Origin of the sequence: Halomonas sp. ISL-56, from assembly GCF_018612805.1 — a bacterium.
In the GTDB taxonomy this organism is placed as follows: Bacteria; Pseudomonadota; Gammaproteobacteria; order Pseudomonadales; family Halomonadaceae; genus Vreelandella.
This window is the reverse complement of sequence record NZ_JAGGRO010000012.1, coordinates 1-56,028: the sequence shown is the minus strand read 5'-3', so window position 1 is coordinate 56,028 and position 56,028 is coordinate 1. Positions and strand designations below refer to the sequence as shown.

The 56,028-nt window shown below is 56.2% G+C and carries 54 protein-coding genes (1 of these 54 only partly in view); 15 read left to right on the top strand and 39 right to left on the bottom strand.

What is annotated here, in order from left to right:
* A protein-coding gene (locus J7J49_RS11010; protein ID WP_215092523.1) for a molybdopterin molybdotransferase MoeA crosses the window boundary here: on the top strand, positions 1-510 show its 3' end. The gene continues 696 nt to the left of window position 1, outside the view; 510 of the gene's 1,206 nt are visible here — the last part of the coding sequence; the start codon falls outside the window, past its left edge; it ends in the stop codon at positions 508-510.
* 19 nt (positions 511-529) lie between these two features.
* Here the strand turns inward: J7J49_RS11010 and J7J49_RS11005 are convergent, their stop codons facing one another.
* The 19 genes from J7J49_RS11005 to dctP form a co-directional block, all read right to left on the bottom strand.
* Complete coding sequence (locus J7J49_RS11005; RefSeq protein WP_064235285.1) at positions 530-937, bottom strand: hypothetical protein; 408 nt, start codon at positions 935-937, stop codon at positions 530-532.
* A 1-nt stretch (position 938) separates the two neighbouring features.
* Entirely contained in the window at positions 939-1,499 is a 561-nt protein-coding gene (locus tag J7J49_RS11000) for a chemotaxis protein CheW (RefSeq protein ID WP_064235284.1), read from the bottom strand.
* Positions 1,489-3,168, bottom strand: coding sequence for a diguanylate cyclase (locus J7J49_RS10995; protein WP_064235283.1), 1,680 nt, complete (start codon positions 3,166-3,168; stop codon positions 1,489-1,491). Before J7J49_RS10995 ends, J7J49_RS11000 begins: the two co-directional genes overlap by 11 nt.
* Positions 3,169-3,242: 74 nt before the next feature.
* The gene (locus tag J7J49_RS10990) at positions 3,243-3,605 is read right to left on the bottom strand and encodes a response regulator (protein ID WP_064235282.1); all 363 of its coding nucleotides are present in this window, start codon (positions 3,603-3,605) and stop codon (positions 3,243-3,245) included.
* Positions 3,606-3,672: 67 nt separating this feature from the next.
* The gene (locus J7J49_RS10985; protein WP_215092520.1) at positions 3,673-5,772 is read right to left on the bottom strand and encodes a hybrid sensor histidine kinase/response regulator; all 2,100 of its coding nucleotides are present in this window, start codon (positions 5,770-5,772) and stop codon (positions 3,673-3,675) included.
* 1 nt (position 5,773) lies between these two features.
* Entirely contained in the window at positions 5,774-7,183 is a 1,410-nt protein-coding gene (locus J7J49_RS10980; protein ID WP_215092518.1) for a CheR family methyltransferase, read from the bottom strand.
* Complete coding sequence (gene cheB, locus J7J49_RS10975; RefSeq protein ID WP_064235279.1) at positions 7,180-8,247, bottom strand: chemotaxis-specific protein-glutamate methyltransferase CheB; 1,068 nt, start codon at positions 8,245-8,247, stop codon at positions 7,180-7,182. Before cheB ends, J7J49_RS10980 begins: the two co-directional genes overlap by 4 nt.
* Before the next feature lie 12 nt (positions 8,248-8,259).
* Positions 8,260-10,266: a methyl-accepting chemotaxis protein gene (locus tag J7J49_RS10970; RefSeq protein WP_215092516.1), complete on the bottom strand. Its 2,007-nt coding sequence runs from the start codon at positions 10,264-10,266 to the stop codon at positions 8,260-8,262.
* A gap of 165 nt (positions 10,267-10,431) precedes the next feature.
* Positions 10,432-11,598: a glutathionylspermidine synthase family protein gene (locus J7J49_RS10965; protein WP_215092513.1), complete on the bottom strand. Its 1,167-nt coding sequence runs from the start codon at positions 11,596-11,598 to the stop codon at positions 10,432-10,434.
* Between the two features lie 19 nt (positions 11,599-11,617).
* On the bottom strand, positions 11,618-12,241 hold the full coding sequence (locus J7J49_RS10960) for a DUF1190 domain-containing protein (RefSeq protein ID WP_064235276.1): 624 nt from the start codon (positions 12,239-12,241) through the stop codon (positions 11,618-11,620).
* Positions 12,242-12,267: 26 nt separating this feature from the next.
* Positions 12,268-12,681: a DUF350 domain-containing protein gene (locus tag J7J49_RS10955; RefSeq protein WP_215092511.1), complete on the bottom strand. Its 414-nt coding sequence runs from the start codon at positions 12,679-12,681 to the stop codon at positions 12,268-12,270.
* 70 nt (positions 12,682-12,751) lie between these two features.
* Positions 12,752-13,474 carry a DUF2491 family protein gene (locus J7J49_RS10950; protein ID WP_215092509.1) on the bottom strand — a complete coding sequence of 241 codons (723 nt, stop codon included), beginning with the start codon at positions 13,472-13,474 and terminating at the stop codon, positions 12,752-12,754.
* A 46-nt stretch (positions 13,475-13,520) separates the two neighbouring features.
* Entirely contained in the window at positions 13,521-14,216 is a 696-nt protein-coding gene (locus tag J7J49_RS10945) for a PspA/IM30 family protein (protein WP_215092507.1), read from the bottom strand.
* 63 nt (positions 14,217-14,279) lie between these two features.
* Positions 14,280-14,738, bottom strand: coding sequence for a DUF2170 family protein (locus tag J7J49_RS10940; RefSeq protein WP_251048256.1), 459 nt, complete (start codon positions 14,736-14,738; stop codon positions 14,280-14,282).
* A 148-nt stretch (positions 14,739-14,886) separates the two neighbouring features.
* On the bottom strand, positions 14,887-16,425 hold the full coding sequence (locus tag J7J49_RS10935; protein WP_215092503.1) for a malonate--CoA ligase: 1,539 nt from the start codon (positions 16,423-16,425) through the stop codon (positions 14,887-14,889).
* Positions 16,422-17,822 carry a malonyl-CoA decarboxylase gene (locus J7J49_RS10930; RefSeq protein WP_215092501.1) on the bottom strand — a complete coding sequence of 467 codons (1,401 nt, stop codon included), beginning with the start codon at positions 17,820-17,822 and terminating at the stop codon, positions 16,422-16,424. The genes J7J49_RS10935 and J7J49_RS10930 overlap by 4 nt, the downstream gene beginning before the upstream one ends.
* A gap of 11 nt (positions 17,823-17,833) precedes the next feature.
* Positions 17,834-19,168: a TRAP transporter large permease gene (locus J7J49_RS10925; protein ID WP_064235269.1), complete on the bottom strand. Its 1,335-nt coding sequence runs from the start codon at positions 19,166-19,168 to the stop codon at positions 17,834-17,836.
* A 2-nt stretch (positions 19,169-19,170) separates the two neighbouring features.
* Positions 19,171-19,692, bottom strand: a complete 522-nt coding sequence (locus tag J7J49_RS10920) for a TRAP transporter small permease subunit (protein ID WP_064235268.1) — start codon at positions 19,690-19,692, stop codon at positions 19,171-19,173.
* Positions 19,693-19,777: 85 nt separating this feature from the next.
* Positions 19,778-20,773: a TRAP transporter substrate-binding protein DctP gene (gene dctP, locus J7J49_RS10915; protein ID WP_064235267.1), complete on the bottom strand. Its 996-nt coding sequence runs from the start codon at positions 20,771-20,773 to the stop codon at positions 19,778-19,780.
* 153 nt (positions 20,774-20,926) lie between these two features.
* On the opposite strand from dctP, the gene J7J49_RS10910 reads away from it, so the two are divergent.
* The 4 genes from J7J49_RS10910 (at position 20,927) to J7J49_RS10895 (ending at position 26,122) form a co-directional block, all read left to right on the top strand.
* A complete protein-coding gene (locus J7J49_RS10910) occupies positions 20,927-21,610 on the top strand; it encodes a GntR family transcriptional regulator (RefSeq protein WP_064235266.1) in 684 nt (227 codons plus the stop codon).
* Between the two features lie 151 nt (positions 21,611-21,761).
* The gene (locus J7J49_RS10905; RefSeq protein ID WP_215092499.1) at positions 21,762-22,766 is read left to right on the top strand and encodes a GlxA family transcriptional regulator; all 1,005 of its coding nucleotides are present in this window, start codon (positions 21,762-21,764) and stop codon (positions 22,764-22,766) included.
* The gene (locus J7J49_RS10900) at positions 22,757-23,920 is read left to right on the top strand and encodes an MFS transporter (protein WP_215092497.1); all 1,164 of its coding nucleotides are present in this window, start codon (positions 22,757-22,759) and stop codon (positions 23,918-23,920) included. The genes J7J49_RS10905 and J7J49_RS10900 overlap by 10 nt, the downstream gene beginning before the upstream one ends.
* 147 nt (positions 23,921-24,067) lie before the next feature.
* Positions 24,068-26,122: a cache domain-containing protein gene (locus J7J49_RS10895; RefSeq protein WP_215092495.1), complete on the top strand. Its 2,055-nt coding sequence runs from the start codon at positions 24,068-24,070 to the stop codon at positions 26,120-26,122.
* A gap of 11 nt (positions 26,123-26,133) precedes the next feature.
* On the opposite strand, the gene J7J49_RS10890 is transcribed toward J7J49_RS10895, so the two are convergent.
* From J7J49_RS10890 to J7J49_RS10870, 5 genes are read right to left on the bottom strand one after another with little or no spacing between them, the layout of a single operon-like run.
* Complete coding sequence (locus J7J49_RS10890; RefSeq protein ID WP_215092494.1) at positions 26,134-26,580, bottom strand: phosphatase domain-containing protein; 447 nt, start codon at positions 26,578-26,580, stop codon at positions 26,134-26,136.
* Positions 26,562-27,659 (bottom strand): MBL fold metallo-hydrolase, encoded by a 1,098-nt coding sequence (locus J7J49_RS10885; protein ID WP_215092492.1) that lies wholly within the window; start codon positions 27,657-27,659, stop codon positions 26,562-26,564. The genes J7J49_RS10890 and J7J49_RS10885 overlap by 19 nt, the downstream gene beginning before the upstream one ends.
* Positions 27,656-28,747: an ABC transporter ATP-binding protein gene (locus tag J7J49_RS10880; protein ID WP_251048255.1), complete on the bottom strand. Its 1,092-nt coding sequence runs from the start codon at positions 28,745-28,747 to the stop codon at positions 27,656-27,658. Before J7J49_RS10880 ends, J7J49_RS10885 begins: the two co-directional genes overlap by 4 nt.
* Positions 28,735-30,462 carry an ABC transporter permease gene (locus J7J49_RS10875; RefSeq protein ID WP_215092490.1) on the bottom strand — a complete coding sequence of 576 codons (1,728 nt, stop codon included), beginning with the start codon at positions 30,460-30,462 and terminating at the stop codon, positions 28,735-28,737. Before J7J49_RS10875 ends, J7J49_RS10880 begins: the two co-directional genes overlap by 13 nt.
* Positions 30,463-30,464: 2 nt before the next feature.
* Positions 30,465-31,469, bottom strand: coding sequence for an ABC transporter substrate-binding protein (locus tag J7J49_RS10870; protein WP_215092488.1), 1,005 nt, complete (start codon positions 31,467-31,469; stop codon positions 30,465-30,467).
* A 134-nt stretch (positions 31,470-31,603) separates the two neighbouring features.
* Here J7J49_RS10870 and J7J49_RS10865 point away from each other — a divergent pair, with 134 nt between their 5' ends.
* From J7J49_RS10865 to J7J49_RS10855, 3 genes are all read left to right on the top strand, one after another.
* The gene (locus J7J49_RS10865) at positions 31,604-32,356 is read left to right on the top strand and encodes a DeoR/GlpR family DNA-binding transcription regulator (RefSeq protein WP_215092486.1); all 753 of its coding nucleotides are present in this window, start codon (positions 31,604-31,606) and stop codon (positions 32,354-32,356) included.
* A 59-nt stretch (positions 32,357-32,415) separates the two neighbouring features.
* The gene (locus J7J49_RS10860; RefSeq protein WP_064235258.1) at positions 32,416-32,982 is read left to right on the top strand and encodes a YgjV family protein; all 567 of its coding nucleotides are present in this window, start codon (positions 32,416-32,418) and stop codon (positions 32,980-32,982) included.
* A 91-nt stretch (positions 32,983-33,073) separates the two neighbouring features.
* Positions 33,074-33,340 carry a DksA/TraR family C4-type zinc finger protein gene (locus tag J7J49_RS10855; protein WP_215092484.1) on the top strand — a complete coding sequence of 89 codons (267 nt, stop codon included), beginning with the start codon at positions 33,074-33,076 and terminating at the stop codon, positions 33,338-33,340.
* Positions 33,341-33,350: 10 nt separating this feature from the next.
* Here J7J49_RS10855 and J7J49_RS10850 read toward each other — a convergent pair whose 3' ends face one another.
* Positions 33,351-33,635, bottom strand: a complete 285-nt coding sequence (locus tag J7J49_RS10850) for a YrhK family protein (RefSeq protein ID WP_215092482.1) — start codon at positions 33,633-33,635, stop codon at positions 33,351-33,353.
* Between the two features lie 273 nt (positions 33,636-33,908).
* Between J7J49_RS10850 and J7J49_RS10845 the strand changes: the two genes are divergently transcribed.
* Positions 33,909-35,078, top strand: coding sequence for a GGDEF domain-containing protein (locus tag J7J49_RS10845; protein ID WP_240488239.1), 1,170 nt, complete (start codon positions 33,909-33,911; stop codon positions 35,076-35,078).
* A 40-nt stretch (positions 35,079-35,118) separates the two neighbouring features.
* The gene (mtnK, locus tag J7J49_RS10840) at positions 35,119-36,381 is read left to right on the top strand and encodes an S-methyl-5-thioribose kinase (RefSeq protein ID WP_215092478.1); all 1,263 of its coding nucleotides are present in this window, start codon (positions 35,119-35,121) and stop codon (positions 36,379-36,381) included.
* Between the two features lie 239 nt (positions 36,382-36,620).
* On the opposite strand, the gene J7J49_RS10835 is transcribed toward mtnK, so the two are convergent.
* Genes J7J49_RS10835 through mtnB form a run of 3 tightly spaced genes read right to left on the bottom strand, consistent with a single transcriptional unit; the run spans position 36,621 to position 38,483 of the window.
* Positions 36,621-37,169 (bottom strand): 1,2-dihydroxy-3-keto-5-methylthiopentene dioxygenase, encoded by a 549-nt coding sequence (locus J7J49_RS10835; RefSeq protein WP_215092476.1) that lies wholly within the window; start codon positions 37,167-37,169, stop codon positions 36,621-36,623.
* A gap of 11 nt (positions 37,170-37,180) precedes the next feature.
* A complete protein-coding gene (gene mtnC, locus J7J49_RS10830) occupies positions 37,181-37,867 on the bottom strand; it encodes an acireductone synthase (RefSeq protein ID WP_215092474.1) in 687 nt (228 codons plus the stop codon).
* Between the two features lie 28 nt (positions 37,868-37,895).
* Positions 37,896-38,483, bottom strand: coding sequence for a methylthioribulose 1-phosphate dehydratase (gene mtnB, locus J7J49_RS10825; protein WP_064235252.1), 588 nt, complete (start codon positions 38,481-38,483; stop codon positions 37,896-37,898).
* Between the two features lie 105 nt (positions 38,484-38,588).
* On the opposite strand from mtnB, the gene mtnA reads away from it, so the two are divergent.
* Positions 38,589-39,608: an S-methyl-5-thioribose-1-phosphate isomerase gene (mtnA, locus tag J7J49_RS10820; RefSeq protein ID WP_215092472.1), complete on the top strand. Its 1,020-nt coding sequence runs from the start codon at positions 38,589-38,591 to the stop codon at positions 39,606-39,608.
* Positions 39,609-39,616: 8 nt separating this feature from the next.
* On the opposite strand, the gene J7J49_RS10815 is transcribed toward mtnA, so the two are convergent.
* The 8 genes from J7J49_RS10815 to J7J49_RS10780 form a co-directional block, all read right to left on the bottom strand.
* Complete coding sequence (locus J7J49_RS10815) at positions 39,617-40,297, bottom strand: RES family NAD+ phosphorylase (protein ID WP_215092470.1); 681 nt, start codon at positions 40,295-40,297, stop codon at positions 39,617-39,619.
* Positions 40,294-40,695 (bottom strand): MbcA/ParS/Xre antitoxin family protein, encoded by a 402-nt coding sequence (locus tag J7J49_RS10810; protein WP_215092468.1) that lies wholly within the window; start codon positions 40,693-40,695, stop codon positions 40,294-40,296. The genes J7J49_RS10815 and J7J49_RS10810 overlap by 4 nt, the downstream gene beginning before the upstream one ends.
* 91 nt (positions 40,696-40,786) lie before the next feature.
* Positions 40,787-42,604 carry a DNA helicase RecQ gene (gene recQ, locus J7J49_RS10805; RefSeq protein WP_215092466.1) on the bottom strand — a complete coding sequence of 606 codons (1,818 nt, stop codon included), beginning with the start codon at positions 42,602-42,604 and terminating at the stop codon, positions 40,787-40,789.
* 65 nt (positions 42,605-42,669) lie between these two features.
* Positions 42,670-43,512, bottom strand: coding sequence for a carbohydrate ABC transporter permease (locus tag J7J49_RS10800; protein WP_215092463.1), 843 nt, complete (start codon positions 43,510-43,512; stop codon positions 42,670-42,672).
* Positions 43,509-44,393 (bottom strand): carbohydrate ABC transporter permease, encoded by an 885-nt coding sequence (locus J7J49_RS10795; RefSeq protein ID WP_215092462.1) that lies wholly within the window; start codon positions 44,391-44,393, stop codon positions 43,509-43,511. The genes J7J49_RS10800 and J7J49_RS10795 overlap by 4 nt, the downstream gene beginning before the upstream one ends.
* 62 nt (positions 44,394-44,455) lie before the next feature.
* Positions 44,456-45,739: an ABC transporter substrate-binding protein gene (locus tag J7J49_RS10790; protein ID WP_215092461.1), complete on the bottom strand. Its 1,284-nt coding sequence runs from the start codon at positions 45,737-45,739 to the stop codon at positions 44,456-44,458.
* Positions 45,740-45,749: 10 nt separating this feature from the next.
* The gene (locus J7J49_RS10785; protein WP_215092460.1) at positions 45,750-46,889 is read right to left on the bottom strand and encodes an ABC transporter ATP-binding protein; all 1,140 of its coding nucleotides are present in this window, start codon (positions 46,887-46,889) and stop codon (positions 45,750-45,752) included.
* 113 nt (positions 46,890-47,002) lie between these two features.
* Positions 47,003-48,424, bottom strand: coding sequence for a sigma-54 interaction domain-containing protein (locus J7J49_RS10780; RefSeq protein WP_215092459.1), 1,422 nt, complete (start codon positions 48,422-48,424; stop codon positions 47,003-47,005).
* Positions 48,425-48,681: 257 nt separating this feature from the next.
* Between J7J49_RS10780 and speB the strand changes: the two genes are divergently transcribed.
* The 4 genes from speB (at position 48,682) to J7J49_RS10760 (ending at position 54,211) form a co-directional block, all read left to right on the top strand.
* Complete coding sequence (gene speB, locus J7J49_RS10775; protein ID WP_215092458.1) at positions 48,682-49,632, top strand: agmatinase; 951 nt, start codon at positions 48,682-48,684, stop codon at positions 49,630-49,632.
* 102 nt (positions 49,633-49,734) lie between these two features.
* Positions 49,735-51,117 (top strand): YjiH family protein, encoded by a 1,383-nt coding sequence (locus J7J49_RS10770; RefSeq protein ID WP_215092457.1) that lies wholly within the window; start codon positions 49,735-49,737, stop codon positions 51,115-51,117.
* A gap of 10 nt (positions 51,118-51,127) precedes the next feature.
* Positions 51,128-52,738, top strand: a complete 1,611-nt coding sequence (locus tag J7J49_RS10765; protein WP_215092455.1) for a 5-guanidino-2-oxopentanoate decarboxylase — start codon at positions 51,128-51,130, stop codon at positions 52,736-52,738.
* Positions 52,739-52,747: 9 nt separating this feature from the next.
* Positions 52,748-54,211, top strand: a complete 1,464-nt coding sequence (locus J7J49_RS10760) for an aldehyde dehydrogenase family protein (RefSeq protein ID WP_215092453.1) — start codon at positions 52,748-52,750, stop codon at positions 54,209-54,211.
* A 115-nt stretch (positions 54,212-54,326) separates the two neighbouring features.
* Here J7J49_RS10760 and J7J49_RS22790 read toward each other — a convergent pair whose 3' ends face one another.
* The 3 genes from J7J49_RS22790 to J7J49_RS10750 all read right to left on the bottom strand — a co-directional run.
* Positions 54,327-54,431: a DUF6402 family protein gene (locus J7J49_RS22790; protein ID WP_353048367.1), complete on the bottom strand. Its 105-nt coding sequence runs from the start codon at positions 54,429-54,431 to the stop codon at positions 54,327-54,329.
* A gap of 390 nt (positions 54,432-54,821) precedes the next feature.
* Entirely contained in the window at positions 54,822-55,403 is a 582-nt protein-coding gene (locus J7J49_RS10755) for a hypothetical protein (protein WP_215092450.1), read from the bottom strand.
* Positions 55,404-55,421: 18 nt separating this feature from the next.
* Positions 55,422-56,028 (bottom strand): polymorphic toxin type 44 domain-containing protein (locus J7J49_RS10750; RefSeq protein ID WP_215092448.1); only part of this gene is annotated, 607 nt, incomplete at its 5' end.

Genomic DNA, 56,028 nt, shown 5'->3' with positions numbered 1-56,028 from the left:
GCTGCGGCAGAGTCGGATTTAGTGGTGACCACCGGCGGCGTGAGCGTCGGTGAAGAGGATCATGTTAAAGCCGCGTTGGAAGCGATTGGCCAGCTTGATATGTGGAAGCTGGCAATCCGTCCTGGTAAGCCGTTAGCGCTGGGTCGTCTGCCTCGCGATGACGGCAGCCAGACGCGATTTGTGGGTTTGCCGGGCAATCCTGTCTCGGGGTTTGTCGGTGCTTGGCTGTTTTTACGCCCTTTACTGGGCGCTATGCTTGGCTGTCCTGCGCTAAAAACATTGCCCACGCTAACCGCCCACGCTGGGTTTGCCACCTCCACCGGCCCTCGTGAACACTATATGCGTGTGACGCTAAATTTCACGCCCAACGGGGTGACGGCAACGGCTTTTGATGATCAGAACTCTGGCGTGCTCTCCTCCTGTATCAATGCCGACGCTTTTGCGGTGATTCCGGCCAATAGCGAAGTTGTCGAAGGCGATAAAATCAGTTGTTTATGGTTGGCTGGTTAAGCGCCGTGGCTTGAGAAAGCTAAGGGCTAAGCTTGCGCGCGTCGAGTAGCAGCACTAGCTGTTGTTGATCGAGGGTGACGCCGCAGAGTGCGGTTGAAAAACGGCGGGAAAGCAGCAGCTTAGGCAGTGGGTAAAGCGTGTTAGCTGGCAGTTGCTGGAGGGTAATGTCACCGCTTACGCCCAACTGCCAAGTGCTGTTGTTGTCACTGGCTGTTTGGGGATCGCGCAGAGTGAGCCAGCGGCTAGGCAGGGCGTCATGATCGCCGCCGACGTAGAGCAGCGAGTGAGCATTGGCGGTGCGCAATGTCGTAGGCCGGTCGGTCATGGCGAGTACATAGTGCGCTTCCAGGGCAGCGCGGTAAGGCCCGACGTGAAACAGTACCAGCGCAACCTGGGCTTGTTCATGCGGGTCGCGATATTGTGGCACTTTACCCGAGCCCCTGCTGGTAGGCGTCGAACAACGCCTCAGGGTCAAGCAGGGCAAGCGCTTCTCGCTCATTGAGCTGCCATAGTGCACTGACATAAGGCTGCAACGTAGCGGTGAGCGTTTCTGGGGGCGGTTGCAGCATGCTCTGGGCGACCTCGCAGACATCGTCAAGCTGCTCGATACGCACGCCGCTGCTGATACCGGCTGCACGGACTAGCAATAGCATCCCGTTAGGGGCGCCTTCAGGCGCGGCTAGACCAAGTAGCTGATGCAGGCTAATCAGCGACTCAATTTGGCCACGCAGGTGCAGCACGCCCTCGGTAGAGGTGGGTAGCCCTGGTAGGTAATAGACGGGCTGGTCGCTGGGTAGAATCTCTCTCACCGCGCTGCCGGGTAGCGCAAAACGTTGACCATTGAGTCGGAAGAGCACTAGTTGCTGGGTGGGCTCATCGACATCGACGACTGTCTCCGTATCGCCGTGGGTTGCTAATGCCTCTTCCAAGGTCTGAGTGGCGAACGGCAGGTCATTCGCTTGATTGCCTCGGGGGTATTCAGCGCTCATCGGCTAGCTCCGTCGATATCACTACTTGATTGCGCCCTTGGTTTTTGGCTCGGTAGAGCGCTTGGTCGGCGCTTAAACGCAGCGACTCTGTGGAGGGCTGGGCGGGGAAGTTGCTGATACCCACGCTGAAGGTGCAGCGAAAGCGGACTTCACCGGCGTGAAAGTCAACCAGCGCAAAATCCTCGCGGAGGCTGTTGATTAACGTGGCCGCTTTCTCGGCATTAATGCCTTTCAACAGCACGACAAACTCTTCACCGCCATAGCGGCCAATAATGTCGGAAAGCCGCAGGCGGCTTTTGAGCAACCGTGCCAAGGTAACGATCACTTGATCGCCCGCCAAGTGGCCGTGGGTGTCGTTAACTTCTTTAAAGTGATCGATGTCGATCATCGCCATGGCGTGCTGGCTATTATCACGATGGGCCTGAGCGAGGGTTTTATTGATCAGCTCGGTGGTGGTGCTGTGGTTATACAGCCCGGTCATGCTGTCCCGGGTCATTAATGAGCGCAGCAAGCGTAGGCGTTCGGCGCGCAGACGCACGGCAGAAACCAGTTCTTCGGGCTGCACGGGTTTGGTAAGAAAGGCTTCAACCCCCGCGGACATGGCGGAAATCTGTTTCTGGCTGTCGGTTTCACTGGAAAGATAGATAATCGGTAGTCCCAGGTATTCCGGCTGCTGACGAATAATCGTCGCCAGCTCTTCCCCCGAACACACCGGCATATATACATCGACCAGCACTAAGTCGGGGCTAAAACGCTCCATAGCATTAAGTGCATCGGCTGGGTGGTGCACTTGGTGAACGATCATTCCGGCCTCTTCAAGTAGCAAGGCGTGGTAGGCAGCCACCTCGGGCTCATCATCCACCACGAGCACTTTCAACGGCTCTTCCGCCGCCGGAGCGGTGAGTTCATCCACAGCCAACATAAGATCCAGCGGTTTTACCGGCTTGGTGAAGTAACCACCGCAGCCTGCACGAACGGCGCTTAGACGCGAGTGGAAGTCGCTGTGGGCCGATAAGACGATGGCGGGTAGCGGTTGGCCGGTCAGTTTATTCAAGCTGGTCAGGGTTTCAGTCCCTGCGGTTTGGCCCTGGGGGAACTGCACATCCATGATCACCGCGTCAGGGCGGCGAGTGAGCACGGCGTTAAAGAATGTTTCAGTATCGATAAACTGAACGACTTCATGACCGAAGCAGCGCAAGTGATGGATCAACTGATCGACCTGCTCGGGCTCATCGTCACACAGGTAAATTAACCGCTGGCGCTTATTGCGCAGCGGCTCCACTTGGCTGGTAAGCTCGAAGCTGTTGACGGCCGCCAGCGCTTGCTGTTGGCCGTGATGGGAGCGTAGGTGCTGTTGTTCGCGACCCAGCTTGAGCAGCAGTTGGCTGATAAACGTATCAATATCGTCGCGGGTGGGGGAGGTAGTGAGCGCCTCCTCCGCCTGATCCGCCAGCAGGGCAAGCCGCTCAAAGCCCAGCGATCTCCCTGTGCCTTTCAAACTATGAAAAAAGCGGTGCAGCTCTGGCGCCAGCCGCGTCCGTTCTTCACTCGACATGCAGCTCTGCTGCCACAGCTCGGCGGTTTGCGCTAAGCGGGCTGGCAATTGCTCAATAAAACGCTCACGCAGCTGATTTAGCTTATCGTGCAGCGAAGGGGCGGGCTTAGACATCAAACTACCTACGTAAGTGATCGAAAGCGGCGATTCATTCCATCATTAATCTATTCCATCGCATCGAGCATTGCTTAGCCGCTGAGGGCCAGCGCCTTTTTCACGGCGGTTTCCAGGTTGTCCGCCAGTTCGGCGTCTTTACGCAAACAGGCATCCAGGCCCGGTGTCTGCCGTAGCGTTGCATCCGGGGTGTCGCCGGTGAGAAGAATAAACGGCAGTTGACTGTCTTGCTCGCGCAGCATTGCCAATAACGCTAGCCCGCTGACCAAGGGCATGTGCATATCGCTGACAATCAACTTGATATTGCTATGGGTGTCTAGCTGTTCGACGGCTTCCATGGCATCAAAAGCCAGCAAGGTGGTGTGACCTTGAGACTCTAGCAGTGCCGCCGTCATTTCCCCGGCAAGCGGATCGTCGTCTACGACCAGGATAGGCATTCTATAACCTCTTGGTGTTTGTCATTAACGGCTGTGTCACTAACGACTATGTCAGTATCCTCCACGGCTAACCCAGCAGGGCCTGGAGCGTCTCTACTAAATTGTTCTGATCAAAACTGCCTTTGACGATATAGGCGTCGGCGCCGACTTCAATGCCGCGTCGTCGATCAGTCTCTTTTTCCCGCGAGGTGATAATAATGATCGGCCGGTAACGATAGGCCTCATTTTCGCGCAGTCGGGCAGTCAGCGCAAAGCCATCCATCACCGGCATTTCAACGTCGGTTAGTACCGCATCAAACGGCTCTGCCAGTGCCTTGGCTAATCCGTCGCGACCATTTTCGGCCAAGGTGACGTGATAGCCCCATGCTTCGAGCACGTCTTTTTCTATTTCACGGGTATTCAGTGAGTCGTCGACCACCAAAATGCGCTTCGCGAGCGTGGAAGAAGTGCGCTCATGGTTAGGACGCTGGGCAGTGTGCCGGGTGGCTTCCAGTAAAGCGGGCACATGCAGCAGGCTAACCAGCGCATTGCGGCCCATGGAAACCATACCCGAGACCAAGGGTAGGTAACGTAGGTGTACGGGTAGCGGCTTGATGACCCTGTCGCGTTCATCAATCAGTGAATCAATAATTAAAGCCAGCTTTTGGTGCCGCTGGTGGACGACCAGCAGTAGGGTGTTATCAGTGGCGGACGTCGTGGCGGGTAGCCCGAGCAATTCGGCGAGCGATACCACCGGCACAAATTCGTTGCGTAAAATCAGCGTGCGCTGTCCGGCGGCATCAATGAAGGAGTGTGATGAGCACTCTACAAGTTCTGAAACATAAGGCGCGGTTACGCCTAAATTGACGCCGCCGACGCTAACCAGCAGTACCCGCATTATCGCCAGCGAAAGCGGCAGGCGCAGGGTAAAATGCGTGCCACTGCCGCGTTCGCTGGCTAGCTGCAGGTCACCGTTCAACTCATCTACCACGGTGCGCTTAACCACATCCATGCCCACACCGCGGCCAGAAAAGTCGGTAATCATGCTTTTGGTAGAGAAGCCGGGCAAGAAAATAAGCTCCAGGGTCTCTTGTTCGCTCAAGGCGTTGAGCTGCTCTTCGTTTATCAATTGCTTGGCGAGCGCTTTCTGACGCACTACATCAAGGTCTATGCCTGCGCCGTCATCATGCATCTCAACCACCACCCAGTCAGCATCCTGCCAGGCTTCAATAACCAGCTGTCCACGGGGAGATTTACCCGCTGCCTGACGCTCGGCAGGTGGCTCTAAGCCGTGATCCAGAGCGTTACGCAGCAGGTGAATCAGCGGATCAGAAAGGCGATCAATCATCTGGCGGTCAAGTTCGATTTCACTGCCACGTACACGGCAATCGACCTGCTTGCCAAGTGACTGGGCCAGTTCCCGGGACATATGCGCAAGCGGGTCAAACACCACGCTTAGCGGCAGCATGCGCATTTGCAGTGCCCGGTCATGTAGGTCGCTCATCAGCGAGTTGTGGCTTAAAACGCTATCTTTCAGCTCACGGTGAAAGGCGTGAAAAGGCGCCTGCTGCTCGGCAGGCAGCGAGATGCTTAGCGCTCGGGCTTGATCAACCAGGGAGTGTAAGTGGTGGTGGCCGGACAGCACTTCACCCATCAAACGGATAACATCGTCCAGCCGATCCAGGCGAACTCGCACGGTATCGCTGAGACGTAACTCGCTGTCGGCCGCCTGCGCCGCTGAGAGCGCGGGTGCCGAGGATGCCGGAGTAGAAATGTTGGGCTGGGGTGAGGGCTGACCATGGGCAGCATTTTCAAGGGCGTTACATAGGGCCTTATCCGCCGCGGGTAAGTCGTCACCCGTCGCCCCTTCGGCGAGTCGGCTGACCAAGTCCGCCAGCCCGTCAACTGCCTGGCTGAGCAGGCTGGTAACCGCTGGCGTTGCACTTAGAGTGCCATCGCGCAGGGCGCTGAGCAGTTCTTCAGTGCTATGTGCCAGCGTGGTAATTGGCACCAGCTTGAGCATCCGCGACGAGCCTTTCAGCGTATGTGCTGCGCGGAACAGCTCGTTGATCTGTTCGCGATCAGCGTGGCCCTGCTCCAGTGCACAGATGCCTTCGCGCAGGCGGGGCAGGTGGTCGGCGGCTTCTTCCACGAAGCGCTGTATAAAGCGGCGAATATCCAGCGCCATATTAACCCGCTCCTTGGGTGGTACTGGTTGATGCCAGTGTGATGTCGACCGCTGCTAGATAACGTTCGGCGAGAAAGCGTGCATCGCCTGGCGGTAGCGGTGGTGCAATGGTGTCTAGCCCGCCATTAGAGGTGGGGGTGTTGGTCAGCAAACGCACCACCGCGGCATAGCGTTGCTTGCGCTGTAATGGCTCGTCGGGCAGCTCACCCTGACGATAAAGCTCCGCTAAATAGAAGTGTGCCGGCCAACACTCCGGCGCCACGTAAATGGCCCGTTTGAAATAGTCGTAGGCCTGATGGGGCTGCTGCTGCCAACGGGCGACTAACCCAGCCAGCACCAGCGCATCGATCGACCACGGCTGTTGCTTAAGCAACGCCTCCAGTAGCGTAGCGGCGTCGTCAAAGGCATTTTGATTCAGCAACTGATGGGCGGTTTGCAGCGGGTGGCTAATGGCGTCCGTTTGTGCCTTTTCCGTTGTTTGCTCACTTGGCGCTGCGGGGGCTAAAGCGTCGCTATTGGCTGGCTCTAACTCTTTGCTCGCGTTATCGCCGCTTCCGTCAGCTGACTCGTCGCCCATGAGCAAGGGGGGAGAATGGGGAACTGCCGTGGGCGGCTCTGCACGGCGAAAGTAAAAGACGCCTTGGGCTTCGACCAGTTCAAATACGCCCAGATCGTTACCCATAGTTTCGCTGACGCCGCAGAGTAAAATGCCATTCGGCGCCAGTAGCTGGCCAAGCTGTTGGTGAATACGGCGCCGCGTTTGCTGATCAAAGTAGATTGATACATTACGAAATAAAATCACATCAAAGGGGCCGCCAGGGCTGCTCTCTTCGGCGTTTAATAGGTTAAACGGGCAAAAAGTTACCCATTGGCGTAATGATTCGTGAAGCTTAAAGCGCCCCTTGTAGGGACTGAAGTAGCGCGCTTTGAAGTCAGCAGAGAGCGCGCGAAACGCCATGCCGCCATAAACCGCTTGGCGCGCCTTGGCGAGCACTTGATGATCCAGGTCGCCACCCGTGAGGTTAAATAGTGCTTTAGCCCGCTCGCCAAAGTGCTCAAATAGCATCATCGCTACGCTATAGGGCTCTTCGCCGGATGAGCAGCCCGCGCTGAAAATAGAAAGCGGCGGTTCCTCTGTTGCTAAACGCTCAGGCAAATAGCGGTTGACCAGCCAGCGCAAGGCATCCGGCTCGCGATAAAAATAGGTTTCGTTAACCGTTAATTGGCTGACAAACTGATCAAATAGCGCAGTGTCGCTGGTTAACCGTGTGAGGAGTTGAGTGGTATCGGTGAGCCCCGTTGACGCTTGTAAGCTGGCCACCGCCCGAAATAGCCGGGCTTCGGCCAAGCCTTCCAGGTGTAAGCCGCAGCGCTGATGAACCAGCGCTTTAAAAGGGGCAAAGGTGCTCATGCCAAGGGCTCCGGTCGGCTATCCAAGTAGCCGCGCACATCGCGCAGCAGCCGATCCGGAAGGCTATCCAGGGGTAATTCATACTGTATGACCCCGGCTTTAACGGCTTCCTGGTTCATGCCGTATATCACTGAACTAGCTTCGTCTTGCGCGAAAGTGGTACCGCCTGCCTGATAGATAGCCCGCATACCATTCACGCCATCGCGGCCCATGCCGGTCAAAATGATACCAACCGCATCACGGCCATAGACCTCCGCAACGCTCTGCAACAGTACATCGCAACTGGGATGGTATAGAAATGTCTCAGGGCTGGATTGAAGCTGAAAACGGTGGCGGGGGCTCACGCATAAATTACGCTCAGAAGGTGATAAATAGATATGTCCAGGGCGCAGCTGCTCACCCTCTTGGCCAACACTGACCGGCATGGCGCACAGCGATGCCAGCCATTGTGCCATGCCATCAATAAACCCATGGCTGATGTGCTGGGCGATGACGATGGGCGCTGGGAACCCGGCGGGTAACCTGCGTAGTACCCGCACGAGTGCTTGCGGGCCACCAGTTGAGCAGGCAATGGCGATCACGTGTTGAAAATCCCGCGGCACTCTTCGTGGGGTGGCGGGTAGGGAAGGCAGGGGGATGATCGACGCTGGCGTTTTGACGCGCCGCCGCAGGCGAGTGATCACCGCGACACCGGCTAGCAGGCGTACACGTTCCAAAAGGCGCTCGGCGTCAGCCCCTTCCAATGTGGGTTTAGGCATGACTTCCAGTGCGCCCACTTCAAGGGCTTGATAGGCCGTTTGCGCATCGGAGCGGTCGCTAACCACCAGGATGGGCACGCCTTTGTTATACATGATCTCTTCGATAGCGCTTAGGCCATCCATCACCGGCATGTTGAGATCCATAGTGATCAGTTGCGGCGTAAGGCGTTTGGCCAGCTCCACCGCTTCGCGGCCGTTAATGGCTTCACCCACGATCTCAATATCACCGTCTCGGCTGAGGATATCGCGTAGCACGTCGCGGGCTACTTGGCTGTCGTCGGCAATGACTACCCGAATTGCACTCATTCGGTATCCTTATCAGCGGTTTTTATTTGTTAGGGTGAACTCCTGCACCAGCGCGTTAAGCTCCGCCGACATATGCACCATGTCCTGGCTAATGTCGGTAATGCTGCGCACCGAATGTGCGTTGCGAGAACTGGCTGTATCAATATCGCGCAGCGCCATAACCACCTGGCTGCTGGCGGTTTTTTGCTGCTGTGTAGACAGCGATATCTGCTGGGCCGCGCTGCTGGTTTGGCTTGCCGCCTTGAGCAGTGCCTCGAGATCCTGGGCAGTGCTGATGCTTGCTTCAACGCCCTGCTCGATTGAGGAGGCGCCTTTTTCAGAAGCCACCACTAAGCGATTAATTGCCGTCTGAATATCATCGGTATGGGCTTCAATTTCTTGGGTAGAGTCGGTCACGCTGTCAGCCAAGCGGCGTATCTCGCTGGCGACGACTGAGAAACGTCGGCCCGACTCTCCCGCGCTTGAGGCTTCCAAAGCGGCATTAAAAGCGATCAATTTGGTCTGGGCAGCCAGGGTGTTGATCAGCTCCATCACCTTGTTAATCTGCTTGGATTTTGCCCCCAGCGTCATGATCTCGGTCAGACTCTGCTCGCTGTCGCTGCGGATATCCTGCATCTTTGACTGTAGCAGTTGCATGGCCGCACTGCCTTTACGGCTGCGTTCCAGGGTTTGGTTAGCCACGTCGACCACCGACTGGGAGTGGTCGGCGATTTGAGTCGATGACGTAGAGAGCTCTTCCATGGTGGAGGTGATTTCCGCCACTGAAGAAGCCATCTCTTCCACCGCTGCGGCCATGGTTTGGCTCGCTTCATGGTCAATATCGCTGCCGTGCACACCGGAAAGCCCGGCCGTTTGTGCCAGCCGGTCGGCGACTTGCGTTAGCGCTTGAGCATTCTTGGCCACTGCCGCAATGGCGCGGGAGAGGCGCTCAAGAAGCTCGTTGGTCTGATCGGCTAAATCGCCAAGCTCGGCTTTGTCGTCGGTGCTGACCCGCCGGGAAAGATCCAGGCTGAGGGTGATGTCTTTTAGCTGGCGCTGGAAATCAATCAGAGGGCGGATAAGAGTGCCGGTCAGCGGGTAGAGCACCAGTAAGCCGACGAGCAGAATGAGTAGGCCGATACCGCTGGACTCCAGGAAGCGCTCACGAGTAGACGCCAGGTAAGCCTCTTTATCGACCTCAACCATCAGATAACGCTGCAGTTCGGGTAGCCAGCGGGTGCTAATCAGCAGGGCGTGACCGTCAAGCTCAATCTCTTGTACCTGTAGCTGTTCATCACGCAACAGGCGCTGCGAGTCCTGCTCCGGTACAGGCTGCGCAGCAGTTTCGCCGCTGCGAACGAGCAGCTCGCCCTCGGCGCTAAGCAGCGAAGCATGGCCGATGCCACCTAAGCGAAAGTCATCAATCAAGCTGGCCATTTGGGAGAGATCAAGCCCCGCGCCAGCCACGACCAGCGGTCGACCGTTGGCGGCATTGACCGCGCTGCGGTAATTAACGTAAACAAAGGCATCATCGGGAGAAAAGGTGTCGCTATCTAGATTCAGCTCGTAAGCGTTGTCGCTATCAGTAAAATCGTAGTACCAGTCGTCTTCGCTGCCGGGCGGTTGGATTGTTCGCTGAAGAAATTCACCGTTGCGCAGTTGGAAATAGTAGCCTCGCCCCTGGTATTGGGCGGCAATAAACAGTAGCTCGGTGTCTAATTGCGCCATAAGGCGCGCTAAGTAGCTGGCGATAGCGTTTTGACGCTCTTCGGGCAAACCGTCGCGAACCCACTGCTCAATAAAGTAGCTATTGGCCAGACTTTCGGAAATGGCGAGATCCTGGCTGAGATTAAGGTTTATATGCGCGGCTAGCCCTTCGACCTGTGCCGGTAGCTCTTGATTAAGCAGGTTATCCAGCCGAGCCTGGCTGTGGGAGCGCGCTTGAAGATAGAGCGCCAGGAGCATTGCCAGTGCTAATACCGTTCCAAAGGAGAGAAATAGCCGAAGCCGTAGAGGTAGGGATTTCCAGCGCGCCATCATGTTCGCCGTTGCTCCAAAGTAAACGTGGCCCTAACGACGCTGCTCAATAGCGCTCAGGGTGAGTGGTAGAGTGATAATTACCACTCTACTTAGGGTGGTGGCAACGATTTCAGCTTTTTTTGTGAGGGCTGTCCAGCCTATATAGGCGTGTTTTGGTACTTGCGTTTACACGATCGCGTGGGGGACAAAGCAGGAGGAGTCTTTGGTAATGCGGCCGACGTCTTCGCGAATGCCCATGCCGCAGGCACGGTCACCGACTACCCAACTGCCGATTAGCGCATGGTTGTTACCAAAGCGCGGCATGGGGTGATACGCCTGGCGAATCCAGGGGCTGTCGGTGTAGGGGCCGTCCACGGACTCGCGCTGGCCAGATGGAGTGATCAGCTCCACGTTGCTGCCTTCCCGGGAGAAGAACGGCTTACGCACCCAGCCTGCTGGCAGTGGTGTGCTGTCGGCGGTCTCGAAAAACGCCGGTAGCAGATTGGGGTGGCCCTCAAAGTGCTCCCACAGCAGGGGCAAAATACCCTTGTTCGATAGAACTGCTTTCCAGGGCGGCTCGAACCAGTGGGTGTTTAACCGCGGGATATCTTCACCGAAGGCATCGTCGGCCATCTCTTCCCAGGGGTAGAGCTTGAACAGGGCATGGATAGGCTGGTTATCCAGGTCAACAAAGTGTTCCGCGCCGGGATTGATGCCAATATCTTCCATATAGATAAACGGCGCCTTGAGGCCCGCTTGCACCGCTACATCCTGCAAGTAGTGCACGGTGGCGCGTTCTTCAGCGTTATCTTTAATGCAGGAGAAATACAGCGTGCGGGCGTCAATGCGGTCGCCAAGGTGCGCCATGGCGTTGATCAGGCGCTCCTGAATCGAATTGTACTGATCCGCGTGGCGGGGCAGGATGCCCTGGGCGATGGCTTGTTCAAGCCACACCCACTGAAAAAAGCCCGCTTCGTAGAGCGAGGTGGGCGTGTCGTAGTTGAGTTCCAGCAGTTTCGCGGGGCCGTCACCGGAATAGGCAAAGTCCATTCGCCCGTAGAGGTGCGGTTGGCCTGACTTCCACGAGTTGTGGATGCTGTCCCACATATGCTCGGGCAGTGCCAAACGCTGCATAAGCGCATTGGAGTGGCAGACCTTATCCACCAGTTCCATGCACATCTCATGTACTTCCTCGGTAGGCGCTTCGATATCGCGCTCTACCTGTTCTAAGGTGAACTGGTAGTAGGCGTCCTCTTTCCAGTAGGGCTCCCCGTCGATGGTATGAAAATGAAAGCCCAGCTCGTGGGCCAGGGCTTTCCAGTTGCTTCGTTCAGGGATATCGATTCGCAGCATGGTGGGCTTTACTGGCGGCTTAGGAGCCCCAGCCACCTCGTGCCGAGGAGCGCGAGCCAAAGCCTCGGCGCTGTGAGGTAGCTTGGCGGTTCTGTGCCACCGAGCTGCGCATTGCATCGTTACGCTGGGTGACACGCTGGGAGGCCTGGTTCGAGGCGGTGTTCCAGTTGCCCTGATTCTGGCGGTTGCGGTATACCGGCTCCTGGTACACCCGTTCAAAGGAGCGCCCACGATTGGTATTGGACATCATACTGCCCACCATATAGCCCATCATGGCGGGCATAAACCAACTGCCGCCGGTGCTTCCGGTAGCTGCTTGGGACTGCTCTTCGGTTGGGGCAGTACAAGCGCCTTGACCATTTTCAGCTTCGCACTCTTCCAGGGTGCTATAACGCGGCACCGCTTCCAGCGAGGCTTTGTAGGCGTCTTCGCAAGCGCTGCGGGTGTAGACGTTTTCCGCCACGCAATCCTCTACGCTTTGAAAGCTGCGTGGCTGATCGAACTCTATATCGGTGATTTGCTCTTCCTGGGGCGGTTGGCCACAGGCGGTAAGACCAAAGGCGCTGGCGCCCATCATTGCCAATGACAAACGCCCGCTGCGCTTGCGGCGTGGCAAATGTGGGGTATGATCGTGTTTAGACATGCAGGCTCTCCTTTACCACGTCGTCGTTACCAAGTCATCGAAGCGGCGTTGAGTAAGCCGACTGCCACGGCCACACTGGCCATCAAAATGCCGTAGGCCTGATGGCCTTCGGTGATGTGCTGAGACAGGCTTTCGCCCTGTTTACGCAGAAACAGCTTAACCGCGAAGAAGGTAGCCAACTGAACGATAAAGGCGACAATGCCCCAGAGTACGAAATCGATAAAGTTGATGGAGTGTGCCATCGCGCTGTATAGCGGAATGGTAAAACCTAAAATAGAGCCGCCGTAGGCGGAGGCCGCCGCCGCGTTACCTTCTCTAATCAGCGTCCATTCGTGGTGCGGAGTAAGACGGCTGTAGCAGTACATAAAGGCGACAAGCAGCACAATCGCCGTCACTAGATAAGCAAGAAATGACGGCAGGCCGTAGAGGTAATTCACCATGGGGGCAGTTTCCTTTGATAGCTCTTAAATTTATAGCGCTTAAATTTTGTGTTTCGATACAGTAGCCCGATTACATTGCGTCGATATCAACGGAGGCCACATCCACGCCCACGTTGTGCACCACCATAAAGCTGCCTTCGCCATCGTTTTCAGCGCTCAACAGTAAGTACTCCATCCGCTCAGCGCCTTCGATGGTGCGCTCATAAAGCATCGTATGATGAGTCACTAGCCTTGCAGCCACGCTCTCGGTGGTCATTACCTGCTCTTCAAAAACCACCGGTGGCGACCACCGGCTGTCTCCATTACCCCATACCCGCTGGTAGGTACAGCTGCGTGCCTCGCCAGTGGTCGAGGAAAGCGCGACGGTTTGTGCGCCGATGCTATCGGGCAGTTTGTCGTCCCCGTTTATCAAATTATCAAATTCGGCATCCGAGAGATGGGCAACACGGTAAAAGTCGAACAGCTTATATTCAAGCACCTGGCCATGCTCGATATTGGCCTGCAGCCAGGTGTCATTATCCAAATAGAAACGTACCAACTGCGCCCCTTGACCTAGATCGACGTGGCCTACGGCGGCAATATGGTGGTAGGCGTCGTCGTCCCAGCGAAACAGCGCATCGGGGTGGGCGCGCAGGCCAATCAGCTTGATATTGACGCGCCCATCCAGGCGTAGGCCCTCAAGGTCTTCCTGGCTGATGCCCATGGGCAGGCCCGCGGCTATCGGTCGGCCTGCATCGGGCTCGGGCGGCTTCTCCGTGGTAGCGCGAAAAAGTGCCTTGAGGGTGTTAAACATGGCCTGGCTCCCCAGTAAATTTAAACGCTGACTTACGCTTGACTCTTTACCCTTGTGTGGCGTTTTTCTTCGCTTTCAGGCGCGCTAACACGTCGTCTGCTTTGCGGTTCTGACCACCCACCCCGGCTGCTTTCAAGCGGGCTTCCAGCGAGCTGCCGCTCTCTTCCGCGGCCATATCGTCAGCCGCCTGCATTTGCGCCGAGTTCAACTGCTGGCGCTCTTTAATGCGCTCCAGGGATTCCATGGCGCTGCTCATGGCGCTGTTCTGACCCGAGTGGCGAGCGGCCACGGCGGATTGGGCTTTCTGCGCCGATTCAGTGGCTTTGACCACGCTAACCTGCTGTTTGAGCTGGCGAAGTTGGTTGTCGGTGCCGCGAATTGCACCGCGCAGTTTCTCAATGCTGGCATCGTACTCACTAACAATGGCGCGTTCCGCTTCCAGGTCATCCTGTAGCGCCACCATGCGCTCGGCAACTTCCACCGCCAGCGCTTCTTCGCCTTTATCCAGCGCGGCCTCGGCGCTTTTTTCCAGCTCAGCGATTTTGCTTTCCAGCGTATCGGCCTTATTGCTGTTCAACTGACGCTGGCCCATTAGGCGGGTAAGCTCGGTTTTAGACTGGCTCAAGTGGGTCTCTGAATCGCGGATTTCCTGATCTAAAATGCGCAACGCCTGGGAATCCACCACCGCTTGGCCGGTTTCATTTGCTTTGCCGCGTAGGGCGGTCATAATTTTGCTTAACATAAATAATCTCACTGGTAAGTGACGACAATGGTGATACTGATGATAGGCGAACTGTTGCGAGTGTCATACGAAATGCGTCTGGATCAGTTCGGCGACTTCCATGGCTGCACTGGCCGTTGCGTGCAGCTCGGCGCAAATTGACTCAAGTTTGGAGTCGCCAAACAGCTGCCCATAAGCCACATAGAAGTCGTTGCCGTCGATCTCGACAATACCCACGGAGGCCAACGGTAGCGAAATACCTTGGCGCAGCAGCACTTCGTTGAGTTCAGCGCTGTTTTTGACACCGTCTACGGCAGCGATGGAGGCCATAGCGATCCACTCGTTTTCGCTGCGCGAGAGGGTAATCGGCAAGTTGCCGTAATCGCTAAGTTCCCAGATCAGCGTCTGATTCGCCTCATCCAGGCTAATAGTACCCTCAGGCCACTCAAGGGTCGTATCTCCCGCGCTATTGGGCGTGGGCTGGCTGACTAACTGATATAACTCGCTGGCGGTGATGCCGTTGGTAATAGTAGGTGTAGTCAAAGCGTTCTGCTCCATCGTTCGTTAAGTGATCTTAACTTAACATTTCGTAGAGCAAATGGTTCCTTTTTGCAAAAAAAATGCCCCGTCAGTTACGGGGCAAAAAGGACGGGTAAAAGGCTGATGAAGAGGCGGTGCTTGCAGGACGGGGCTAGGGGGTTCGGTAGGTGTCATTGAATTGTTGGCGCAACATGTTTTTCTGCACCTTGCCCATGGTGTTACGGGGCAGTTCATCGACAAAGAAGACCCGCTTGGGCTGCTTGTACTTGGCTAGGCGACCATCTAAGTGACTGATCACCTTATCTTCGTCAAGCTGGTTTTCTCCAAGATTGGCGCCTGGCTGGCGCACCACGACGGCGGTGACGCCCTCGCCAAAGTCAGGATGTGGCAGGCCGATGACTGCGGATTCGGCCACTTGATCAAGCTCGTCAATTACCTGCTCTACCTCTTTGGGGTAGACGTTGTAGCCGCCGGAAATCACCAGGTCTTTGTCGCGACCGACGATATGCACATAGTCTTGGTCGTCGACCATGGCGAGATCACCGGTAATAAAAAAGCCATCGTCTAACAGCTCCTCACGGGTTTTTTCCGGCATCCGCCAGTAACCGATAAACACATTGGGGCCACGAATCTGCAGCATACCAATCTCGCCAAAAGGTACCTCTTCGCCGGTCTCCCGGTTGGTAATACGCATCTCCACGCCAGGTAGTGGCATACCCACAGTGCCCGCGCGCCGTGCGCCTTCATAGGGGTTAGAGAGATTCATGTTGGTTTCGGTCATGCCGTAACGCTCAAGAATCGCATGGCCGGTTTTGGCTTCAAAGGCCTCGTGGGTCTCAGCGGTAAGCGGAGCAGAGCCGGAAACGAACAGCCGCATATGGGCGGTGGCTTCTGGAGTTAGGCGCTCATCCTGCACCAGCCGCGTATAAAAGGTGGGAACGCCCATCATCACGCTGCCGCGGGGCAGTTCTTCAAAGATTACGTCCGCATCAAATTTGGGCAGAAACAGCATGCTGGCGCCGGACATCAAGGTGACGTTACAGGCGACGAACAGGCCGTGGGTGTGGAAGATCGGCAGCGCGTGGATCAGCCGGTCTTCAGCGCTGAAGTGCCAGGCTTTGGCCAGGGTCTCGGCGTTAGAGGCAAGGTTTTTGTGCGTTAACATGGCGCCTTTGGAGCGCCCGGTGGTGCCAGAGGTATAAAGAATAGCCGCCAGGTCGCGCTCGCCAAGTGCCACCACATCCTCCCGTGGCGTTGCCGCTTGGGCGGTTTCCATCAGGCTGCCATCGGCGGCGCTGCCCAGGGTGGCCACCGCGGGGCAGCCTGTTTCCACAGCCAGCGCCCGTGCTTGCTCTTCTATTTTGGGGCGACAAACAAACAGTGCGGGCTCGGCATCATTTAGAAAGTAGCGAATCTCATCGCCGGTATAGCCCGTATTGAGGGGTAAATAGACACCGCCGATACGCAGGCAGGCCAGGTAGAGCAAAATGGCTTCCGGGCTTTTATCCACCTGTACGGCGATGCGGTCGCCTTGCTGAACGCCTAGCTCGGTTAGCGCGCCGGCAAGCTGCGCACTGATGCTTAGTGCATCGGCGTAGCTATAGCGGCGGCCATCGCGGGTGGTAATAAAATCGGCCTCTGCGCGTTCGCGCATTTTGGCGGCAAAGGTGTCAAATAGGTTGTGGCTCATTTGGTGGTTTCTCCCTTGGCCATTTTGCGCGCGCGTCGAGCAAGATCACGCACCTCATTGGAGCAGGCAACGGTGGCCTTGGCGGTATAGTTTTCGTGGTTGCGCTCGATATCGTCCAGCACATACAGGTAGTTGACCATCAGGCCTGCGGCTTGTTTAAAGCCCTTAGCGGAGATATCTCCCAGCCAGTTAATGCGGTGAAGTTCAGCGCCGTTGCCGAGGTGAAAGCGGGCCACTGGGTTGAGCGGCAGGCCGTGGCGGTTCTTCTCTTCGACCAGGTAGCGGGCGGCCAGCGGGCGAATAATCGCTTTGAGCTCCTCTTCGCGGGGTTTGTCCTGATGCCACCCCGGTGTTTCAAGCCCTTTGAGTGACTTACGCATCGAAGCGGGAAGCTGCTCGTCATCACGCTGCTCCTGCAACCACTGGGCGAAGCCCGGCACCGGCGAGAGGGTGACGAAGTATTTAAGCTGCGGCAGCTCCTGGGAGAGCTCTTGCACTACCTGCTTGATCAAAAAGTTACCGAAGGAGATGCCGCGCAGCCCGGTCTGACAGTTGCTAATGCCAAAGAACGCCGCGGTATCGGCATCTTCAGGGTCGTCGATTCCTTTTTCGGCGCTACTCTTTCCAGGGCTTTTTCCAGGTCTCTTAACAGAGCTCTCTCCTGACAAGATGGGCTGGATGCGGCTGGGCAGGCCCTTGTGCAGGGCGACTTCCACAAAGATCAGCGGCTCGTCGCCAATCGCCGGGTGGAAGAAGGCGAAACAGCGACGGTCGCGGGCGTCTAGCCGCCGACGCAGGTCGTCCCAGTCCTGGATTTCGTGCACCGCTTCGTAGCGGATGATCTTCTCTAGAATCGACGCCGGTGTGTTCCAATCAATACGCTTGAGCATCAAGAAACCGCGGTTAAACCAGGAGCCGAACAGGTGGGCGAAATCGTCATCAATGGCCGCCAGCTCGGGCTGTTCGCGCAGCAATGCCAGCAGGTCTTCGCGCATCTTAACCAGTTCATAGGTACCGTCGCTGGCCAGGTTTAAGCGCCGGAAAAGCTCCTGCCTGCGTGGTTCGCAGGCTTCAAACAGGCGCTGTAGCGATGGGTTGTCGCGAACTTCTTGATAGGCCAGATAGGCCGCATCAATGGGCCCGGGATCAGCCGCAAAGTCGGCCGTCAAGCGGGCAAAGAAGCGGCTCTTTTCAGCCGCCGAAAGGCGCTGGTAAATCGCCAGGGCGCGGCTTGCCAGCGCGATGCTGGAGGCTTCACCATCGCTCTCCAACAGCTTCTGGCAGGCGTTAACTAACTGCCCATGGTCGGGCGTTAGCGTCTCGGGATGGCGGCGCCGCAACAACGCATCACGCTGAGTGATGTTGTTGAACAGCTCCTGCAAAAACAGCATGTTCATGGTCGAACTCCTTAACCCATGATCAAGTTAGGTAGCCAAAGCGCGATGCCTGGGAAGAGACACAGCAGCAAGATACCCAGCACCATACACAGCGCGTAGGGCAAGCTTCCCATCAGAATGTCGCGCAGCGAAATATCCGGCGCGATGCCTTTAATAATGAACAGGTTAAGTCCCACAGGCGGTGTGATCAGACCGATTTCCAAGTTGATGGTCAAAATCACCGCAAACCAGTAGGGGTCGAAGTTAGCGGCCAGGATAATAGGTAACAGAATCGGCGCGGTCATCACGATCACCGCCACAGGCGGTAAGAAGAAACCGGCTACCAGCAGGAAGAGATTAATCACCCCCATCAGTGCCCAGCGGTTGATCTCCAGATCAGCAATCGCACCCGCCACGGTTTGGGTGATAAACATGGAGGAGAGCGCATAGGCGAACACTTCGGCGGTGGCGATCACTAGCATGATCATCACGCTTTCGCGTAGCGAGTCGCGCATGATTAGTTTGAGTGGGCCTAGCTGCCACATGCGGTAGATCAGAATAGCCAGCGCCAAACACAGAAAGGCACCTACGCCTGCGGCTTCTGAAGGGGTTGCTACCCCGCCATACAAGGCAAACAGAATACCCGCGACTACGCCCAGGAAAGGCAACACACGCACGAGTGCTTTAAGGTTGGTATCGACATTCTGCTTAACGTTCTGTTTTAGCCGTTCGACGGACTCCGCCATGGGGTTGTTATAACCACCGGCCATTTTGCAGGCGATCATCGTCCAGATCATAAATAGGCCTGCCAGCATAAAGCCTGGCACCACCCCGGCAATAAACAGCCGACCAATGGAGGTTTCGGTAGAGATACCGTAGATGATCATGGTGACCGACGGCGGAATCAGAATACCCAGGGTGCCGCCCGCGGCTATGCAGCCTGCCGCGACGCCATCGGGATAGCCACGCATGCGCATTTCGGGAATGCCCATCTTACCAATCGCCGCACAAGTGGCGGGGGACGAACCCGAGAGCGCAGCAAAGATAGAACAGGCGCCGATATTGGAAACTGCCAAGCCGCCGGGTAGTTTGCCCATCCATAGGTCCAGTGAACGATAAAGATCACGCCCGGTGGGGGAGGAGGCCACCGCGGCGCCCATCAAAATGAACATCGGGATGGCGACAAAACCAAACTCGGCAATGCGGTCAAAAAAGGTTTCCCCAAAATAGGTAAGCTCAGCAAGGCCACGGTCGTAGAGCAGCGCCAGCAGCGATACGCCGCCCAGAGCGAAAGCGATAGGGGTGCCAATGGCCATCAGCACAATCAGCGCGATGGCGACAATAATACCTAAGGTAATCGGATCCATACTCAGCTCTCCCCACGCAATATTTCAGCCACATACTGCAGCGATAGCAGGGTGGCACCGATAGCCATGGGCAGTAACGCGGGCCACAGTGGCGGGTTCCATACCGAGCCAGTCGTCCATGCACCGTGGAATGCCTCAGCCACATAAACCCAACTGGCATATGCCAGAGCGGCACAAAAACCTAACCCAAACAGCGAAGCGATCAGACGCATGATGGTGCGGGTAATACCGCCCAACGCATCGGGAACAATGGTGATAGCGACGTGGCCACCGGTCATCAGTACATAGGGGCTACCCATCAACATTGCCGCCGTTACTGAAAAGATGGTGAATTCGGTTTGCCAACTGGTGCTCATTCCGAGTAAGTAGCGAATAAAGACCATCTGGCAAATCACTAATACGCCAGCGATAAACATGGCGCAGGCCAGATAGGCGGAAAGCCGCGACAGCTTATCCATGACGCGGATATAGCCGCCGATGATGCCCCCTCGCACGGGGGGTTCGTGAGTGGTTGTGGTTGCCATAGTTCCCTCAATCAGCACAGTAAGCATCAGTGTTAAGAGACCACTCCGAGAGGAGTGGTCGCGCCGTTAGGCGTTCAGCGGGTGCTTACTCGACGGCTAGCGCTGCATCGATAATGGCTTGGCCATTGGGAACATTTTCAGCAAAGTTTTTGTAGGAGGTCTCACGAGCGATCTCCAGCCAGGCGTTGTAATCGTCTTCGCTCATGCTGACCACCTCAACGCCATTCTCTTCGTAAAGGTCGACCATCTCCTGATCAATCGCGGCGGCCTCTTCAGCAAAGAATGCTTCTGCTGCTTCACCGGCTTCCATCAGCGCCGCTTGCTGTTCTTCGTTAAGCCCCTGCCATACCTGCTCGGAGATCAGAATCGGCTCATACATAAACCACAGTGCGAAGTCGCCCGGTTCGGTCAAACACTCGACCTGCTCGTAGAGGCGGAAGGAGATAAACGACATCGACGAAGTGTTTGCGGCATCCAACACGCCGGTTTGCATGGCGGTGTAAACCTCAGAAGAGGGCATAGAGGCAATGGAAGCACCCGCAGCTTCCAGCATCTCTTCAAAGGCGGGCCCGGCGGCGCGCAGGTTTTGCCCTTCGACGGTATCGGGGGAGGTGATGCACCGCTCGCTAGAGGCAAAACCGCCCGACAGCCACGCATCTGAGAGCACCCGAGCGCCACCGTCCAGAATCACCGCTTTAATCATCTCCATGTATTCGGAGTCGTTCAGGCGCTGGGCATGCGCTTGATTGCGTACCAAGCCCGGCATCAGCGTGGCGGAGAACTCTGGATGCCGACCGCTGGCATAATCCAGCGGCAGCGAGGTGATATCCAGGCGGCCCCGGGCCAGGGCACCCCACTGTTCACGCGCTTTAAACAGTGATTGGCCTGGGTAGACTTCTATGGTCAGACCAACATCCGCGTCGGCTACGTGGCGGGCCATCATTTGCACCATTTCATCGCGGACATCCCCCTGGCCTCCGGGGAATTGGTGGGACGCGCGAAGCACGGTATCTGCAGAGGCGTGGGAAGCCGCAATGGCGAGACCTAGGGCGGCGGCAGTTGAGATCAAATAGCGTTGCATGTTGCGTCTCCAACAGTTGTTGTTGTGTGCTTGGATGAGCTTTATATGTTTATCAGCAAGGCTGATATATATATCAATAGGCGCTACGTATGCTAATGTCAAATATATGACACCCTAAATGGCTAAGATCAGTCTTGATCTAGGGAGGTAAAAATGACGGGCACTAAGCGCTCCAACGCTCAGCGATTAAGAGATTCACTCGAGAATGACATCATTAATGGCCGCCGTTTACCTGGAGAGCGTCTGGATCCAGAAGCCTTGGGACGTGAGTTTGAGGTCTCGCGTACCCCGGTGCGCGAAGCCTTTCAGCAGTTGGTCGCCAGCGGCTTGGTGACGGTCTCGCCCAAAAAAGGCACCTTTGTGGCGAAAGTGGGGATTGATCAACTAATTGAGATGTTTGAAGTAATGGCGGAACTTGAAGGCATGTGTGGCCGCCTGGCGGCACGGCGAATTACCGAGCCGGAGCTGGTCGCTTTAAAACAAGCGCATCAGCGCTGCGAAGCGGCGGCCCTGGCCGGTGACAGTGACGAATACTATTACGAAAACGAGGGTTTTCATGACTGTATCTACACCGCGAGCCACAATGCATTTTTGGCCAGCGAAGCGCGCCAATTGAAGCAGCGCTTAAAACCCTACCGGCGTTTACAGCTGCAGGTACGACAACGGGTGAACAGTTCACTGCGCGAGCATGAAACTATCGTGGAAGCCATTGAGCAAGGTGACTCGGTAGCGGCGCAGCAGGCACTGAGCGACCATGTATTGATTCAGGGCGAGCGCTTTAGTGACTTTGTTTCCAGCGTGCGCAGAATGGAGGCGCCGCTAGAAAAAACAGGCTAACTTCAGCCTTAATTTTAGCCCCTAGTTTGTTCCCTAGGTTTAGTGAATTTACCGCTATGTCCGTATCGGTGGGGTAATCGTCCTTGCCGACATGGGACGCAGCGCTGAAACTCTCTCTCATGCTTTAGTATCCCACTAGCGGAGAGAGATCGTGACCCGTCATGTCGCCCTACTTGCCTATCCCGACTGCCAACTGCTGGATATCAGCGGTCCCTGGCAGGTATTTGCCAGCGCCAATGCGTTAAGCCCCCAACCGCTCTATCAGTTGACCCTAGTCGCCGATGCCGTGGGCCCGGTTTCCACCAATGGCGGCCTAGCCGTGCACGCCACGCACACCTACCACCAACTTAAGCGTTTACTGCCCCTGGATACGTTGTTGGTGGCGGGTGGCAGTGGCGTAATGCAGCAGCGTGACATAGCCGCAGTGAAGCAGTTGCTTTGTGAAGTTGCCCCAATCGTGAGACGGCTTGGGTCGATCTGCTCTGGGGCATTTTTGTTAGCCGCCGCAGGGCTGTTGGATGGCTGCCGCGTCACCACTCATTGGCGCCATGCACCTCAACTGGCCGATGAGTACCCTGCGATAAGCGTCGAGCCTGACGCGCTGTATATCGAGAGCAACGGCCGTTACACCAGCGCAGGCATAACGGCGGGGATTGATTTGGCGCTTTCGCTGGTCGAGGCGGATCACGGTGCCGAACTTGCCGGGCGTGTGGCCCGTGAATTGGTGGTATTTCTGCACCGTCCGGGCGGGCAGTCGCAGTTCAGCGAAATACTGCGCAAACAGCAGGCCGCGGGGCCGCTGCGTCGCTTGCTGGATCAACTCCATGCCGACCCCAGCGTGGATCATGGGCTTGAGAGCATGGCCGACCTGATGGCGGTCTCCCCGCGCCATTTAACCCGGCTGTTTAGGCGTCATCTGGATACTACCCCAGGTACCTACCTGACCCAGCTACGCCTTGAGCAAGCGCGCTTGGCACTTCTCAGCGAGCGCGAAAATTTATCTCTTGAGCGCTTGGCACAACGCTGGCGGCTGGGCGGCGCGGAGCAGTTGCGACGCCAGTTTCAGCGCTACTACGGCGTATCACCCTCGGTCTATCGCCAACGCTTTGCGTCTTCCCAAACGGGTCTTATTCAGGAGAGTGCCCCATGCCTTTAACCGTCACTTTGTTATCACTCTGCCAAGCGTTACTTGTCACCGGCAATGTGTTGTTGATCGCCGTTTCGCCGCTGATTGGGGCCTCCTTGGCACCTAGCGCGTCTTGGTCCACCGCGCCGGTCGCCACTCAGTGGCTGGGGCTGATGTGCGCCACCATTCCCGCCTCGTTAATTATGGCCAAACTGGGCCGTAAGCGCGGCTTTATACTGGGTAATATGGTTGGGTTGGTGGGCGCGCTAGTTGCCGTGCAGGCGCTAATGGGCGAGCGCTTTGGGTTGTTCTTGTTGGCAACCTGGTTGATCGGTATCGGCATTGGCTTTGGACAGCTGTATCGCTTTGCCGCCGTGGAGGCCGCCCCCGCGCCGATGCGTGACCGGGCGATTGGTTTGGTGATGGGGGGCGGTGTGCTGGCTGCGTTTGCCGGGCCGTGGCTGGCCAGGGTGAGTCGTGAGTTGGGCGAGGTGCCGTTTTTGGGCAGTTTTGTTGGTCTAGCCGTGCTCTACGCTTTGGCATTGGTGGTGCTGATGTTGACGCAGCTGCCGCCGGCATCCCGCACCCACGGCGAAGGCGTTGCACTGCCGCTGGGTAAGATACTCCGCCAACCCGGATTTATTGTGGCGGTGAGCGCGGCGACGGTCGGTTATGGTGTGATGAACCTGGCCATGACCGCCACGCCGCTTGCTATGGCGGGTGCCGGACACCACTTTAACCATGTATCCATGACTATTCAGTGGCATGTGGTGGCAATGTTTTTACCCTCATTCTTTACTGGGCATTTGGCTACCCGCTTCGGTGCTAAACAAGTTATCGTGGCCGGTTGCCTGCTGCTGGTGGCGAGTGCTGTGGTCGCCCAGTTTGGGATCGGCTTAGCCGGTTTTAACGTGGCGCTGATTCTGCTGGGGTTGGGCTGGAACTTTACCTTTCTGCCTGCCACCGGCCTGCTCACCGAGAGCTACCGCCCGGTGGATAAAGCGCGCACCCAGGCGGCGAACGAGTTTCTGGTCTTTGGTACCGCCGCAGTAACCGCCTTACTCGCCGGGCCGCTGGTGAGTTCATTAGGCTGGGCGACGCTTAATTTACTGCTGATCCCCGTCGCACTGGTGCCTTTGGCGGTGCTGGCGTGGCAGCATAAAAGAACGGTGGCGCTGTCTTAGCTAAAGCATCCAACGAATGCACCGCTACGCTTTTAACAAAGCTTAGCTTTAGTAAGACTTAGTGCTTGAGTTCAGGGACAAAAGGTTATAGTAAGTAAATAGGCTCGGTTAATGTCCTGGCAGATGCTTTGATAGCAAGGTGGCAATATGACTACCCGCTCTTTATCTCCGGGCTTGTCCGGCCAAACTGACGCCCGTCTCCCTGGCTCTGGCGCACTCCCAGCGTTGGCCCGAATGCGTTCTACACACGCGTTGGAACCGCCCGCTTACGTTAAACACTACGACAGTCAGTTATCACATTTGGATGACTGGTTAGCCATTATTGCCTTGGTGGGTAAGGTAGCGAGTCGCAGTGGTAGTAACGGCGTGCTGGATCGCATATCGGAAGTTCAAGATCGTTTTCGTCTGTTGCGCGTTCAGCTTGCCACGGCATTGGCCGAAGAGTACGCCCGAGAATATGAAATGGTGCTGGGGGGAAGAGCGGCGATTGCCGTCGATATGCTGGTGCGTAATCTGTACGAGCGCTCTGCTGACATCGGCTTTCTTTCGACTGACAGCATTATCCGCGCCTACATGGAGAGTGACGAAGCGGCAAGTTCGATCAATATCCAGCAACACTTTGCCCGCTATGTGGCTAAGTACTCTGTTTATGATGATGTAATGCTGCTCAATTTAGACGCTACGCTGCGCACCAGCCTCACTTTGGGAGACGCTAATACGTTTCACGATGAGCGCCTGTATCAAACGCTGTCTCAATTAGACAACGGTTACGTGGAGTACTTTGCTGCTACCCCTTTAGTGCCTCACCAGTATCGGGCGCTACTGTTTATTTCGCCTGTTCATCAAGCGGTGTCGAATCAGTGCTTAGGCTATCTCGCGCTGAGTTTTAACCTTGAAGAGGAAGTGCGCGGTATTTTCAATGAGGTCGCAGACGGTGAGTTTGAGCTTGCCTTATTGGATAATGATGGCCGAGTAGTCGCTTCCAGTTTACCCCAGCTAGCGCTGAATGAGCCGATGCAGCAGGTGGGCGCTGAAAACGTTGAAGTCCTTGTGCTAAATGGCAACGCCTATGCGTGTCGGCAAGTTAAAAGCGCCACTTATCAAGGCTACGGTGGAATTGGTTGGCGTTTTATGGCGCTGACAGCGTTATCGGGCGCTGCTCATCACCAGCCAACTGCTATGGACACCTCAGTGAACACCGATGTGGTACAGGGAAGGCTAAGCGACATTCGCCTCCAGGCGTCAATGATTGCGCAGCAGCTTAACCTAGCGGTGATTAATGGGCATATTATTTCAGTGCGTTACAAGGCGGTAGAGCTGGTGCCCGTGCTGCATCAGATCCGTGAGATTGGCAATCTAACCGATCAATTGTTTGAACAATCTATTTCCACACTGCGCCGGGGAATGAGTTTAACCGCTATTGCCGATGCCACCATGCGTGCCTTTAGCATGGTCAGTATAATGGATCGCAATCTTTACGAACGCGCCAACGATGCGCGCTGGTGGGCATTGGATGAGCGTATCCGTAAGCAGTTACGTGCGGCTTCAAAGGGTAATAAGCAGGCACTCGCTGAGCTAGCAGAGGTCATTAGCGCGATTAATCGTCTTTACACTGTGTATACCAATATTCTTCTGTTTGACCGAGAAGGCACTATCGTTAGCGTTTCCGATAAACACTCAGAAGCCCTTATTGGCACCCATGTTCCTGAAACCCTGCCTTTAGCCGAGTGCTTAAACACTTTCTCAGAACAGGGGTACGTGGTCTCGGCATTTACGGAGAGTGAGCTATACGCTAATCGACCCACGTATCTTTACTGCGCCCCCGTGGTTGATTTCAATAGCAGCACTATTGTTGGTGGCATTGCCACTGTGTTTGATGCAGCTCCAGAGTTTAGGCAGATTCTCGCTGATAATCTGCCTAACAGTAGTGCGCAGTCGCTGTCACCTTTCGCTCTGTTTATAGACGCCGAAGGCCAAGTGATCTCTTCTACCTTAGCCGATATTGCCGTGCCTAAATTGTTTGCTGGCGGCTACACAGAGGTGCTGGCTTTACGTGATGGTGAGCGACTGTTCCAGCGGCTGGAGTACGAGGGCAATAGCTATTTATCCGCCATGGTCGCTTCGACAGGCTACCGCGAGTACAAACGCAACGATAATTACCGCAATGATGTGATAGCGATCGCCTGCCTGCCTATTGTCTGATCATTACGTGGCTAAAAATCCCCCGGTGCGCACTGTAGGCAGGTTAGGCCTAGTGAGCGCCAGTGGGCGACCACGGCGTCGCGATCATCTAACACCAGCCAGGGAGCAAAGCCATCGCTGCGTATTTGATTGAGTAGTGCGGCTTTTACCTCTTCATCATCCACATGGTCATCGCCTTCTGGGCGGAGGTACATGGCATCAAAAGGGATGGTGTGGCGCTCCAGCCAGCGCTGGGTATGCTCACGGTGGCTGTCTGGGCGACCGCTACAAATCACGATCTGCTGACCTTGGGCCTTTAATATTTTAACCAGCCTGGCGACCGCTTCGATTACCGGTGCTTCGGCCATATGGGCAAAGAACGGCTCCCACTGTTTTTGGCTTCCCAACACCCAATCACTGACCTGGTGGGGATGAAACTCGGCTAAGGTGCCGTCGACATCTACAATGACTGCGGACATGCAAAACTCCCTGAACAGGAAAAGGTGGCTAAACGGGACTGAGTAGAGAAACGCTGTGCGGTGCAGAGACGACCGCCTAGCAGCCCCTGCCAGGCGTTTAATTCGTTATTGCTAAGTTGGCTAAATAGCGGCACCACTTGATTGGCACCCAGTTGGTCAGCGAGTGCCACCAGGTGTGACGCACGCAGGTGAACATTCCAGCGCTGCCAGCTTATCTCGCCCACTGCTAGCTGGGCGCGGCGCTCAGGGGTTAGGTAGCCGGTGTGAAGCAAGTGGTGATCGGTCCACTGATCCGGCCTATCGTTGTGATCACTTATTAACCGAAGTGTGGCATGTTCATCATTTGCTCGCGCCAACACATTAGCGATAGCGGCATCAATACCAGGGCGCCGCAGAGTCTCGGGCATTGCTAGCAGGGCGGCAAGATTGGCGCGAATATCGGCATCAATGGCCAGTGTTAACCCTCTTATTGCAGCCTCTTCAACCAACCATAATGCCATTTCCAACGCGCGACCGGTTTCTGGAACGGGAAAGGCCAGCGGTTGATAAAGATACTCGCTGATGGTCTGCACACAACTTACTTGGGGCTGGTCGTAGCTGCTGTAGGAGGCATCCAGTAACGCAACAGCGGCTTTCGGCGGCGTATCAAACGGGAACACTGATGACTCAATGCAGGCATCGCCGCTATAGAAGACCCCGCCTGCCACCGCTAAATGCAGCCACACACCGCCTAGGGAGTGTCCCGCTTGGCCGGTGGTGACGGTGATGTCTTCCACCTCTAACGAGCCGCGCTCCGGCAGGGGGCGCCAAGTGCGGCCATGAGGCAGTGCCTTGGCCACCAGGGGTGTGCAATAGAGTGGTACGTCTTCCGCTAGCTCGGCCACGCCACCGATGTGGTCAATATGGTCGTGACTGATTAGCACCGCATCTACATTAAGGCCGCGGGCCCAGGTAATGGGGACTCCAGGATGCAGTGCGCCCCCTGCATCTAACAACAGGCGTTTCCCCTGGGCTTCTACCACTATAGCGGCAGGGCCTTTGTCGCCTAACCCACTGAGAATCTCGATAGTGATACTCATTGGTCGGGCTCCAGACACCAGCCCTTTTGAAGGCTAACGACAACCAGGCTACCCAAATCAGGCGCGCTGTGATGGAAGGCCAGCAGCGTTTCGCCGCTGGGTAGACGCAGGGTGAGCTCATAACGCTCGCCGCGGAAGATCACGCTTTCTACCTGGGCGGCAAGCTGACTATGTGTGTGGGTCGCGGTGGATGTGAGTGTCGTGCTGATCTGAATATGCTCTGGACGCACCAGTACCGTTTGGGTTCGCTCAGATTCGATGGCGTTCAGCCCCCGCATCAGGGAGGTGCTCTCAAGCCATTTTCCAGGGCTGCCAGCTGCGACTTTAAGCTGACTGCCCTGGCCGATAAAGCCCGCTACCCAGGCGGTGCGCGGCTGCTGGTAAAGGGTTTCGGGGGAGCCCCACTGAATCAGCTTGCCCGCTTTCATCACGGCGATTTTATCCGCCAGCGCCATGGCTTCGGTCTGGTCGTGGGTGACATAGACCAGGGTAGCGCCAGTGCGCTGGTGAAAATCGCGGAAGCTGTGCTCCATGGTGGCGCGCAGATGACGGTCAAGGTTGGCCAGTGGTTCATCCAGCAACACCACCGACGGGTCGCTGACTAGACAGCGCGCGAGCGCCACGCGCTGTCGCTGGCCCCCACTGAGGGCCTGGGGCATGCGGTCGGCGTAGGCATCGAGTTCCACCAACGCTAGCGCTTGCTGAACCTTTTGCTGATACGCCGCCCCGCGCAGGCCGCGCAGTTTGACTGGGTAGCCCACGTTGTCAGCCACGCTCATATGCGGCCACAGCGCATAGGATTGAAACACCATGGCCATATTGCGCTGCTCGGGGGGTACATGGGTATCGGCGCTTGCCAGGGTACGATTGGCTAATTGAATAGTACCCTCGTTGACCGTTTCAAACCCCGCCAACATGCGCAGCATAGTGGTTTTGCCGCAGCCGCTAGGGCCGAGCAGGGCAACAAACTCTCCCGGATTAATCTCCAACGACAGCTCATCCACGGCAGTGTGTTCGCCAAAGCGTTTGGTAACGCGATCAATGCTCAGTCCTACGATGTTTGGCCCTGCAATGTTTAGCTCTGCCATGGGATGACTCCTTTAGGTAGCCGCGGTGCCAGCAAACTGAGCGTCAGCATCAGCGAGGCGACCATGATCACCACCAGCACTGACACCGCTGAGGCCAGCACGCTTTCACCGCCTTCGTCGAGGTTGAAAATCAGCACGCCGAGGGTTTCGTTACCGGCGCTCCACAGCAGCGCTGATACGGTGAGCTCGTTGACCGCCAGCAAGAACACCAGCAGTCCACCGGCGAATAGCGCGGGCGCCACCAGCGGTAAAATAATGCTGCCCAGGCGCCGCCAGGGACCTGCCCCGGCTAACTGTGCCGCCTCTTCAAGAGAGGGATCCAGTTGCGCCAGGCTGGCCGCGACAGGTTTGACGCAGACCACTAGAAAGCGCGCCAGGTAAGCGATAAAAATCAGCCCTAAGGTGCCGTAGAGCGCTATATTGATGATCGGCAGCGGACGCACAAACAGCAGGATGCAGGCAATGGCCAATACCACGCCGGGAAGCGCATAGGGAATCTCGATAGCGCTAAGCACTACCCCTCGCCAGCGCTCCGGTAGGCGCTGTAGCCGATAAGCCAAAGGCAGGCTTAGCAGCATCAGCACCAGAGCCGCACTACCCGCAAGCCAAAGGCTGTTGTTCACCGCCCGCCATGTAGCGCCTTGATGCCCCATCACTTCGACGTAAGCACCTAAAGTTGCGGTCTCGGCGTTAAGCGGCACGCCCATGGCGGGCACTAGCGAACTGATCATCAGAGCGAGCAGCGGTGCGACCAGGATAATCAGTAAGATCCCGACCAGCGTGGCGGTTACCAGCGAGCGCCAGCGGCCCAGGGTGAAATCGTGGGAGCGTCCACTATGGCCGCCCAGTCCAAAGCGACTGCGTCCCATCAAGTGCTGCTGCAGCGCGACGCCCGCTAAGGCCAGCACTCCAATCAGCAGCGACAGGGCGGCCATTTCTGCCAACACGCCAGTGCCGAAGTTGGCCATGCGCTGGTAGATCAGTGTGGGCAGCACGTAGTAGCCAGCGGGAATGCCTAGCATGGCAGGAATGCCAAAGTTGCCCAGGCTGGAGATAAACGCCATCGCCCCCCCGGCGATCAAGCCGCTACGGGTCACGGGCAGAATGATATGGCCCCATACTTGGGTTTGTTTGGCGCCGCTAATGCGGGCGGCTTCAATAAGCTCGCGAGGCAGCGAAAGCAGACTGGTGCGCAGGGCCAGAAACACCAGCGGCGCGCTTTGAATACCTAACAGCAGCGCAATGCCTTCAGCCGAGTAGAGCGGCTGCGGACTGCCTAACGGCGGCGCCATACCAATACTTTTCAGTAGCGGGCTGGCCGGGCCAAACAGCTGCAGCCAGCTCAGCGCGGTAACCTGAGGCGGAATCATCATTGGCAGCATAAAGCAGAACACCAGCCACGCTTTGCCACGCACATTAGTCAGCGTGATGGCAAAGGCGAACAGGCTGCCCAGCAGCAGGGCGATCAGCATGCCAAGCCCTGAGGTGTATAAGCTATGCCAGAGTGCTCGCCAAGTGCTGGCGCTGTTGAGTACCTGCCATAGCGGTGACTGTCGCCCTTGGGTAAGGTCGCTCAACGCCTCAATCAGCAGGCGCAGGCTGGGCGCCAGGCTGAGCAGCACAATGGCAATCAACAGGCTGGAAAGCAGCCAGCGGTGCTGGCTGCCGTACTTGTTGTCGCTGTCGTACTTATTATAGTTGAGAGCGGACGTCATGATTACCCGCCGAATAGATCGCTAAACTGCTGTTTAAGCTCGGCTTCCTGGGCCAGCGCTTGTTCTGTATCCACCGGCATCAGGGTAATGCTATCGCGCTCGGGAAAGCCTTCCGGCGGGGCAACGTCGTTGTGGGCGGGCAGGTAGCCCTGCTGGCTGACCAGCGTTTGGCCCTGCTGGGAAAGTACAAAATCAACAAACTTTTGCGCGGCCTCGACGTTCTCTGCACCCTGCATAATAGCGACCGGCTCGGTCACCGCGCTCACGCCCTCTTCAGGAAATACAAACTCCACCGGCGAGCCTTTGGCGGCTTCGCGAATCGGCAGGAAGTCCACCACAATGCCATAGGGCTTGGTGCCTGCGGCCACGGCGTTAAATACGCCGCCATTGCCGCCCTGAGCTTCGGTGCGATTATCGTGCAGGGCGTCGTAGTATTCGGCGCCTAATGTTGGGTTAGCGCTAATCGCCGCCATATGGATCAGCGCAGCGCCGGAGTAGAGCGGGCTGGGCATAGTAACCAAGCCTTCGTAATCAGGCCCCAGCAGGTCTTGCCAGCTCTGCGGCTGATGCTCGGCGCCGGTGTTATACACAATCCCAGTGGTGATCAGCTTGGTGCCGTAGTAGTAGCCTTCTGGGTCATACAGGTCGGCGTCATAGGCCTGGCGCTCATCGCTTAGGTAAGGCTGTAAATGGCCCTCCTGCTTGAGTGATTCCATGGTCATGCTGTCGGCAATCAGCAGTACGTCGGGGTTGCTCACCCCGGCTGAAAGCTCCGAGCGCAGCCGGGTCATTAAGCGCGTGGTACCGTCGCGTACCCACTCCACCTCAATGTCGGGATAGGCCGCTTCAAAGGCGTCAACGGTCTGTTGGGCATCGCTATTGGGCTGGCTGGTATAGAGCGTCAGCGTTTCGTTCGCCGCTACCTGAGCCGAAAGGGAAAAGCTGGCTACCGCGACGGCAGCAGTAAGGGCAGATGTCGGAATAGATGCCAGGGGGCGCTTCAACATGGGTAAACCTCCAGTGAGTGAACCCCACCTAAGTTACTGTCATCTGCTTACAACAAAGTGACACTATGCTTTCGTTCAACATTTTGTAGCTTTCGTTTGCCGCACTTTTTGCTTTCGCTGTGCTGAGAGGGGTTATGCGTCAGTTCGAACGTCGACAACAGCTGTTGCAGCGAATCCACGCTGAGGGGCGCCAATCGGTAGAGAGTTTGGCAGGCGAGTTTGGGGTTTCTGTACAAACCTTGCGTGGGGATATTCGGCACCTAGCCGATAAGGGCTTGGTGCTGCGTCGCCAGGGTGAAGTGCTGCCGTTTCCCGAACAAGAAAACATCGGCTACGACCAGCGTCAGATCGTCAATGTGGCGGGTAAACGGCAGATTGCGGCGCGGGCAGCGAGTTTGGTGCAGGATCATCAAGCGCTATTTCTGGGCACGGGCACCACGGTTGAGCAGTTGGCCGATGCGCTAAGCGAGAAGCAGGGCTTGCATATCATGACCAATAATCTGCATGCGCTGATTAAGCTGTGCCAGCTTAAGTGTGAGTTAGTCGTGGCGGGTGGGCGCGTTCGTCGGCGCGACCAGGATGTGATAGGCGGCGATGCCTGGCGCTTTTTTCAACGCTACCGTGCCGATGTGGGAATTGTGTCGGTGGGGGGGATGGATAGCCATGGTCAGCTTTATGACTACAACGATGACGAAGTGATGGCCCGTGAGGCGCTATTAGCTCATGCCGGTTATCGTGTTTTAGTGCTGGATAAAACCAAGTTCGACCTGCCACTGCGCTGCACTGCGGGCCAGTTGGGTGATTATGATGCCGTGGTGACCGATGTGCCACTGCCTGACAGACTACGCAGCCCGTTGGCCGCCCAAGGCGTTCGGTTTTTGGGTTAGGAGAACGCTAACTGTGCCAGTATGGGCTAACGGTAGCGTGGAAATGAGGAGCGTTATAAATGTTAGAAAACCTAAGCCATAGTGCCCTGGCTGGTCAGCTCTGTGGCTTGGTGGCTCTGGTGATATGTGTCGTGGCCTTTGCCAGTAAAAATGACGATCGCCTCTTGGTGTTACTGATTTCAGCCAATGTGGCTTTTGCGCTGCAGTTTGTGTTTTTCGAGAGTTGGACGGCGGCGGCGCTGACGGGGCTGGTGATAGTGCGGATTGTTCTGGCTCGTCGATATATGGGCAGTAAGGCCGTTATGGCGGGTGTCTTGCTGGCCAGCGGTATCGCCGCAGCTTTCACGTGGCAAAGTTGGGTAGATATTCTGCCGGTGACGGCCATGATTCTGGGAACTGTGGGCATGTTTCTGCTGCGCGGTATCGCCATGCGAACTTTTCTGGGGTTGGCCGCCTTAGCCTGGATGCTTAACAACCTGCTGATTGGCACCATCGGCGGTACCATTGCCGAAGGCCTGATTGTAGTCACCAATATCATTACCATTATTCGCTTAGTGCGAGCCAAGCGAAAATACCCTGGCGTGTTTGAGGGAGCAGAAGAACCTGGCGTTGTCTCCAAAAAATGATCAGACCTAGCTGGCTAACATCCACTTGGTTTATCGAACGGCGAGACTGCTATGCTGATAGCTTGTTAGGGCCTGAACAAGGAGCGCGACTATGGCCGGCGGATGGGCAAAAGATGGTGCTGAACAAGAGCAGATGGAGAGCACGCTAGAGGATGCGGTGCAGCGAGCTCGTAGCCAGTTGCCCCGTGGTGAGAGTCTTGAGATTTGCGAAGAGTGTGGTGACCCCATTCCCGAAGCGCGCCGCAAGGCGATTCCTGGGGTACGGCTATGCGTAGCCTGCCAAAGTGAATTGGACAAACAGCAGTCGGCCTTCAGTGGCTATAACCGTCGCGGTAGCAAAGACAGCCAACTGCGTTGAACGCGGCTTTCTAGGCGTCGTGGTCGGTGTCCGGTAGCTGCTTGAAATAGATATAGCGGTGAAGACGAATTGCCGGACGAATCAGCAGTTGGAGGCTGCCAAGCACAAACAACCATACGCCGACGGTTTGTACGGCACCTTGGTAAAAAAAACAGACACTGCCGATCGTAAACCAAATACCCAGCATGAAATCGTTGACCATACTGAGCACCTCATAGCGCTGGTGCACAACGAGTTCGTGATGCCCGATGGTGAACGTCCAGTCGTTGGTCATCGGATCCTGTTGGCGCTGCATTATTAGCCTCCTGGTTGAATGTTCATTGAATGAAAATTCGGATGAATTCCGTTTAATATATTGTATCAATATTCACTTTAACTAAACGTTATTGTGGCACACTAACCGCTTACTCCAAGGTGATGGGTGGCTTCTGGTGTTTAGTAATGATGCATGAAAGCCGTAAGTTATTAGGTGAGACGTTGAGGGCGAGTAATGGTCAATGACACGCTGCTAACAGCGGTGGAAAACGAGTTGCAAAGAGGGCCTTGGCGGTTACGTTTTACTGAGCAAGTGGAAGCGCGTTTTGAAGCTGATACCCAGCGCCAGCGTAGTCGTCAGATGGTGATGTCAGGGCTAATATCAGCGGTCATTTACTGCCTGTTTCTGATCAATGATTACAGCTTTCGGCCTGACTCTTTTACCACCGCCTTGCTATTACGCATTGGAGTGATGCTACCTATTGGCTTGCCCATTTTATGGTGGGTCTATCGAGGCGTAGCACCATTCCTCCGTGAGACCTTAATGGCAAGCACTGTTATTGTTGCAACGGTGGTTTCATGTTTAATAGTTGCGGAATCTACCGTTCCTTACTCGTACCTAGATGTTTTCTCTTTCGGCCTTATCTTACTGGTAGGTAATATTGTTTACTCATTACGGTTTAGCTACGCCTGTGTGTCATCCGCCATTAGTATATTTATAATATTAGGTTTTGTTTTGCCCTATGAAGCAATGCCGCCAGAGGTAAAAAGGCTCGCTATATTTACTATCATCGCTCAAGCATTGTTTACCTTGGTGGCAAGCTATCGCTTCGAACAGAGTGAGCGAACCTCCTACCTGCATGTGTTGAAAGAGCAGCTCCGCGCGGGCTATTACTTCCAAGATAATCAAAAGCTGACGCGGATGTCTGTCACCGACCCCCTGACGAATCTGGCCAATCGACGCCAGTTCGATACAGTTTTGCCTTTGCGCTGGCAGGAGGCTGCCGATAAAGGTCTTTTTTTAGGGATGATGGTTATCGATATTGATCACTTCAAAGCCTACAACGACTACTATGGCCATCCTGAAGGTGACGTATGTTTGCGCCAAGTGGCTGCTGCCATGCAGGCCAATAGCCGTGATTCCGATTTGGTCGTACGTTTTGGCGGCGAGGAGTTTTTAGTGCTGATGACCAATGCAACACCTGAATCGGCAAAATCAGCGGCAGAGCGAATACGGTGCAGTGTGGAAGCTTTAGGGATTCCTAATCAGGGTGTCTCGACGCATAGCGTTGTCACCGTGAGCGTTGGTGTTGCGGTGCTCCGTCCCGCAGTAGGCCTTACACCAGCCGACTTGCTGTTAAAAGCGGATGTGGCGCTTTATGAAGCTAAACGACAGGGCCGTAACCGTATCAGGGAGGCGAACTTGGTTGATCTACCATCCTCCGATGACGCTGTTGATGGCTTAGGTATTTCTGCCCAGTAGCGGCCAAGCATACCCTTAAACGTTCTGTGAGGAGTGACCTTTGGAGATTGATCAAGATTACCGCGCGCTCAGCGTCGAGACCCTATCTCAGCGGCTTGGTGGCGTTGGGGAAGTAGCTAGTCGAGTGGGCGGAGAACCCGCTAGCTGGGAGATTCGCGAGGTGGGTGACGGCAACCTTAACCTGGTGTTTATTGTCTCCGGCAGCCACGGCAGCGTAGTGGTAAAACAGGCGCTTCCCTACGTGAGAATGGTGGGAGAGAGCTGGCCGCTGCCGATTTATCGTGCCCATTTTGAGTATTACGCCCTGGTGCGCCAGGCCAAGCGGGCACCGGGTATCGCTCCTGAGGTGTACAACTTCGACAAACCCCAGGCGCTGTTTGTGATGGAGTATCTACACCCCCACACGATTTTGCGCCGTAAGCTCATTAACGGCGAGAAAGTCGCTCAGCTTGGCGAAACCATCGGCCAGTTTTGTGCACGCACGGCGTTTCGTGGTTCGGAACTTTCGCTGAGTAGCCCCGAGAAAAAGCAGGACGTGGGGCTGTTTTCAGGCAATGTGGCCATTCCCGCCATTACTGAATCATTGGTGTTTACCGACCCCTATTACGGCGCTGAAATGAACCACCATACGCCGGAGCTTTCACCGGTAGTAGATGAGCTACGCCGTAATGCGCGGCTAAAAGCCAAGGTTCAACGGCTGTTGATGAAGTTCACCGCTAACACCGAAACCATGCTGCATGGTGATCTGCACTCTGGCTCGATTATGGCCACCGATAAAGAAGTGCGGGTCATTGACCCTGAGTTCTCCCAGTACGGCCCCATGGCCTTTGACTTGGGGATGGCGGTGGCTAACTTCCTGATGGCCTATTTCAGCCAGCCCGCTCATCGCCAGGAAGATGCGCTTGAAGATTATCAGGCGTGGATATTAGAAGTGATTGAAGCGTGCTTTACCTGTTTTGATGCCGAGTTCCGCCACCTTTGGCAAACCGAGCGGACGGGCATTCTGTTTCCCAAGTCGCTGTTTGAAGAGCAGGGCAATAGCGCGGACGATGCCTGCGATGCATTACTGGAAGAGATCCGCCTGGATGCGCTGGCCTACTGCGGCATTGAAATGCACCGCCGTGTTTTATCGCTAGCCCACAACGCCGATTTTGAAGAGATCGAAGACACCGCCCTGCGCGCCAAACTTGAAGCGCGTAACGTGCTGATGGGCCAAGCGCTGATTTTGGAGCCGGAAGCTTACTGTGACCTTACTGCGCTTGCAGACCTAGCAAGAGCGTATAACCAACAAGAGGTTTTATAAGCATCGCGATGGGCACTACCCCGTAGTGCGGTGTAACGAATCTTGCGAGGAACGAGCGTATGAGGCACCCGCAACGGCGGCGCCAGCCGCCTGGATAACGCCACTGCGACTTATCTGGTCTGGGTGCCACCCGCGAAGCACCGCTAATGCGCTGCTTCGCGGGTGCGCTGGCGCTTACGCCGTGCTACAACTGCCTACAACGATTCACAACTTACGATTTACCCCTCACTCCTCACCGCTTATAACTGATCCAAACGATCAAACTTCCCGGCGATATCGCTCTCTGTCCAATGGGGCACCCAGCCTTCCACGTTATCGAAGAAGCGTAGCGCGGTGAATTCCGGCGCTGGGCCCATATCGAACCAGTGGGGCGTATTGGCAGGCACGCTGATCAAGTCGTTTCGGGTACACAACACTTGATACACCTTGTCATCGATGTGCAGGCAGAACAGCCCCTGACCTTTAACGAAGAAGCGCACTTCATCTTCGTGATGGCGATGCTCATTTAAGAACTTCTGCCGCATGGCGTCTTTTTCTGGGTGCGTGGGTACCATGTGCAGCACGTCGACGGTTTGATAGCCGCCCTTGCTTTTTACCCGGTCAATATCTTCTTGGTAAAGCGCCAAGATATCTTCCTGGGTAGCGTCGTCGGCAATGTCGCCCGGTGCTGCCCAGCGCTCAAACACTACGCCGACTTTGTTTAACTCAGCGGCAATTTGCTCGCCGTCGGTGATGTCCATTAGTGCATCGTTAGGGTTCTGATCAGCAAATACTTTCAGTTGCGACATCGTAGGCTCTCCTAAAAGGCAATTTCATCAAAGCGAGTAACACAAGCATGGGTATTGCCCGCCTGAGTCCCTTCGCGCACCAGTTGCAGGGTTTGCATACCCGCCTGCTTGGCGGCATCTAGCTCCTCGACCACATCCGACAAGAACAGCACTGCCTCCGCAGGTAGGTCAAGCTCAGCGATAATCTGCTGATAGGCACTAGCCTCGCGTTTATGACCAATATGAGTATCAAAGTAGCCACTAAACATCGGGGTCAAATCGCCTTCGTCGCTATAGCCAAACAGCAACTTCTGCGCCTGAACAGAGCCTGACGAGTAAACGTAGAGCGCTTTGCCTGAATCTTTCCACTGGCGCAGGGTGGGGGCCACATCGCTATACAAATGCCCTGTAAAATCACCGCGTTGGTAGCCATCCGCCCACACCATCCCCTGCAAGGCTTTCAACGGGGTGACTTTTTGATCGGTCTCGATCCAGTGCAGCAACTGGTCGATGGCTGCCTCAAGAGAGGCGGTAGGGTCGCCCATTTCGCTGCGCACGGCATCAAGCTGCTCGGCAACCGCAGGAGTTTCTGCGTTAGCGCGTAGAAAGTCGGGTAGCTTAGCGTGGGCGTAGGGAAACAGCACCTTATGTACGAAGCTAATGTCCGTGGTGGTGCCCTCAATATCGGTCACAATCGCGCGTACAGTTGGGTTGCTCATTTAAGGCTGCTCATTTAAGACCATTCATTTAAGACCATCGACTCTCTTCAAGCATACAGGCTAGTAAAAATTCGATGGCTTCCAAGTGACGACGACAGCTTGCGATGCTATCGCCCACGGCGTAAATGCCGTGGCCCGCGACTAAAAAGCCCCATGGCATCGGCCAACCGCTACGTACATGCTCGGCCAGCGCTTCCATATCCTGGGAGTTGGGCACCACCGGTAACGTGATAGTGGCGTCGTGGGTGACATTGCCCGCTAGCGCCTTTTGCATCTCAAAGCCGCTTAGCTCAATACCCTGGGGATAGCGCCGCGACAACACCGTGCTGGCCACGGTATGGATATGCAGCACGCAGTTAATCGACGGTTCCAAACGATAGAGCGCGGCATGCAGATCGCTCTCTGCGCTTGGCTTGCCACCGCCAGATAGCACCTTGCCATCCAGGTCGCAGAGCAACAGATCATCGGCCTGAATGCGGGTTTTATCCCGCCCGGAAGCGGTAACAAGATAGCCCGACCCGGTGCGGGCGGAAAAATTGCCGCCAGTGGCTGGCGTCCAACCTTGCTGCGCCGCCCAGGAAATAGCGTCGAGCAGTTCAGTTTGTAACGTCATCATAGGATCTGCATCGCCTCTTCTAATGGCAGCCATTCTATATGATAAGCTTCGCGCCTGATAAGTCGTGCCGTTGTTAAGCTAGCAAGTGCTCAAGGAGTTCATCGAATGCCTCAACTTCAATCACGCAGTTTGCGGGTCTATGCCGACCACCTTGAGTATTTGGATCAAACCCAACTGCCCCAAGCGGAGCAGTGGGTACGCTGTGACTCGCCGGATGGTTGGCAAGTTGCGGTCAAAAGCTTAGCGATTCGCGGTGCACCGCTGATTGGCTTGAGCGCAGCCTTTGTGCTGGCGCAGTATGCCGCCCGCCACCCAAGCGGTGACTGGCAGTTGGTGAGTGATCGCTTACGTGCTACACGCCCCACAGCGGTAAACCTAATGTACTGCCTGGATGCCATGGAAGCCTGCTTTGAGCAAGGCGCCAACGCACTGGCCGAACGCGCCGCGGAACTGTTTGCCGAAGACCGGGCACTGTGCCAACGCATGGCCGAGCGGGGCGCTGACTTGTTGAAAGCGGGCGACCGTGTGCTGACACACTGCAATACCGGTTCGCTGGCCACCGCGGGTGTAGGCACGGCTATTGGCGCACTGGCGGTGGCCAAACAGCGCGGCATTGATCTGCATGTATATGTAGATGAAACTCGCCCGTTGCTACAGGGTGGTCGTTTAACCGCCTGGGAAATGGCTGATCTGGGCATTCCCTACCAGCTAATTGCTGACAGCATGGCCGCCAGCCTCATGGCAGCGGGCAAGGTAGATAAAGTTATGGTGGGCGCTGACCGTATCTGCGCCAACGGCGACTTCGCCAATAAAGTGGGTACTTACATGTTGGCGGTAGTTGCTCACTATCATCAGGTGCCGTTCTATGTAGTGGCCCCTTACACCACGGTTGATCCCGCCTGCGCCACCGGCGCGGATATTCCCATCGAGCAGCGTGATGGCGCCGAGATACGCGGTGTCTCTGGTGCCTTTGGCGACGTAGTGTGGGCACCCAGCGATGCTCCCGTATGGAACCCCGCTTTTGACGTCACCCCCGCCAGCCTCGTCACCGCCTGGATTTTGGATACCGGCGTATTCGATGCTGCGGCCGTTGCCCAGGGTGAGCACTTCCGGGGCAGGGTTTAGCGGAACCGTTAGCCTAATAGCGTTAGCTCATAGATATGGCGGATACGCTGACCATCCCAGTCATAGCCGATATGACGCCCTTGCCGTGTTGCGGAGAGCGCGGGTGGCCGTAATACGGCGGCACACTCGCCATCGGGGACTCGAACGCTGGGGTAAACGATGCCATCCGTCTGCTCATCCCACGCCTTTCTACCCAAGATTTGCCCGGCTGCCCAGCTATCCGGATCGAGAAGCGCTTGGGCAGCATTCTGTCTTCGTAAATCAATCAGTTGGCCCGTTAGATCCGACAGATAAACACGCTGCTGAAGCATCATGGGCGGCTCGTTTGACTCCCCCATAAAGCGCTCTGCGTGGTACACAGTTTCAGCAATGGCCGTGGCTTCGGTTAACGCGCAGTAGTAGGCGCCAAAGGTGCCATCGCTAAAACGTGAGCCGGTCTCAGGGAAGTGGCAAAAGGCCGCCATGACGGGAGTCCATCCAGGCCCATAGCGGCGGTCGCCGTCGCGAACTAGATGGATCGCGCCCGCTTCTTCACGAAGCCTAGCCGAGGTCTCGCCTTCTAGTTCATTGAGTAACGCCCAGTCATCAGCGTTGTTATTGACGCCTTCGAATAAATCAATAGGCGGGAAACGCGAGGGAATAACCCGATAACTGGGTCGCCAAGTAACGTTGCTTAGCGGGAAGGTCATGCATGGCCCCCACCACGCGCGGCATCTAAATGCTGGCGAACAACGTAGAGGTCGGAGACTTGTCCATTTAACAGACGTTCCATGGGGGAGTGGCCGGCAAAAAGAGGGTTGCAGTTGGCTCGCTGCAGCCAACTGTTAGCGGCTTCTTTACTGGGCAACAGTATATGCAGCGCTTTATAAATGCCGAGAATCAACGACATCCGTTCCAAGTGATTGGCATCAAGCCGCGCCTGCTCAGGCGACTGCTTCCAGCGGCGGTAGGTGGAGTCCGGTACTCCTAACAACAGCGCGGCCTCGCTCTCTTTCAATCCCCAAGCGTGGGAAATGTTGGGGTAGGTACGCATCGCTGCGGCCCCCATTTCGCGGCGTTTGTCGGCTGTTTTATGCTGAATGGGCATATAGCTTTCTCCTCACTTACGTATATTTTACGTCAAATGAGCGGTTTTTGAAAATATCGACCATTTGAGCTATCGCGCTGGTATGGCTGTTTTACTCAGCTTCCCGATGCGCCAGAATAATGCCCAGAAACCCCTCGCCGTAATCCGACAGTTTGCGCGCGCCGATGCCCGAGATTGTGCCCAATGCCGCTAGGCTCTGGGGTTTCTGCTCGACCATTTCGGCCAGAGTGGCGTCGTGGAAAATCACATAGGCAGGCACGCCCTGGGCCGCGGCTAGTTCCCGACGGTGTTGGCGCAGGGCTTCCCACAGCTCCCCTTGGGGCAGCTTGGTAGAGCCCCCTTTGCTGCCTCGCCGGGTGGCTTTGGCCTTGCTTGGTTTGCGTAGGGTGAGGGCATGTTCGCCGCGCAGTACCGGTTTGGCGTTGGCAGTGAGCTTAATGCCGCCGTGGCCCTCCATATCCACACTTAAATAGCCGCTGGCAATCAGCTGGCGAAAGAGCGCTTTCCAATCGTTAGCGGTGAGCTCTTTACCAATACCGAAGGTGCTGATGCGGTCGTGGCCAAAGCGGGTAATGCGCTCGTTGCTTTTGCCCAGCAGTACATCCACCAAGTAGGTCACGCCGAAGCGCTGCTCGGTACGGTAGACGCACGACAGCGCCTTTTGCGCCGCCACGGTGGCCTCCCAGGTCTCGGGTGGGGTCAGACAGTTATCGCAGTTGCCGCAGGGGGCGTCCAGGTGATCGCCAAAGTAGTGAAGCAACGACTGACGGCGGCAGCTGATGATCTCGCAAAGCCCCAGCATGGCGTCGAGCTTCTGCTGCTCAATGCGCTTTTGCTGGTCGGCGGCGCTGGAGTCCTGCTGCATCTGGCGTAGCGTGATCACGTCCTGAAGCCCGTAGGCCATCCAGGCATCGGCGGGCAGGCCGTCACGCCCGGCGCGGCCGGTCTCCTGGTAGTAGGCTTCGATGCTCTTGGGCAGGTTGAGATGCGCCACAAAGCGTACGTCGGGCTTATCTATACCCATGCCGAAGGCAATGGTGGCCACGATGACCACGCCATCTTCACGCAGAAAACGGGTCTGGTGGTGCTGGCGCTGCTCGGGGGGAAGCCCCGCGTGGTAGGGCAGCGCGGTCAGCCCCTGGCGCTCCAGCCAGGCGGCGGTCTCTTCTACCTTGCGCCGGGAAAGGCAGTAGACGATACCCGCCTCGCCGTCGTGGTGCTCGCGGATAAAACCCAGCAGCTGTTCCTTGGCGTTGCCCTGATTTTCGGCAATATGGTAGCGGATATTGGGCCGGTCAAAGCCGCTGTTATATAGCGCTGCTTCGTGGAGCTGCAGATGCTCCATGATGTCGTGCCGGGTGGGCACATCGGCGGTGGCGGTCAGGGCGATGCGCGGCACCTGGGGAAAGCGCTGATGCAGGTGGGAGAGCTGGCGATACTCGGGGCGAAAATCGTGCCCCCACTGGGAGACGCAGTGGGCTTCATCAATGGCGAACAGGGCAATCTGGGTCTGTTCCAGCAGCATCTGCATACGCGCCGTGGCCAGCCGTTCCGGCGCGACATACAAAAGATCCAGCTCGCCCGCCCGCAAGCGGTTCTCCACATCGACTGCCTCGTGATAATCGAGGCTGGAATTGAGGTAGTCCGCTCTGACCCCGTTCTGCTTCAGTGCCGCGACCTGATCCTGCATTAGCGCGATCAGCGGCGAGACCACAATCGCAGTGCCTTCACGCAGCAGCGCAGGGATCTGATAGCACAGCGACTTACCGCCGCCAGTGGGCATCAGCACCAGCGCGTCGCCCCCTGCGATCACATGCTCGATGATAGCCTGCTGCGGGCCGCGAAAGCTGTCGTAGCCAAATACCTCCTGCAGCACCTTGAGGGCTTCCGGGTGGGTGTCGCCGTGCATCAATGCTCTCCCTTGTCTTGTGCTTAAGAGAGAATAGTCGCACGAAAAACGTATGCGGCGACTGCCTAGCGAATCCCCGCCCTTAAGAAAGACTGCACAAATTGACGTTGGAAAAGCAGGAAAGCCACCAACAGCGGGGCGATGCTAAGCAGCGTGGCGGCGCTAACGGTGGCCCAGTTAACCCCGGTTTCTGGCGCAGAGAAAACGCCTAAGCCCACCGTTAGCGGACGGCTCTCTACCGAGTTGGTGACCACCAGCGGCCAGATAAAGTTATTCCAGTGGTGGCTGATTGAGACCAGGCCATAAGCTAAATAGGTAGGCTTAGCCAGCGGTACGTAAACCTTCCACAAAATTTCCAGCCAGTTGCAGCCTTCGATACGGGCGGCGTCTTCAAGCTCCTGGGGGATGGTTTTAAAGGTCTGGCGGAGCAGGAAAATACCTAGAGCGCTGGCGACATAAGGCAGACCAATCCCGGTGATGGTGTTGATCAACCCCAGTTCGCTTGCGATGCGGTAGTTTTCCACAATCAGTACTTCGGGAAACACAAACAGCTGAATCAGCACCAGCATAAACAGCACGTTTTTGCCGGGAATCGGAAAACGCGCAAAGGCAAATGCCGCCAAGGTGCAGACAATAAACTGGCCGATCACGACGCCCGTTACTAACGCAAAGGTGTTCAGGTAGTAGCGGGCAAAGGGCGCCTGAGACCAGGCGTTAGTGAAGTTCTCCAGCGTCAGCGGGGCGAAGAGCTCAAAATTCACCATAAATTCGCTGGGATGGAAGGCGGCCCAAAAGGCATACAGCAGCGGGAATATCCAAATAATCGCCAGCAGCCATGCCGCCACGGTTTCAAGCGATGGGATAAAGACGTAACGGGTGTAGGGCGTATAGGTCGTCGTTGGGTTCATTGGTAGTGTGTCCTGCGGTCTAAAATCGTGAACTTCAGCGTGGCCACTACCGCCAGTACCACCAAAATCACCACCGTAATGGTCGCCGCCGTGGTGCGGTCAAAGAACGAGAAGGCGTTCTCGTAGACGTAATAGAGCAGCAGGTTGGTGGCGTTGTTGGGCCCACCCTTGGTCAAAATAAACAGGTGATCGACGACCCGAACCGAGTTAATCAGCGCATTGATCAGCACAAACAGCGTGGTGGGCATGAGTAGCGGAAAGGTGACTCGCCAGAAGAAACTCCAGCGGCTAGTGCCTTCAAGATCTGAGGCCTCTTTTAACTCGGGTGGCATGCTTTGCAGCGCCGCCAAGTAGAAGATCATAAAAAAGCCTGCTTCTTTCCAAACCGACATCACAATCACTGAGCCCAGCGCGACGCTTGGGTCGCCTAGCCAGTTAACGCCTGGGATTCCCAGTGCGCCGAGCAGACTATTGAACAGGCCAATTTGCGGGGCGTAGAAAAACATCCAGATATTGGCGGCGGCGATCATGGGCAGTATCGTCGGCGTGAAATACGCCATACGCACAAAACCCCGCCCGCGAAGCTTGCCATTGACGAACAGCGCCATGCCAAGTGCCAGCGCGATAGACGTAGGAATCGTACCGACGGCGTAGATTAAGTTGTTACGAGCTACTTTCCAAAACGTCGGGTCATCGAACAACACCTGATAATTTTCAAGGCCAACGAATTCAGTGGGTGCGCCGCGAAAGCCGGGTAAAAACAGGCTATTAATCACCGTTGTCACGGTCGGTAAATAAGCAAAAGTGGTCAGCAGTACCGCAGCGGGCAGCAGCAGAAGCGCGCCGTAGAGCTGCATTTTGCGGTGATTGGTGAATGACATAGAGGCGTACCGCACGTTGGAAAAGCCGGGGCATCCCCCGGCGAAGAGTAAAATTCTAACGCTTAGCGGGCGTAGCGACGTAGTACGCCGTCGGCTTCTTGCTGCGCCTGACTAAGCGCTTCTTGCGGTGTCATTTGCCCGGTCAGCGCGGCTTGCACAGCGTTATCCAAAGCGCGGCGAATGCGGCCGCCCTGGTAGGTGGAGAGCTCCGCCGTGCCGTGTTCAAGCTGGTCGCGGGCCACCGCTGCAGGCGCGAATTCTTCTACGTAGCTTTGCAGCGCATCGGTTTCGTAGGCGGCGGGGCTAACGCCCATGTAGCCAGTCTCAATCGACCAGGCAGCGGCGCGCTCGGGGGCGGTCATCCAGCGAATAAAGGTCATCGCCGCGCGCTGCTCTTCTTGGGTGGTATCTTCAAAAATGTAGAAGTTGCCGCCGCCGGTAGGGCTGCCGCGCTGGGTTTTCATCGGCAGCATGGCGACGCCAAAATCAAAATTGGCTTCGCTGCGTACGGCGGTCAGGTTGCCGGTGGTGTGCCACATCATCGCCGTGGATTCTTCAAGGAAGTTCTGGCGCAGCGTACCCCACTCGATAGTGCCGTCGGGCATGGCATTGTGCTCGGTGGCCAGGGAGACCCAGTACTCCAGTGCTTCAACCGCTGCGGGGTCGTCAAAGTAGACTTCCGTGCCGTCGTCGCTCATTAGCCGGTGGCCGTTCTGAAAGGCAAAGGCTTGGAACATCCAGTAGGGGTAGCCAGTCGACGGCACCATCACGCCCCACTGCTCGCCGTTGGAGGCTTCGCGAACGGTCGCCGCCATCTCTGCCATTTCTTCCCAGTTTTCGGGGGGTGTTTCGGGGTCTAGGCCGGCAGCTTCAAAGGCGTCCTTGTTCCAGAACAGCACGATGGTGGAGCGCTGGAAGGGGATGCCGTAGGTCTTGCCATCCAATTGGCCATTTTCCATCAAACCGGGGTAGAAACTGTCGAGCCACTCGCGTTCTTCGTCGGTTTCGATTAAATCATCGAAGGCGACGATGGCGTTCTGCTCAATCAGTTCGTAAAGATCGATTGAGAACATGACCGACAGCTGGGGCGTATCACCGGCTTCCATCGCCGACATGGCGCGCACGCGGGTGTCGTCGTAGTTACCGGCGTAAATGGCTTCTACATCGATATCCGGGTGTTCGCTCTCAAACTCATCTACCAAGTTATCGACCACATCGGTGAGCGCACCGCCCACTGCGACGGGATAGTACATGGTGAGTACAGTAGGGTCGTTGGCGGCGGCCTGACCGGCACTGAGCAGGCCAGCAGTGAGTGCAGAAAGAGCAATGGGGATACGGGCACGCATGGGAAACACCTTAACGTTGGGGTTGGAGCTGCGAGTGGGGCGAAGCGCTTTCCGCTGACAGTGCAGCGGCGGGTAATAATGAGTAAGCGGTGAGGTCATCACGGCGCAGGCCGTTTCCACCGAATAGGTGAGCGGCCTCGGCTGTCCAGCCGATCCGACACTGCTGGCCAGCCAGCCTATGGCGGCCACTGAGTCGAACCCGCAGGGTATGATCACCGACTGCCAAATGGACTATGGTATCGGCACCCAGGTATTCATCGCTGACCACCATCGCGGGTACGCCAGTCGTCGAAGTGGTGCTTAGCGCGATATCCTCCGGGCGGATGCCTAACTGACCACCGACGGCTGCTAATGGCGCCACCGGTGTGTGCGGCTCACCTACGATAACGGCCCCCTCCTTGCCTGCTTCCAGCGGCAGTAGGTTCATGGCCGGGCTGCCAATAAAGCTGGCGGCAAAGGCACTGGCCGGGCGGTTATACAGCTCGTCAGGCGTGCCGTCCTGCACGATTCTGCCGTGCTGCATCAGAATGACCCGGTCGCCCATACTCATCGCTTCGACCTGGTCGTGGGTGACGTAAATCACCGTCATATTCAGGCGGCTTTGCAGCGCTTTGATCTCCCGACGCATATCGCTACGTAGCCGGGCATCTAGGTTGGAGAGCGGCTCGTCCATCAAGCAGATCGGGTGTTCGGATATGACGGAGCGCGCCAGCGCCACCCGCTGGCGCTGGCCGCCGGAAAGCTGGGCGGGCTTGCGGTGCAGGTAGTCGGTGAGATCGACCAGTTCGGCGACTTTCGCCAGCCGTTCGCGCTGTTCTGCTTTGGGCACCTTGCGGCTGCGTAGGCCAAACACAATGTTGTCGGCAACGCTTAGGTGCGGAAACAGGGCGTAGGATTGAAACACCATGCTCAGCCCACGATCCCCCGGCGGCAGGCGCGTGACGTCGCGATCGCCGATATGGATTTGGCCGTCGCTGGCCTCTTCCAGGCCTGCGATCATACGCAGCGTGGTGGATTTACCGCAGCCAGAAGGGCCCAGTAGAATGACAAATTGCCCAGGCGTGACATCGAAGGAAATGCCATCGACAGCAGTGGTCGCGTCCCAACGTTTGGTGACGCGCTCCAGGCGGATACGCGATTGGTTTGACATAGCACACACATCACCGGCTGCTGGTTGTTGTTAGTTCAGCTTGTGTTGAAGGTGTTGCCGTTTCATGACACTTACATGGATGGTTGATGACACCCGCTGTGTCAAGCAGAAAATCACTTGGCGACTTTAATGCCATAACGCTGCAGCCTGCGCACCACGCTGGATTGGCTGATGCCCAGCCGTTCAGCGATGGCGTAGGTGCTGGGTAGCGTGTTGCACAGCTCTTCAAGCGTTTCCCGTTCCAGCCGTGCCAGGTACTGTTTGAGGGTTTCCTGGGGTTCGAGTGCTGTTATCGGCTTTGCTGCTAGCGAGGCGCTCGGCAAACTGGCGGGGTGCTGCTCGGCGTGAGGAAGCACGGCGGGCACCTCGATTTGATCGGTGGGGCTGGAAAGCCAGGCTCGTTCTAGCCAGTTCTCCAGCTCGCGGACGTTGCCCGGCCATTCACTGCCCATCAACGTCGACCAAACGCGGGTATCAAGGATTTTTTGTCGTCCATAGCGCTGGTTAAGTCGGCTTAAGCAGGCTTCAACTAGGTCGGGAATATCCTCACGGCGGTCGCGAAGTGGCGGCAGGGTGACGGGGATCACATTGAGGCGGTAGTAAAGGTCGAGACGAAACCGCCCGGCCTCAACCTGTTTTGCCAAGTCTTGGTTAGTGGCTACGACCAAGCGGAAATTGACCTTGCGTGGGCGTGTATCTCCCAGTCGGGTCAAACTGCCATCCTGAATTACCTTGAGCAGTTTGGTTTGCATCAACAGCGGCAACTCGCCTATTTCATCCAGAAACAGCGTACCGCCCTCGGCCTGCTCTAACAGTCCCGCCTTACCCTGCCGAGCGGCACCACTGAAGGCGCCGGGCTGGTAGCCAAACATCTCGGACTCAAACAGATTCTCGGGAATCGCCGCGCAGTTCACGTCAATAAAGGGGCCGTCGCAGCGCTGACTCCAGCGGTGTAGCTGTTTGGCAAAGGCGGTTTTACCCACGCCTGATTCACCCAGCATCAGCACATTGGCATCTGAAGGGGCGACGCGCTTAAGCAGTAGCGCAATTTCACGCATCACGCTGCTGCGCACCTGCAAGTTGTCCAGGGCGTCATCCAGCGCCTGCTCTTCGGCATCGGGGGCAGCCTGACTGCGCTTTAAATGCTCGCTAAAGCGTTTTTGCAACAGGGCATATTCGTCCTGCAATAACTGCAAGTCGGTTAAATCCCGCGAGCGGCTGATAATGCGTTCCAGCCTGCCGTCGACGAACACCGGGTAGGCTTCGGCTATCACCCGGCGACCTGTTCCGGTGACCTGCATTAGCTGTGCGGGCCTGCGGGTGCGCATCACTTCCATGCTAATCGAGGGCTTGAGCACGCCGGCGGCTTGCAACTGCTGAACACTGCTAGCGAGCAGCTCTTCCCGCGAAACGCCGTAAACCGCTTCGGCCCCGGGGCTGATATCGACTATCTGCCCATCGCCACTGACGATAAAGAAGTGGTCGTTGGCGGTCGCCACAATGGTTTGCAGCACGCGTCTATCTATTTCACTCATTCGAGATTACTCACCTGATTTACCTGCCGCCGATGCTTTCTAATCGAACCATTTTTGAATTATCGATGCAATATTGAATTGAATAACCGTCAATTTAATGCATTTTTGCATCGAATGGTCAAGGAAAGTGGCGGTTCTAGCGGTTTTAGCGCCTTGGCACGCTATGTGCAATGTCTATTGATAGACAAGCCGAGCTCGCATTGCGATTCAACAATTTCAAATAACGTCTAGGTTCAAATAACGTCTAGGAGAGAACGATGTCGGAGTTTAATCAGCCCCTGGGTGGCAATACTATGCCGCGCTTTGCAGGCCCCGCCACCATGATGCGCCTGCCTTCCCAAGAGACTGCCGAGGGGTTGGACGCGGCATTTATTGGCATCCCTATGGATATCGGTACATCAAACCGTCCCGGCACGCGACTTGGCCCACGCCAGATCCGCGATGAGTCGCGCATGTTGCGCCCCTACAATATGGCGACCCGAGCAGCGCCCTTTGAAAGCCTGCAAGTGGCGGATATCGGAGACGTACCGATCAATACGTTTCACCTGCCGAAAAGCGTCGACATCATCACTGCCTTTTATGACGACGTGCTCAAGCACAACTGCATCCCTCTAACCCTTGGCGGCGAACATACGCTAACCCTGCCGATTCTGCGCGCCATGGCGAAAAAGCACGGCCCGGTAGGGCTGATCCATATCGATGCCCACGCCGATGTCAACGAGCACATGTTCGGCGAGCCGATTGCTCACGGTACGCCGTTTCGTCGCGCCCAGGAGGAGGGCTTATTAGCCCATGGCAAAGTCGTGCAAATCGGCCTGCGCGGAACCGGCTATGCGGCAGAAGACTTTGACTGGTGTCGTGACCAGGGTTTCCGTGTTGTGCCCGCCGAAGAGTGCTGGTACCGCTCGCTGGCGCCGTTGATGCAGGAAGTGCGCGAGCAGATGGGCGATATCCCGGTGTATATCAGTTTCGATATCGACGGCTTGGATCCTTCTGTTGCCCCTGGTACTGGCACGGTGGAGATGGGCGGACTGACCTCAACCCAAGGATTAGAACTGGTTCGCGGTGCGGCTGGGCTGAATATAGTCGGCTGCGATCTGGTAGAAGTGTCACCGCCTTACGATCCTAGCGGCAATACCGCGCTAATGGGCGCCACGCTGCTGTATGAGATGCTCTGCATACTGCCGGGCGTTAAGCATAGTAACTAATTTAGATAGTAAGAAAGTTTAGATATTAAGAAAGCGCCGATCTAACAAGGCGCTATTAGCCGCCAGCCCACCTCCAATAATCACTTCCAATGGGTGAACCCTATGTCGTACAGCAACGTTAAATCGGATCAGCCGAGTTCTTCGGCACCGATACCCCCTGCGCACTTACTGAAATTTCTGATCCCCTCCATTATTGGGGTACTGCTGTTTTTGGTTCCCTTCCAGGTCGGGGACTCTATTAATATTGGCATGGGTATGATGGCTGATGGCTTGCAAACGCTGCTAGGATCAGCGCTTCCCGCCATTGCGGTGGTCATTCTCTGCCTCTCGGTGGTGGTGACGCTATACGTCAAGCTCGCTAAACCTAGCTGGGCTCAAAGCGGGCCCTTTCACGATATGTTCGATGTGGGCGTCATTTGGGTTGCGATGCGCGTGCTTGGTGCCATTTTTGTCATCATGACCTTTTTTCAGTTTGGCCCAGAGTTTGTCACCGCCTCGTTTACCGGCGGGGTGATGCTCAATGACTTGGCGCCGGTGCTGCTGACGTTCTTCTTCTTTGCGGCGCTACTGCTGCCGTTTCTGGTCGAGTTCGGCTTTATGGAGTTTATTGGCACCATGGTGCGTAAGCCGTTCCGGTTTATCTTTAATCTGCCGGGACGCAGCGCTATTGACGCCACCGCTTCATGGATGGGCTCGGGTACCGTCGGTGTGCTGATCACCGCCCAGCAGTATGAGCAGGGCTACTACAATGGCCGCGAAGCCTCGGTGATCGCCACCAACTTTTCGGTCGCCTCCATCGCGTTCAGCCTGCTAGTGACTAACTTTGTCGAGATTAACCACCTGTTTGTGCAGTTCTACTTCACGGTGGTGGTGTCCGGTTTGATCGCTGCCGTTATCGTGTCGCGGATTCCTCCACTGTCGCGTAAATCCAACGACTACTATGAGCCGGTCGGCTGCCAGTTGAGCGAAGAGCGCACTGATAATGTAGGTCTATTCCGCTATAGCCTGTTGCAGGCTACCCGTCGCGCAGGCAGTGCTCCTGGGCCGCGTCAGTTAGCCCGCTTGGCTCTACTCAACGTCATCGATATTTTCCTGACGCTGCTGCCACTGGTATTTGCGATTGGTACCGTTGCGCTGATTTTAGCCGAGTTTACCCCGCTGTTTACCTGGCTTTCCTACCCCATGGTGCCGGTGCTCGAACTGCTGCGTATTCCTGAAGCACAGGCGGCCGCCCCCGCCACGCTGGTAGGGTTTGCCGATATGTTCCTGCCGGCGGTGTTGGCGACCAACATCGAAAGTGAGCTGACCCGATTTGTGATTGCCTGCCTCTCCATGACGCAGTTGGTGTATATGTCAGAGATCGGTGCGCTGCTACTCAAATCGAAGATTCCCATCAAGTTCTGGGAGCTGGCGGTAGTGTTCTTACTGCGTACCGCGATTACGCTGCCGATCATCGCCTTTATGGCCCATACATTTTTCTTCTAAGGGGCCTGCGATGACCTGCGCTGAGTTACTGATTAAAATGCTACGCGATACCTATGGCGTACGCGCGCTGTTCGGCATACCCGGCGTGCACACGGTAGAGCTTTATCGCGGGCTGGAAGGCAGCGATGTACAGCACGTCACTCCGCGCCATGAGCAGGGCGCGGGGTTTATGGCCGACGGTTATGCTCGCGCTAGCGGTCAGCCGGGCGTTTGCCTGATTATCACCGGCCCGGGAATGACCAATATCGCCACCGCCATGGGCCAAGCCCTGGCAGACTCTATCCCCATGTTGGTAATTTCCAGCGTCAATCGCCGCGATACGCTGGGCTTGGGCCAAGGGCGGTTGCACGAGCTGCCCAGCCAGCAGCAAATGATTAGCGGCGTGGCACGGTTTAGCCACACGCTGCTGGATGCCAACACGCTGCCCGAGGTGCTCGCCCGCGCCTTTGCCGTCTTCAACGGTGCGCGCCCGGGCCCGGTGCATATCGAAATCCCCATCGACTTGTTTAATGCGCCGGTAAAAGCATCGGCTTCGTGGCGAGCGCCCACGCTTTATCGAGCTGCGCCTGATCCAGAAGGGCTGGCCGAAGCCGCCCGCTTGTTACACGCGGCGAAACAGCCCCTGGTGCTATTAGGTGGTGGCTGTGTCTCCGCGCCAGAGGCAGCACGAGCATTGGTAGCAAAGCTCGATGCGCCTACGGTCACGACCATCAATGCCAAAGGGTTGCTAGGCCGCGACCACCCGCTGGATTTGGGGGCTAACGCGGCGCTACCCGCAGTGCGCGAACTGGCGGCCAATGCCGATGTGATTTTGGCGGTAGGCACCGAGCTGGGCGAGACTGACTATGACGTGGTGTTTGACGGTGGCTTTCACCTTAATGGCACGCTGATCCGCATCGATCTCGACCCAGAGCAGCTGGTGCGTAATCAACGCGTCACGCTGGGGCTGGTGGGGGACGCTGGGCGCAGTCTTGAGCTTCTGCTCGCTCACTTCCCAGACACAGTGCAGCGTCGAGGCGTTGAGCGAACTGCCGCCGTCTTGAGCGCGCTGAATCTGCAAAATGACCCTGCTTTTAGCGACTTTGTGCCGCTCTACAACACCTTGGCCGAGCATTTGCCCGAGGCGATTCTGGTGGGTGACTCTACCGCGCCGGTATATGCCGGTAATCATCTGGTTAGCCAGCCAGCGCCAAGGCGCTACTTCAATGCCTCAACCGGCTACGGCACCTTGGGCTATGGTCTGCCCGCGGCGCTGGGCGCACAGCTGGCGCGAGCGGATCTACCGGTGGTGGCGCTGGTGGGCGATGGCGGGGTGATGTTTACGCTCTCGGAAATCGCCACCGCCGTAGAAGAGCGCTTGCCCGTAGTGATTGTGCTCTGGCACAACGCTGGTTACGAAGAGATTCGCCGCTATATGGATGCTAACGGCGTGGCCCGCTTGGGTGTGGATATTCAGGCGCCTAACTTCCTCACCCTGGCCGAGGGCTTTGGTTGTCCCGGCGTTCTGGTAGAAAGCCCCGCCGCATTATCCGAGGCGCTCGCCAACCGCGAAACCAACGGGCCTCTACTGATCGAAATTGACGCCGCTGCCTGGCAGCGCGCGTGCGCACATTCTGACTAGGATATTCCCATGCCGTCACTCAGCCATCAGATTCTTAATCACCAGTTCATCAACAACCAGTGGGTGCCCTCGGCGGGCACCCGACTGCTCGACGTGATGAATCCCTACCGCGAAGAGTGCATTGCCCAGGTCACCGCGGGGGACGCAGCAGATGTTGATGCCGCGGTAAAAGCTGCCCAGCAGGCGCATCCTGCCTGGCAAGCGCTGGGCGGTAGTGCCCGAGCAAAATATCTCGATGGATTTGCCGATGCACTGGAAGCCCGCCGGGATTCGATCCTCACGCTTTCGGCCACCAACAACGGTAAGCCGTTGGCAGAAGCGGGCATTGATCTAGACGATGCGATTGCCTGCTACCGCTACTACGCGAAGCAAGCCAGGGCACTGGATGACCGCCAAGGCGAGTTGGTGAGTGTGGAGATGGCGGGCGTTGAGGCGCGTACCTATCACGACCCTGTGGGGGTAGTGGGGCTGATTGCGCCCTGGAACTTCCCGCTAGTGACCAGCGCCTGGAAGCTGGCGCCTGCTTTGGCGGCCGGTTGTACCGCGGTACTTAAACCTTCGGAAGTCACGCCGCTTCCCGAACTCATGCTGGCCGAGATTGCCCTGGATATCAACCTGCCCGCGGGCGTGCTGAATCTGCTTAACGGCGACGGTGAGGGCATCGGTGCGCCGCTGACCAACCACCCTGGTGTGGATAAAATCTCCTTTACGGGGAGTAATCGAGTCGGCGAAGCGGTGATGCAAGCCGCTGCCGATCGTACGGCCAGCGTGTCGCTGGAGCTAGGCGGCAAATCCCCCATTCTGGTGATGGAAGACGCCGACCCCGAACAGGCAGCCGACTGGGTAATGGCCGGTATCTACTTCAACGCCGGACAAATCTGCTCTGCAACTTCGCGGTTATTGGTGCACGAAAACGTGGCCGAAGCGCTCTACGCCGCCCTTGCCGAGCGTATGGATTCGCAGACGCTGGGTGATCCGCTGGCCGAAGGCACCGACCTGGGGCCGTTGACCAGCGCCAAGCAGCGCGATGCGGTACAACGCTATCTGGACATTGCCGAACAGGAAGGCCTTACGGCAGTGCGCGATATAAAGCACCGTACGCTGCCTGAACAAGGCTACTTCCTCGCGCCTACGCTTTACCGTGATGTGCCGCTAGAGAGCCGCTTATGGCAGGAAGAGATTTTCGGCCCGGTGCTTTGTGGCCATAGCGTGGCAAGCGAAGCGGAAGCTATTCAACTCGCCAACGATAGTGACTACGGCCTGGCGGCCACCGTCATCAGCGGCGACCCCGAGCGCGCCAAGCGCATCGGTCGCCAGCTCAAAGCCGGTAGCATCTGGTACAACAGCGAACAACTAGTGCTACCCGAAACTGGCTGGGGCGGCTTCAAGCGTAGTGGCATTGGTCGTGAATTGGGCCCTTGGGGGCTAAGCGCGTATCTCGAAGTGAAACACGTAATTGGGCCTGCTGATTAACGTTTAGGAATTAGCTTCTGGTATTGGGTAACGCCGGGTCGATTTCCCGGCTTTTACTACCTTCACTGGTACATCACATCATGGTCAATGAAGTTGGGGAGGTTTAAAAGATTCATTACTCGCGCAGGTGTTCGCGCAACAGGTCAGAGTAGATGCGAAAGTTGCCGCCCCTTTGGCTCTTATCTCGGTAGGCCGCGAAATGACTGTTCAGCACAAGCATATAGCGTTTGCTCTGCTATAGAAGGAAGCTGACTTAATGAATAGAAACTTCATAAATCTCAGCTTCTCCAAGCTAAATTTAACTGATTACTATTCGAAATGCCAAATAATTAAGTGCAGTAATAATTTATAAATATTAATTATTTATTTGAACAAATTCCAAGCCTTCATGCTGCATAATAGCTTGAACCTGATCAGTAGCCGCAATTAGGGTCTTGGTTTTTCTTATGCTAGGCTGGTGACTCTCAACAGCCCATAAATAGCTTAGCCAAGCCAGAAAGTTAGCGATGATCATCAGTGGTATGATAACTAATTTACACCGATAGAATAGCATTAGTGTTTTCTGCACCACATCGATAGTTGCTAGAATATAGCGCAGAACAATAAATCACTAAAGATATTTACCAGTGCATAGATACCAGTGCGTTAATTCGGTAGCTTCGCAAAAAATATATCCATCTTGCAAAGGACTTGTTTCTTCGGGATTTTCAAGAGCTTCCGATAAGGAAGGAACTACTCCTTCCTCAAAATATGCCCCACTCGGAGAATACCTAAGGTACCACCAAGGTGTATATAATGGAAAACCTTTGACTTCAAATGGTCTTTTCATTCTGAAGAAGGCTTCGAAATAGCATTCTGGGAAGTGTCCGCAAATCTTTGTGAAACTGGCGATTTTTATATTAAGGCTTGAGTTTTCTATGCTCTGTATGGCTGAACTAGGAATATGGTTTTCTAGTGTTATCGGTTTGGCACGGAACTTGCCATCACGCACATAAGCCTCGGCTTTTCCATTTTCTATTATAATTTTCAGTATATCGTTTTCATCTATAAAATTGAAGAGCACTTCAGCGCTCTCCGTTAGTTTTGGGTCAGGTCGATAATCCATTACTCCATAAATATATCTTTGCCAAGTAAAAAAGCTGACGATGATAACTATTGGTATGATGACTATTTTTCGACGGTAGAAAGGCATTAGTTTGCTACTCCCTGGTTATTTTGCATTTGTTATGTCCTCTAGTCTTCTCCTAACGCCTTGGCAGGTGTGGGGTATCTTGGAGCCCACTTTCTCCGGATACTCTACCTGAGTAATTTCATTCATCAGGAGAGATCCTGTTAGTTCTCGCGGACTAAAACGCTCAAACATTGATATACCTAAGCGAACCGAAAGGTAGTCAGTAACGTCATCAAAGCGCCTAAGCCCTGATCCGTTAGTATCGCTTCGGTTTTCTGGCCATTTAAATTCTGTAATATCGCTTGCGTACTGCGCAAGGCCAGCGCCGTCTAGTAAAGCGTCTTCAGAAAACCCGATGTAACAGCCTACATAACCGTAATGAATATTGGACCAGATGTCGTAAAAATACTCATAGCCTTGGTATTTATGGTGATATTGCCTAGTCGTTATCCCTAATGTTGCAAACTGTCTCGCCCTTTCTGGGTCTACCTTAGGGTCAAAATATTGTTTGTGATCCCAGATCCCACCAGGCATTGTGAGCCAAGCCCAACTAGCAAGTGCTGCCCGGCGGGCATGCCGTTCGATTTGCATAAACTTCGGCCTTGCCATGTTTCGGGCAAGACGGTGAGCACTGTTTAGCGACTCG

Bases quoted from the DNA above. Each gene is read 5' to 3' on its own strand.
- J7J49_RS11000 (WP_064235284.1), bottom strand. From the start codon at position 1,499: ATGAGCGCTGAATACCCCCGAGGCAATCAAGCGAATGACCTGCCGTTC.
- J7J49_RS10995 (WP_064235283.1), bottom strand. From the start codon at position 3,168: ATGTCTAAGCCCGCCCCTTCGCTGCACGATAAGCTAAATCAGCTGCGT.
- J7J49_RS10990 (WP_064235282.1), bottom strand. From the start codon at position 3,605: ATGCCTATCCTGGTCGTAGACGACGATCCGCTTGCCGGGGAAATGACG.
- J7J49_RS10985 (WP_215092520.1), bottom strand. From the start codon at position 5,772: ATGGCGCTGGATATTCGCCGCTTTATACAGCGCTTCGTGGAAGAAGCC.
- J7J49_RS10980 (WP_215092518.1), bottom strand. From the start codon at position 7,183: ATGAGCACCTTTGCCCCTTTTAAAGCGCTGGTTCATCAGCGCTGCGGC.
- cheB (WP_064235279.1), bottom strand. From the start codon at position 8,247: ATGAGTGCAATTCGGGTAGTCATTGCCGACGACAGCCAAGTAGCCCGC.
- J7J49_RS10970 (WP_215092516.1), bottom strand. From the start codon at position 10,266: ATGATGGCGCGCTGGAAATCCCTACCTCTACGGCTTCGGCTATTTCTC.
- J7J49_RS10965 (WP_215092513.1), bottom strand. From the start codon at position 11,598: ATGCTGCGAATCGATATCCCTGAACGAAGCAACTGGAAAGCCCTGGCC.
- J7J49_RS10960 (WP_064235276.1), bottom strand. From the start codon at position 12,241: ATGTCTAAACACGATCATACCCCACATTTGCCACGCCGCAAGCGCAGC.
- J7J49_RS10955 (WP_215092511.1), bottom strand. From the start codon at position 12,681: ATGGTGAATTACCTCTACGGCCTGCCGTCATTTCTTGCTTATCTAGTG.
- J7J49_RS10950 (WP_215092509.1), bottom strand. From the start codon at position 13,474: ATGTTTAACACCCTCAAGGCACTTTTTCGCGCTACCACGGAGAAGCCG.
- J7J49_RS10945 (WP_215092507.1), bottom strand. From the start codon at position 14,216: ATGTTAAGCAAAATTATGACCGCCCTACGCGGCAAAGCAAATGAAACC.
- J7J49_RS10935 (WP_215092503.1), bottom strand. From the start codon at position 16,425: ATGAGCCACAACCTATTTGACACCTTTGCCGCCAAAATGCGCGAACGC.
- J7J49_RS10930 (WP_215092501.1), bottom strand. From the start codon at position 17,822: ATGAACATGCTGTTTTTGCAGGAGCTGTTCAACAACATCACTCAGCGT.
- J7J49_RS10925 (WP_064235269.1), bottom strand. From the start codon at position 19,168: ATGGATCCGATTACCTTAGGTATTATTGTCGCCATCGCGCTGATTGTG.
- J7J49_RS10920 (WP_064235268.1), bottom strand. From the start codon at position 19,692: ATGGCAACCACAACCACTCACGAACCCCCCGTGCGAGGGGGCATCATC.
- dctP (WP_064235267.1), bottom strand. From the start codon at position 20,773: ATGCAACGCTATTTGATCTCAACTGCCGCCGCCCTAGGTCTCGCCATT.
- J7J49_RS10910 (WP_064235266.1), top strand. From the start codon at position 20,927: ATGACGGGCACTAAGCGCTCCAACGCTCAGCGATTAAGAGATTCACTC.
- J7J49_RS10900 (WP_215092497.1), top strand. From the start codon at position 22,757: ATGCCTTTAACCGTCACTTTGTTATCACTCTGCCAAGCGTTACTTGTC.
- J7J49_RS10895 (WP_215092495.1), top strand. From the start codon at position 24,068: ATGACTACCCGCTCTTTATCTCCGGGCTTGTCCGGCCAAACTGACGCC.
- J7J49_RS10890 (WP_215092494.1), bottom strand. From the start codon at position 26,580: ATGTCCGCAGTCATTGTAGATGTCGACGGCACCTTAGCCGAGTTTCAT.
- J7J49_RS10885 (WP_215092492.1), bottom strand. From the start codon at position 27,659: ATGAGTATCACTATCGAGATTCTCAGTGGGTTAGGCGACAAAGGCCCT.
- J7J49_RS10880 (WP_251048255.1), bottom strand. From the start codon at position 28,747: ATGGCAGAGCTAAACATTGCAGGGCCAAACATCGTAGGACTGAGCATT.
- J7J49_RS10875 (WP_215092490.1), bottom strand. From the start codon at position 30,462: ATGACGTCCGCTCTCAACTATAATAAGTACGACAGCGACAACAAGTAC.
- J7J49_RS10870 (WP_215092488.1), bottom strand. From the start codon at position 31,469: ATGTTGAAGCGCCCCCTGGCATCTATTCCGACATCTGCCCTTACTGCT.
- J7J49_RS10865 (WP_215092486.1), top strand. From the start codon at position 31,604: ATGCGTCAGTTCGAACGTCGACAACAGCTGTTGCAGCGAATCCACGCT.
- J7J49_RS10860 (WP_064235258.1), top strand. From the start codon at position 32,416: ATGTTAGAAAACCTAAGCCATAGTGCCCTGGCTGGTCAGCTCTGTGGC.
- J7J49_RS10855 (WP_215092484.1), top strand. From the start codon at position 33,074: ATGGCCGGCGGATGGGCAAAAGATGGTGCTGAACAAGAGCAGATGGAG.
- J7J49_RS10850 (WP_215092482.1), bottom strand. From the start codon at position 33,635: ATGCAGCGCCAACAGGATCCGATGACCAACGACTGGACGTTCACCATC.
- J7J49_RS10835 (WP_215092476.1), bottom strand. From the start codon at position 37,169: ATGTCGCAACTGAAAGTATTTGCTGATCAGAACCCTAACGATGCACTA.
- mtnC (WP_215092474.1), bottom strand. From the start codon at position 37,867: ATGAGCAACCCAACTGTACGCGCGATTGTGACCGATATTGAGGGCACC.
- mtnB (WP_064235252.1), bottom strand. From the start codon at position 38,483: ATGATGACGTTACAAACTGAACTGCTCGACGCTATTTCCTGGGCGGCG.
- mtnA (WP_215092472.1), top strand. From the start codon at position 38,589: ATGCCTCAACTTCAATCACGCAGTTTGCGGGTCTATGCCGACCACCTT.
- J7J49_RS10815 (WP_215092470.1), bottom strand. From the start codon at position 40,297: ATGACCTTCCCGCTAAGCAACGTTACTTGGCGACCCAGTTATCGGGTT.
- J7J49_RS10810 (WP_215092468.1), bottom strand. From the start codon at position 40,695: ATGCCCATTCAGCATAAAACAGCCGACAAACGCCGCGAAATGGGGGCC.
- recQ (WP_215092466.1), bottom strand. From the start codon at position 42,604: ATGCACGGCGACACCCACCCGGAAGCCCTCAAGGTGCTGCAGGAGGTA.
- J7J49_RS10800 (WP_215092463.1), bottom strand. From the start codon at position 43,512: ATGAACCCAACGACGACCTATACGCCCTACACCCGTTACGTCTTTATC.
- J7J49_RS10795 (WP_215092462.1), bottom strand. From the start codon at position 44,393: ATGTCATTCACCAATCACCGCAAAATGCAGCTCTACGGCGCGCTTCTG.
- J7J49_RS10790 (WP_215092461.1), bottom strand. From the start codon at position 45,739: ATGCGTGCCCGTATCCCCATTGCTCTTTCTGCACTCACTGCTGGCCTG.
- J7J49_RS10785 (WP_215092460.1), bottom strand. From the start codon at position 46,889: ATGTCAAACCAATCGCGTATCCGCCTGGAGCGCGTCACCAAACGTTGG.
- J7J49_RS10780 (WP_215092459.1), bottom strand. From the start codon at position 48,424: ATGAGTGAAATAGATAGACGCGTGCTGCAAACCATTGTGGCGACCGCC.
- speB (WP_215092458.1), top strand. From the start codon at position 48,682: ATGTCGGAGTTTAATCAGCCCCTGGGTGGCAATACTATGCCGCGCTTT.
- J7J49_RS10770 (WP_215092457.1), top strand. From the start codon at position 49,735: ATGTCGTACAGCAACGTTAAATCGGATCAGCCGAGTTCTTCGGCACCG.
- J7J49_RS10765 (WP_215092455.1), top strand. From the start codon at position 51,128: ATGACCTGCGCTGAGTTACTGATTAAAATGCTACGCGATACCTATGGC.
- J7J49_RS10760 (WP_215092453.1), top strand. From the start codon at position 52,748: ATGCCGTCACTCAGCCATCAGATTCTTAATCACCAGTTCATCAACAAC.
- J7J49_RS22790 (WP_353048367.1), bottom strand. From the start codon at position 54,431: ATGCTTGTGCTGAACAGTCATTTCGCGGCCTACCGAGATAAGAGCCAA.
- J7J49_RS10755 (WP_215092450.1), bottom strand. From the start codon at position 55,403: ATGCCTTTCTACCGTCGAAAAATAGTCATCATACCAATAGTTATCATC.